The organism is Azospirillum sp. B2RO_4 (assembly GCF_051124815.1).
Taxonomy (GTDB): Bacteria; Pseudomonadota; Alphaproteobacteria; order Azospirillales; family Azospirillaceae; genus Azospirillum.
Genome location: NZ_CP118490.1, coordinates 57672 through 115154 on the forward strand (window position 1 = coordinate 57672; position 57483 = coordinate 115154).

Annotated in this window: 47 protein-coding genes and 5 tRNA genes (2 of these 52 running past the window's edge); 22 read left to right on the plus strand and 30 right to left on the minus strand. The window is 68.0% G+C overall.

Going from position 1 to position 57483, the window contains the following annotated elements:
* A protein-coding gene (locus PWS46_RS26430; RefSeq protein ID WP_434624925.1) for an FAD-dependent oxidoreductase crosses the window boundary here: on the plus strand, positions 1 to 1346 show its 3' portion. It extends 355 nt beyond the left edge of the window; 1346 of the gene's 1701 nt are visible here — the last part of the coding sequence; its start codon lies off the left edge, out of view; it ends in the stop codon at positions 1344 to 1346.
* A 50-nt stretch (positions 1347 to 1396) separates the two neighbouring features.
* Positions 1397 to 2029 carry a mismatch-specific DNA-glycosylase gene (locus PWS46_RS26435; RefSeq protein ID WP_434624927.1) on the plus strand — a complete coding sequence of 211 codons (633 nt, stop codon included), beginning with the start codon at positions 1397 to 1399 and terminating at the stop codon, positions 2027 to 2029.
* Here the strand turns inward: PWS46_RS26435 and PWS46_RS26440 are convergent.
* Positions 1992 to 2495, minus strand: a complete 504-nt coding sequence (locus PWS46_RS26440) for a hypothetical protein (protein WP_434624929.1) — start codon at positions 2493 to 2495, stop codon at positions 1992 to 1994. The genes PWS46_RS26435 and PWS46_RS26440 overlap by 38 nt on opposite strands.
* Before the next feature lie 280 nt (positions 2496 to 2775).
* On the opposite strand from PWS46_RS26440, the gene PWS46_RS26445 reads away from it, so the two are divergent.
* Positions 2776 to 3315 carry a hypothetical protein gene (locus PWS46_RS26445; RefSeq protein WP_434624930.1) on the plus strand — a complete coding sequence of 180 codons (540 nt, stop codon included), beginning with the start codon at positions 2776 to 2778 and terminating at the stop codon, positions 3313 to 3315.
* Between the two features lie 10 nt (positions 3316 to 3325).
* Here PWS46_RS26445 and PWS46_RS26450 read toward each other — a convergent pair whose 3' ends face one another.
* Together PWS46_RS26450 and PWS46_RS26455 are read right to left on the minus strand one after the other, a co-directional pair.
* The gene (locus PWS46_RS26450) at positions 3326 to 5581 is read right to left on the minus strand and encodes a molybdopterin cofactor-binding domain-containing protein (protein ID WP_434624931.1); all 2256 of its coding nucleotides are present in this window, start codon (positions 5579 to 5581) and stop codon (positions 3326 to 3328) included.
* A 3-nt stretch (positions 5582 to 5584) separates the two neighbouring features.
* On the minus strand, positions 5585 to 6046 hold the full coding sequence (locus tag PWS46_RS26455) for a (2Fe-2S)-binding protein (protein ID WP_434624933.1): 462 nt from the start codon (positions 6044 to 6046) through the stop codon (positions 5585 to 5587).
* A gap of 186 nt (positions 6047 to 6232) precedes the next feature.
* Here PWS46_RS26455 and PWS46_RS26460 point away from each other — a divergent pair, with 186 nt between their 5' ends.
* From PWS46_RS26460 to PWS46_RS26470, 3 genes are all read left to right on the plus strand, one after another.
* Positions 6233 to 7147, plus strand: a complete 915-nt coding sequence (locus tag PWS46_RS26460) for a LysR family transcriptional regulator (RefSeq protein ID WP_434624935.1) — start codon at positions 6233 to 6235, stop codon at positions 7145 to 7147.
* A 229-nt stretch (positions 7148 to 7376) separates the two neighbouring features.
* Positions 7377 to 9389, plus strand: coding sequence for a hypothetical protein (locus PWS46_RS26465; protein ID WP_434624937.1), 2013 nt, complete (start codon positions 7377 to 7379; stop codon positions 9387 to 9389).
* 29 nt (positions 9390 to 9418) lie between these two features.
* The gene (locus PWS46_RS26470; protein WP_434624939.1) at positions 9419 to 10489 is read left to right on the plus strand and encodes a ferritin-like domain-containing protein; all 1071 of its coding nucleotides are present in this window, start codon (positions 9419 to 9421) and stop codon (positions 10487 to 10489) included.
* A 223-nt stretch (positions 10490 to 10712) separates the two neighbouring features.
* On the opposite strand, the gene PWS46_RS26475 is transcribed toward PWS46_RS26470, so the two are convergent.
* From PWS46_RS26475 to PWS46_RS26485, 3 genes are read right to left on the minus strand one after another with little or no spacing between them, the layout of a single operon-like run.
* Positions 10713 to 11549 carry an ABC transporter ATP-binding protein gene (locus PWS46_RS26475; RefSeq protein ID WP_434624940.1) on the minus strand — a complete coding sequence of 279 codons (837 nt, stop codon included), beginning with the start codon at positions 11547 to 11549 and terminating at the stop codon, positions 10713 to 10715.
* Positions 11550 to 11574: 25 nt separating this feature from the next.
* Positions 11575 to 12408, minus strand: coding sequence for an ABC transporter permease (locus PWS46_RS26480; protein ID WP_434624941.1), 834 nt, complete (start codon positions 12406 to 12408; stop codon positions 11575 to 11577).
* A 28-nt stretch (positions 12409 to 12436) separates the two neighbouring features.
* Positions 12437 to 13444, minus strand: coding sequence for an ABC transporter substrate-binding protein (locus PWS46_RS26485; RefSeq protein ID WP_434624943.1), 1008 nt, complete (start codon positions 13442 to 13444; stop codon positions 12437 to 12439).
* 12 nt (positions 13445 to 13456) lie between these two features.
* On the opposite strand from PWS46_RS26485, the gene PWS46_RS26490 reads away from it, so the two are divergent.
* From PWS46_RS26490 to PWS46_RS26505, 4 genes are all read left to right on the plus strand, one after another.
* Positions 13457 to 13603: a hypothetical protein gene (locus tag PWS46_RS26490; RefSeq protein WP_434624944.1), complete on the plus strand. Its 147-nt coding sequence runs from the start codon at positions 13457 to 13459 to the stop codon at positions 13601 to 13603.
* 184 nt (positions 13604 to 13787) lie between these two features.
* Positions 13788 to 14654: a 3-hydroxybutyryl-CoA dehydrogenase gene (locus PWS46_RS26495; RefSeq protein ID WP_188052024.1), complete on the plus strand. Its 867-nt coding sequence runs from the start codon at positions 13788 to 13790 to the stop codon at positions 14652 to 14654.
* 173 nt (positions 14655 to 14827) lie between these two features.
* The gene (locus PWS46_RS26500; protein ID WP_434624946.1) at positions 14828 to 16234 is read left to right on the plus strand and encodes an alginate export family protein; all 1407 of its coding nucleotides are present in this window, start codon (positions 14828 to 14830) and stop codon (positions 16232 to 16234) included.
* Between the two features lie 133 nt (positions 16235 to 16367).
* The gene (locus PWS46_RS26505; protein WP_434624948.1) at positions 16368 to 17429 is read left to right on the plus strand and encodes a potassium channel family protein; all 1062 of its coding nucleotides are present in this window, start codon (positions 16368 to 16370) and stop codon (positions 17427 to 17429) included.
* On the opposite strand, the gene PWS46_RS26510 is transcribed toward PWS46_RS26505, so the two are convergent.
* Complete coding sequence (locus tag PWS46_RS26510) at positions 17417 to 18496, minus strand: saccharopine dehydrogenase family protein (protein ID WP_434624950.1); 1080 nt, start codon at positions 18494 to 18496, stop codon at positions 17417 to 17419. The genes PWS46_RS26505 and PWS46_RS26510 overlap by 13 nt on opposite strands.
* 226 nt (positions 18497 to 18722) lie before the next feature.
* Between PWS46_RS26510 and PWS46_RS26515 the strand changes: the two genes are divergently transcribed.
* Positions 18723 to 19505, plus strand: coding sequence for a C40 family peptidase (locus PWS46_RS26515; RefSeq protein ID WP_434624952.1), 783 nt, complete (start codon positions 18723 to 18725; stop codon positions 19503 to 19505).
* Here PWS46_RS26515 and cobA read toward each other — a convergent pair.
* The 4 genes from cobA to nirB all read right to left on the minus strand — a co-directional run bounded on the left by cobA (position 19407) and on the right by nirB (position 25963).
* Positions 19407 to 20159, minus strand: a complete 753-nt coding sequence (cobA, locus tag PWS46_RS26520; protein WP_434625212.1) for a uroporphyrinogen-III C-methyltransferase — start codon at positions 20157 to 20159, stop codon at positions 19407 to 19409. The two genes, PWS46_RS26515 and cobA, sit on opposite strands and share 99 nt — an antisense overlap.
* Before the next feature lie 214 nt (positions 20160 to 20373).
* Entirely contained in the window at positions 20374 to 23079 is a 2706-nt protein-coding gene (locus PWS46_RS26525; protein ID WP_434624954.1) for a molybdopterin-dependent oxidoreductase, read from the minus strand.
* Positions 23072 to 23449, minus strand: a complete 378-nt coding sequence (gene nirD / locus PWS46_RS26530; RefSeq protein WP_434624955.1) for a nitrite reductase small subunit NirD — start codon at positions 23447 to 23449, stop codon at positions 23072 to 23074. The genes PWS46_RS26525 and nirD overlap by 8 nt, the downstream gene beginning before the upstream one ends.
* A 6-nt stretch (positions 23450 to 23455) precedes the next feature.
* Positions 23456 to 25963: a nitrite reductase large subunit NirB gene (nirB, locus tag PWS46_RS26535; protein WP_434625214.1), complete on the minus strand. Its 2508-nt coding sequence runs from the start codon at positions 25961 to 25963 to the stop codon at positions 23456 to 23458.
* An 809-nt stretch (positions 25964 to 26772) separates the two neighbouring features.
* On the opposite strand from nirB, the gene PWS46_RS26540 reads away from it, so the two are divergent.
* The 5 genes from PWS46_RS26540 (at position 26773) to PWS46_RS26560 (ending at position 32394) form a co-directional block, all read left to right on the plus strand.
* Positions 26773 to 28164, plus strand: a complete 1392-nt coding sequence (locus PWS46_RS26540; RefSeq protein WP_434624957.1) for a CmpA/NrtA family ABC transporter substrate-binding protein — start codon at positions 26773 to 26775, stop codon at positions 28162 to 28164.
* Between the two features lie 46 nt (positions 28165 to 28210).
* The gene (locus tag PWS46_RS26545; protein WP_434624959.1) at positions 28211 to 29290 is read left to right on the plus strand and encodes an ABC transporter permease; all 1080 of its coding nucleotides are present in this window, start codon (positions 28211 to 28213) and stop codon (positions 29288 to 29290) included.
* Positions 29291 to 29309: 19 nt separating this feature from the next.
* Positions 29310 to 30974 (plus strand): ABC transporter ATP-binding protein, encoded by a 1665-nt coding sequence (locus PWS46_RS26550; protein WP_434624961.1) that lies wholly within the window; start codon positions 29310 to 29312, stop codon positions 30972 to 30974.
* Positions 30975 to 31076: 102 nt separating this feature from the next.
* On the plus strand, positions 31077 to 31913 hold the full coding sequence (locus tag PWS46_RS26555; protein ID WP_295837934.1) for an aldo/keto reductase: 837 nt from the start codon (positions 31077 to 31079) through the stop codon (positions 31911 to 31913).
* 175 nt (positions 31914 to 32088) lie between these two features.
* The gene (locus PWS46_RS26560; protein ID WP_434624963.1) at positions 32089 to 32394 is read left to right on the plus strand and encodes a PsiF family protein; all 306 of its coding nucleotides are present in this window, start codon (positions 32089 to 32091) and stop codon (positions 32392 to 32394) included.
* 176 nt (positions 32395 to 32570) lie between these two features.
* On the opposite strand, the gene PWS46_RS26565 is transcribed toward PWS46_RS26560, so the two are convergent.
* The 15 genes from PWS46_RS26565 to PWS46_RS26635 form a co-directional block, all read right to left on the minus strand.
* Positions 32571 to 32645, minus strand: a tRNA-Val gene (locus PWS46_RS26565).
* A gap of 29 nt (positions 32646 to 32674) precedes the next feature.
* Positions 32675 to 32749: transfer RNA gene (locus tag PWS46_RS26570), tRNA-Gly, on the minus strand.
* Positions 32750 to 32753: 4 nt separating this feature from the next.
* Positions 32754 to 32830 (minus strand) — tRNA-Asp (locus PWS46_RS26575).
* Between the two features lie 73 nt (positions 32831 to 32903).
* A tRNA-Ala gene (locus PWS46_RS26580) sits at positions 32904 to 32979 on the minus strand.
* A gap of 38 nt (positions 32980 to 33017) precedes the next feature.
* A tRNA-Leu gene (locus PWS46_RS26585) sits at positions 33018 to 33104 on the minus strand.
* Between the two features lie 74 nt (positions 33105 to 33178).
* Positions 33179 to 34795 carry a phospholipase D-like domain-containing protein gene (locus PWS46_RS26590; protein ID WP_434624965.1) on the minus strand — a complete coding sequence of 539 codons (1617 nt, stop codon included), beginning with the start codon at positions 34793 to 34795 and terminating at the stop codon, positions 33179 to 33181.
* A gap of 110 nt (positions 34796 to 34905) precedes the next feature.
* The gene (locus PWS46_RS26595; protein WP_434624967.1) at positions 34906 to 35937 is read right to left on the minus strand and encodes an aldose epimerase family protein; all 1032 of its coding nucleotides are present in this window, start codon (positions 35935 to 35937) and stop codon (positions 34906 to 34908) included.
* Complete coding sequence (gene yjfF, locus PWS46_RS26600) at positions 35937 to 36923, minus strand: galactofuranose ABC transporter, permease protein YjfF (protein WP_434624969.1); 987 nt, start codon at positions 36921 to 36923, stop codon at positions 35937 to 35939. Before yjfF ends, PWS46_RS26595 begins: the two co-directional genes overlap by 1 nt.
* Positions 36920 to 37963: an ABC transporter permease gene (locus PWS46_RS26605; RefSeq protein ID WP_434624971.1), complete on the minus strand. Its 1044-nt coding sequence runs from the start codon at positions 37961 to 37963 to the stop codon at positions 36920 to 36922. The genes yjfF and PWS46_RS26605 overlap by 4 nt, the downstream gene beginning before the upstream one ends.
* Positions 37960 to 39531, minus strand: a complete 1572-nt coding sequence (gene ytfR / locus PWS46_RS26610; protein ID WP_434624973.1) for a galactofuranose ABC transporter, ATP-binding protein YtfR — start codon at positions 39529 to 39531, stop codon at positions 37960 to 37962. Before ytfR ends, PWS46_RS26605 begins: the two co-directional genes overlap by 4 nt.
* A gap of 222 nt (positions 39532 to 39753) precedes the next feature.
* Positions 39754 to 40725, minus strand: coding sequence for a galactofuranose ABC transporter, galactofuranose-binding protein YtfQ (ytfQ, locus tag PWS46_RS26615; protein ID WP_434624974.1), 972 nt, complete (start codon positions 40723 to 40725; stop codon positions 39754 to 39756).
* 403 nt (positions 40726 to 41128) lie between these two features.
* On the minus strand, positions 41129 to 42283 hold the full coding sequence (locus PWS46_RS26620) for a porin (RefSeq protein ID WP_434624976.1): 1155 nt from the start codon (positions 42281 to 42283) through the stop codon (positions 41129 to 41131).
* 196 nt (positions 42284 to 42479) lie between these two features.
* Positions 42480 to 44060 (minus strand): aldehyde dehydrogenase (NADP(+)), encoded by a 1581-nt coding sequence (locus PWS46_RS26625; protein ID WP_434624978.1) that lies wholly within the window; start codon positions 44058 to 44060, stop codon positions 42480 to 42482.
* Positions 44061 to 44219: 159 nt separating this feature from the next.
* Positions 44220 to 45146, minus strand: a complete 927-nt coding sequence (locus tag PWS46_RS26630; RefSeq protein WP_434624980.1) for a dihydrodipicolinate synthase family protein — start codon at positions 45144 to 45146, stop codon at positions 44220 to 44222.
* A gap of 35 nt (positions 45147 to 45181) precedes the next feature.
* Positions 45182 to 46063, minus strand: coding sequence for an SMP-30/gluconolactonase/LRE family protein (locus PWS46_RS26635; protein ID WP_434624982.1), 882 nt, complete (start codon positions 46061 to 46063; stop codon positions 45182 to 45184).
* Between the two features lie 190 nt (positions 46064 to 46253).
* Between PWS46_RS26635 and PWS46_RS26640 the strand changes: the two genes are divergently transcribed.
* The 6 genes from PWS46_RS26640 to PWS46_RS26665 all read left to right on the plus strand — a co-directional run bounded on the left by PWS46_RS26640 (position 46254) and on the right by PWS46_RS26665 (position 54227).
* Positions 46254 to 47234: a LysR family transcriptional regulator gene (locus PWS46_RS26640; RefSeq protein ID WP_434624984.1), complete on the plus strand. Its 981-nt coding sequence runs from the start codon at positions 46254 to 46256 to the stop codon at positions 47232 to 47234.
* Positions 47235 to 47399: 165 nt separating this feature from the next.
* Entirely contained in the window at positions 47400 to 48488 is a 1089-nt protein-coding gene (chvE, locus tag PWS46_RS26645) for a multiple monosaccharide ABC transporter substrate-binding protein (RefSeq protein WP_434624986.1), read from the plus strand.
* Positions 48489 to 48572: 84 nt separating this feature from the next.
* Positions 48573 to 50159, plus strand: a complete 1587-nt coding sequence (mmsA, locus tag PWS46_RS26650; RefSeq protein ID WP_434624988.1) for a multiple monosaccharide ABC transporter ATP-binding protein — start codon at positions 48573 to 48575, stop codon at positions 50157 to 50159.
* Positions 50156 to 51355 (plus strand): multiple monosaccharide ABC transporter permease, encoded by a 1200-nt coding sequence (mmsB, locus tag PWS46_RS26655; protein WP_434624990.1) that lies wholly within the window; start codon positions 50156 to 50158, stop codon positions 51353 to 51355. The genes mmsA and mmsB overlap by 4 nt, the downstream gene beginning before the upstream one ends.
* Before the next feature lie 29 nt (positions 51356 to 51384).
* Complete coding sequence (locus tag PWS46_RS26660; RefSeq protein WP_434624992.1) at positions 51385 to 52323, plus strand: Gfo/Idh/MocA family protein; 939 nt, start codon at positions 51385 to 51387, stop codon at positions 52321 to 52323.
* A 77-nt stretch (positions 52324 to 52400) separates the two neighbouring features.
* Complete coding sequence (locus PWS46_RS26665) at positions 52401 to 54227, plus strand: IlvD/Edd family dehydratase (protein ID WP_434624994.1); 1827 nt, start codon at positions 52401 to 52403, stop codon at positions 54225 to 54227.
* A 55-nt stretch (positions 54228 to 54282) separates the two neighbouring features.
* On the opposite strand, the gene PWS46_RS26670 is transcribed toward PWS46_RS26665, so the two are convergent.
* The 4 genes in view from PWS46_RS26670 to PWS46_RS26685 are tightly spaced (at most 13 nt apart) and all read right to left on the minus strand, a layout consistent with a single transcriptional unit that may run on beyond the window.
* Positions 54283 to 54840, minus strand: a complete 558-nt coding sequence (locus tag PWS46_RS26670; RefSeq protein WP_434624996.1) for a histidine phosphatase family protein — start codon at positions 54838 to 54840, stop codon at positions 54283 to 54285.
* Positions 54834 to 55529, minus strand: a complete 696-nt coding sequence (gene gph, locus PWS46_RS26675) for a phosphoglycolate phosphatase (RefSeq protein ID WP_434624998.1) — start codon at positions 55527 to 55529, stop codon at positions 54834 to 54836. The genes PWS46_RS26670 and gph overlap by 7 nt, the downstream gene beginning before the upstream one ends.
* Before the next feature lie 12 nt (positions 55530 to 55541).
* On the minus strand, positions 55542 to 56657 hold the full coding sequence (locus PWS46_RS26680; RefSeq protein WP_434625001.1) for an ABC transporter ATP-binding protein: 1116 nt from the start codon (positions 56655 to 56657) through the stop codon (positions 55542 to 55544).
* Between the two features lie 13 nt (positions 56658 to 56670).
* Positions 56671 to 57483: the end of an ABC transporter permease gene (locus PWS46_RS26685; protein WP_434625003.1), read on the minus strand. It continues 900 nt past the right edge of the window; 813 of the gene's 1713 nt are visible here — the last part of the coding sequence; the start codon falls outside the window, past its right edge; it ends in the stop codon at positions 56671 to 56673.

Here is a 57483-nt window from a genome sequence, read left to right on the forward strand (position 1 = left end):
ATTACGAGCGCTCCCACGACGTGCTCGGCCTAGGTCCCTTCCAGTACGACAATGATTTCTGGATGGAGCGGGTCGGCGGGCCGAAGACGGCGCTGATCCCGCTGGATAACGACGGCAATGGCGGCGGCGATTTCGAGAACCGCGTCGCCCAGCTCAGCCCGCCGATCCGCATGGGCGAGGCCTATCGCGCAGAGATCGGGCGGGCGGCCAACATCACCGCCTTCCTCAACGCCAACGTCACCGGGCTGGACACCAACCCGACCGCCACCGCGGTGGAACGGGTGCAGGTCCGCACGCTGGCCGGCCCCAGCTTCACCGTCGGCGCCCGGCTGTTCGTGCTGGGCTGCGGCGGGATCGAGAATGCGCGCATCCTGCTGCTGTCCAACAAGGTGCAGGCGGCGGGGCTGGGCAACGGCAACGATCTGGTCGGCCGCTATTTCGCCGACCATCCGCGTTTCAAGACCGCGCCGATCCGTCTGACCCGGCAGGGGCAGCACCGCACGCTCTACGACGTCAGCCTGTGCCTCGCCCGGCGGCGGCTGCGCCGGCCGCATCCGTCGATCGCGCTGGCGCTGTCGCCGACGGCGGAGCTTCAGGAACGGCACGGGCTGCCCAACTCGCGCACTTATCTGGTCGCCTCCTACCATTCCGGGGCGCTGGACGCTTTCAAGGCGATGCGCGACCTGCGGCTCCTGCCGTCGCGCCACAGCTGCCGCCGCTTCGGCGTGTCGGAGGACGAGGCGGCGAGCCTGCTGCGCAATGCCGGCCCGCGCATCCTGCGCAGCCTGCCGCAGCTGGCCCACGCGCTGTTCGACAGCACCATCGACCCCGGATGGCTTCCCCGCCGCTTCACCCTGGAAACCGTGCTGGAGCCGGTGCCCAACCCCGACAGCCGGGTGACGCTGGACCACGCCACCGACCCGTTCGGCTGCAACCTGCCGAAGGTGGACTGGCGTCTGACCGATCAGGACCGCCGGGGCGCGACCGAGACCCAGCGCCTGCTGCGCGAGGACCTGCTGCGGCGCGGCCTGATCGCCGTCGATACGGATGCGGAGCATGAGGCGACCCATGAGGCGACGATGGCCGATGTCGGCTGGTGCTGGCACCATATGGGCACCACCCGCATGCATGAGTCGCCGCGTCACGGCGTGGTCGATCCCGATGGCCGCGTCCATGGGGTGGGCAACCTCTATGTCGCCGGCAGCTCCGTCTTCCCGACCATGGGGGCGGACCACCCGACCATGACCATCGTGGCGCTCGCCCTCAGGATGACCGACCGCGTCCTCGCCCTGCTGCAGGACGAACGGAACAGTCCGCCCGCCCCCGCGGTCGCCGCCTCGCTTTGAGCGGGGCGGCGGCGTCCTATATTCCTCTCCTTCGCGGAGAGGATTTCACCATGGACCTGTTCGACGATGTCCCGGCCCCACCGCCGGCCCCACTTGCTGAAGGCTTGCCGCCTGCCGCCGGGCCGTTGCCGGACATCGTGGCGCCGGGGCTGGACTGCCTGTTCGTCGGCTTCAATCCGGGGCTGCGGTCGGGGGCGCTCGGCCACCATTATGCCGGGCGCGGCAACCAGTTCTGGCGCCTGCTGCATGAGGCCGGCCTGACCCCGCGCCTCTACCGGCCGGAAGAGGACGTGACCCTGCCGGCCATCGGGCTCGGCTCCACCAACCTCGTCGCCCGCGCCACCGCCGGCGCCGCCGAACTGTCGCGGGCGGAGTTGCGCGGCGGGGTGCCGAGGCTGGCGCGGATCGTCGCCTTCGTCCGCCCCCGCGTGCTGGCCTATACAGGCAAGGGCGTCTATCTGGCAGCGTCCGGCCTGCCCGACGCCCCCTGGGGCGTGCAGGAGCGCGGCCTGTTCGACGGCGTCGCCGACGTGGTGGTGCCCTCGCCGAGCGGCCTCGCCCGCCTGCCCTTCGAGGAAAAGCTGCGCTGGTTCCGCGAGGTCCGGGCCGAGATGGCGCGGCGGCGGTCCGACGACCCCGCCCCCGTCACTCCAAATGCGGCTGGCGGGTCACCGCGAAGCTGACCGATCCGTCGGCTTGATGGCGCAGGATCCAGACGGTGTGGAAATCGTCCCCCTCCCATTTCTTCGGCACCTGATCGGCCGGAGCGCCGAGCGCCAGCGCCAGCTCCGGCAGCTTGCCGTGATGCCAGCAGATCAGCACGGTGGCGCCGGTGTAGGGCGCATGGCTCAGCAGCGCCGGCACCTGGGCGACATCGTCGTCGGCAATCGTGTGGCTCAGCGGCAGGGCGCGGATCAGGCTGATCGGCGTCACCGTTTCGATCGGCCGGACGCTGTGCGGCGAGGGTGCCGTCGCGACCACCGCCGAAATGGCAGGCGCCCCCGCCGGTACCAGGGCGGGCAGCGTGCCGGTGATGGCGCAGGCGCGCTGCCATCCCTTTCCAGACAGGTTGGGATCGGAATCGTCATTCGGCTTTTCACCATGACGGATCATCAGAATGGTATTCGGCGCATGCTTGGAATCTATCATTTCAAAACACTCCCTCACGAGGGCAATAATTCGGAGATTAGATTACCATAAGGAGAACTTTATAACGATGTTCTCTCGTGGAGAGCAAGGCATGCCAGCCGTTGGCGGCGGCGGCAAGGCACAAGTGCGGCGGAACGCCGAGCCCGCCGTCACCGCAATTCCTGGCTAGTCGGTAGAGATAACTGTCCGGACGGAGAGTATCGGCCGGAATGCGGAGCCGCGGGGGGCAATCCCCCTGCCCCGGCGAATCTCCGGGAAAGGCGAGGATGCGGAATCGGCCTTGAGCCATGCTGTGCGCCGCATGACCACCATCGACCGCCACAGCATCCCTCACGACCCATTGCCCGCTCCGGAGACCGATATGGTCGCCCGGCGGCTGCGGCGGCGCCATTGGACGGTGCTGGCGCTGGCCGTCCTGCTGCTGGCCGGGGTGCTGGGGGCCGCCTGCCATCTCACGGCGCTGGCGCCCACCATAACGGCGACCGACACGGCAACCGAGGCAGTCGACCCCTGGGGACCGCAACTGCCCCGCCCGACCCTTCCGGTCGTCCAGTCCCAGCGGCTCGCCCGGCTGCTGCGCCTCGAACCGCCGCACAAAAAGGAACCGGCGGAGACTTCCGTCGCCGCCGGTCCAACGCGGGTCGATCCCGCGGTGAGGCTGCTGGTCGACCAGGGCTGGCCCGGCCGCCGGCCGGCGGCGATTCCCGCCACCAACCGAACAGCCAGCATCGCCCCGTCCCCGCAGCTGACCCCGCAATTGACGGCGGCCCAACCGGTCCCCACCCAACTGACGGCGGGAAACCAGTCGGCCTCGCCGTAACTCCCCCGTCTCAGCTGACGATGCCGCCCCGGCTGAAGGGCAGCGTCTGCAGCGGCTGGCCGGTCACCGAGAAGACGGCGTTCGCCACCGCCGGCGCCACGGTCGGGACACCGGGTTCGCCGGCGCCGGTCGGCCGTTCGTGCGAGGGCACGATGTGGACCTCCACCGCCGGCATGTCGGACATCCGCATCGGCAGATAGCCGTCGAAGTTGGACTGGTCCACCTTGCCGTCGGTCATGGTGATCTCGTCGCGCAGCGCATGGCCGATGCCCCAGCCGGCGCCGCCCTCCATCTGCGCCTTGACGATGTCGGGGTTGACGACCTCGCCGCAATCGACGGCGACGACGACGCGATCCACCTTGATCTGCCCCTTGGCGTCGACCGACACGTCGGCGACATGGGCGACATAGGTGTTGAAGCTCTCATGCACGGCGACGCCGCGGCCCTTGCCCTGCGGCAGCGGCTGGCCCCAGCCGGCCTTCTCCGCCGCCAGCTTCAGCACACCGGCCAGACGCGGATGGTCCTTCAGCATCTCCATGCGGAAAGCCACCGGGTCCTTGCCGGCCGCCTTGGCGAGGCGGTCGATCATCACCTCCTTGGCATAAGCCGTGTGGGTGTGCCCGACAGAGCGCCACCACAGCGTCGTCACCGGCGAGGCGACGGTGTGCGCATCGACTGCGAGGTTCGCCACCGGATAGGCCATGTCCGAGGCACCCTCGACCATCGTCGCGTCGACGCCGTTCTTGACCATCACCGCTTCGAACGGCGTGCCGGTCATGAAGCTCTGGCCGACGATGCGCTGCTTCCAGCCCACCAGATCGCCCTTGGCATCGACCGCCGCCGTGACCCTGTGCAGGACCAGCGGGCGGTAACGGCCGCCCTTGATGTCGTCCTCGCGCGTCCAGACCAGATGCACCGGGGCCTTGGGATAGGCCTTGGCGATGGTCACCGCCTCGGCGATGTAGTCGGCGCTGGGGGTGGCGCGCCGGCCGAAGCTGCCGCCGGCCCATTGGGTCTCGATCTTCACCTGCTCCGGCTTGCAGCCCAGGATGTGGGCGGCGACCATCTGCTCGACCGTCTGGAACTGCGACCCGGCCCAGATGGTGCAGCCACCCTCCGGGTTCAGCGCCACCACGGCGTTCAGCGGCTCCATCGGCGCATGGGCAAGGTAGGGGAAGACGAACTCGCCCTCCACCACATGGCCACCCTTGGCCTTGGCGTCGGCGATGGCCTTCTCGGCATCGCCCTTGTTCGCCGCGACCGCACCGGGCTTCTCGGCCGCCTTGCGGTAGTCGGCCAGCATGGCGTCGGTGCCGCGGGTCTCGGCCTTGGCGTCGTCCCAGGTCACCGTCAGCGCCTCGCGGCCCTTGATGGCGGCCCAGGTGTTCCTGGCGATCACCGCGACGCCGACCGGCAGGGTCAGCACCTCGATGACGCCCGGCACCTTGCGGGCGGCGGCATCGTCGACGCTCTTCACCGTGCCGCCGAAGCGCGGGCTGCGGGCCAGCACCGCCGTCACCTGACCGGGGCGGCGGATGTCCATGGCGAAGATGGCGGTGCCGTTGGTCTTGCTGATGTGGTCCAAACGGTGCAGATCCGGATTGCCGATCAGCACATAGTCCTTCGGGTCCTTCAGCTTGACCGTCTGCGGCACCGGCAGCTTCGCCGCCTCCTCCGCCAGCTCGCCGAAGGTGGCGCTGCGGTTGCTCGCGGCATGGCGGACCACGCCCTTCGACACCGTCATCTCGCCTGCCGGTACCTTCCAGCGAGCGGCGGCTGCGGCGACCAGCATGGCGCGGGCGGCGGCGCCGGCCATGCGCAGCTCGTCCCAGCTGTTGGCGACGGCAGTGGAGCCGCCGGTGCCCTGGACGCCGAAGAAGTGGTTGGCGTACAGCTTCTGGTTGGCCGGGGCGAAGGCGCCGCGCACCTGGGACCAGTCGGCGTCAAGCTCCTCCGCCGCGATGGTGGCGAGGCCGGTGACGATGCCCTGGCCCTTGTCCAGATGCTTGGCCAGCACGGTGACCGTGTTGTCGGGCGCCACGATGATGAAGGCATGCGGACGCGGGTCGGCCGGCCCGACGATCTTCGGCGCCGCTTCGGCGGCCAGCGCCGGCATCGGCAGATGCGCGCCGATCACCAGCGCGCCGGCCCCGGCGCCGATCGCCTTCAGGAAGCCGCGGCGCGACGGCGCCGGCAACGGACCGGGAGCGAAACCGGTCTCGGGGAACCCATGTTCAGCCGCGTGACGGATCAGGTGATGCAGCATGGATCAGGCCCTCATCGTCTGGGCGGCATCCTTGATCGCCGCGCGGATGCGGACATAGGTGGCGCAACGGCAGACATTGCCGTCCATCGCCGCGTCGATGTCCTGGTCGGTCGGGTTCTGGTTGTCGGTCAGCAGCGCGATGGCGCTCATGATCTGTCCCGACTGGCAATAGCCGCACTGGACGACGTCCAGCTTCTGCCAGGCCGCCTGGACGGCCTGGGCGGCCTTGCCCTTCACGCCCTCGATGGTGGTGATCCTGCTGTCCGGCGTCAGCATGCTGACAGGGGTCTGGCAGGCACGGGTCGGCGTGCCGTCGACATGGACGGTGCAGGCGCCGCACTGGGCGATGCCGCAGCCGAACTTGGTGCCGGTCATGTTCAGCTCGTCCCGCAGAACCCACAGGAGCGGCATGTCCTCGGGAACGTCGACCTGACGCTCCTCGCCGTTGACGTTGATGCGAACCATGGCTCTTGCCTCTTTCTCCCTGAACGGAACCGCCGGCTTCCGATGGCGACGACAGGTCCGCTGCCCGGCTGTGGGCGATGGCTAGGAATTGACTGTTTTTTGATTGTCGGCTGCTGGGTCAGCTCTGCCTCGACAGAATACACCGTCTAGTGCACAATGAAGTAGATGGCTTTGGTTCATATCGTCATGAAGGCAATTCATAACCCCGCGCTCGATCTCAATCTCATCAAGGTGTTCGACGCGCTGCTGGAGACCCGCAACGTCTCGCGCGCCGCCGACGCGCTGGGCGTCAGCCAGTCGGCGGTCAGCCACGCGCTGGCCCGGCTGCGCACGCTGGTCGGCGACCCGCTGTTCGTGCGCACCGGCAACCGGATGGAGCCGACGCCGCGCGCCCAGCGTCTGGCCGAACCGCTGCGCGACCTGCTGGTCGGCGCCGCCCGCGCCCTGTCGGCGGAGGAGGATTTCGATCCCCAGCGGGAGGAGCGGAACTTCACCATCTCCACCCCCGATTCGATGCAGGCGGTGCTGCTGACCGGCATCCTGCGCGACGCGATCGAAGGAGACCTGCGGGTGTCGGTCTCGCTGCTCAACCTCGATCCCGACGCCATGCTGAACGCGCTGGACGACGGCACGCTGGACCTCGCCATCGGCTATCTGCCGGAGGTGCGGCGCTGGCATGACCGGCAGGTTCTGTACCGGGAAACCCATGTCTGCCTGTTCAACCCAGCCCTGGTCCCGGTCACCCCGCCGATCGGGCTGGAGGATTACACCCGCTATCCGCACCTGATGCCGTCGCTGCGCGGCGGGCTGACCAGCTTCATCGACGACGAACTCGCGGCACTCGGCACGAGCCGGCGCGTCGCCGCCTCCACCACCCAGTTCCTGGCGATCCCGATGATCCTGACCCAGGCGCCGATGCTGACCTCGCTGCCCGCGCGCCTCGCCCGGCTGTGCGCCGACGCGCTGGGGCTCGCCACCAGCCCGCTTCCCTTCGACATCGGCGATTACGAGGTGTCGATGATCTGGCACCGCCGCAACAGCGGCTCCCCATCCCATGGCTGGCTGCGGCAACGGATGGCCGAGGAAGCGGCCAAACTGTAGGGCAAAGGCCCCCCGAACTGGCCCGGCATACACGGAAATGCACGCAAAAAAAGAATTTCTTTTGTGAATTTCCATTGAACGCACAAGGTTATCAACGCTAGATCATCACCCATACAAAAAATTTCTTGCCGCGCGGGTGGCGCCGCCATCCGCGGACGCCTCTTTATACGCCCGATCCGGCGCGGCCGGTCCGCCACGGCTTCGTGCGCCCTCACGGAAAGGAATCGACATGAGTTTCCTGAACCCGGTGCGCCTCGTTTTTTCAGGGACTTTCCAGGCCGACGTCTCGACGGTGAACAACGACGTCCGCCATTACGACAGTGAAAGCTTTGAGTCCTCCTATCAGGAATTCCAGCAGAAGCTGCCGAGCGGCGCCACCGTCGCCAACGGCTGGTGGAACCCGACCGGGTCCGGGGCCTTTCGCCTGATCGACTGCAAGGTGGTGGGTCTGGGCTTCGCCGACGGCAGCTTCGTCAATACGCCGGGTGCCGACGCCGCGCTTGGCATGCTGATCGGCGGTTCGACCGACCGCACCAGCGGCAAGCTGGTCGACCTCGACCCGCAATGGCAGATGGCATCCGCCCCCTGGGGCCTGGACGTGCGGCTGACCGACGGCAAGACGCCCTCCTTCTTCGGCGGCCGATACCAGCCGAACCCCTTCCGCGACCTGTGGTTCAACCGCAACCTCAACGCCCAGTCCGACAGCGCCGCCTCATCGACCTTCCAGTCGGTGCTGGAGAATGTGGAATGGGCCGACGAGGCGATGCTCAGCCCCTTCCTGCGGCAGCTGCGCGACGCCACCACCGGCGACATGCTGTCGATCCGGCTGGCGACCTTCGGCTACAACGGCAACGTCAAGGACCCGCGCTTCACGCTGGGCACCGTGGTCGGCACCATCGGCCCGCAACTGGCGGGCGAGCCGGTTTCCTTCATCCGGGGCCGCCGCTTCATCCCGGCCAACAACATCCCCAACAGCTGGGCCGGCATCACCTACTTCTCCGGCCAGATCGACGAGCCGTCGCAGACCGCCTTCCTCGACCTGTCGAACGCCCTGCAGACCGTCGATTCCAAAGGAACGCAGAATCCCATCGGGGTCCTGACGCTTGGCATCCTGCGCGATGCCTCGATGGCGGAGAACACGCCGGTCACTCCCGACAGCTTCCTGCCCATCGCCCGCATCCCCTATGACGATCCCGACTGGCTGGCCAAGACCGCCGGCGTCTTCGCGGCCAAGCTGACCGACGAGCAGTTCGCCCTGTCGAAGACCAACCCGCTGGCCCTGGTGACGGTGTCGGAGACCAATCCGGGCAGCACCGACCTCGACCTCGGCTATGGCATCGTCGCCATCCGCGAGGCGCAGGACGGTCTCTATGTCTGCGCCGAGCCGGGGGTCCACCGCATCGACGGCGCCGGCCGGGCGGAATCGCTGGTCTATGCCACCCGCTACGGCCAGCCGGTGCCCGGTGCCTCCATCGCCATCACCCAGATGGGCCGCATCCCCGGCCAGGGCGGTGGTTTCGGCGTCGACCAGCCGAGCGCACCGATCCCCGACATGGGGGTTCCCGAGGCGGCGGTCACCTTCACGACGGACAGCGGCCCGGCCACCGGCGGCACCATCACCGCGAACGAGAATGGCGTCGCCCGGATGGAAATCGCCACCCAGTCGCCGGGCAATCCGCGCGGCTACATCGACGGGCAGGTCTATCTGATTGACTACCGCATTCCGGGCCAGAGCAACACGGCGCGCTCGACCTTCGATTACGTCGTTCTGCATGTTCGCGACGATTTCGACGTGCCGGCCGACCCGACCTGGGACGACATCGCGCCGATCATGACCCAGTACGGCAACCTGTACCCGATCATGAGCAAGCATCTGGTCGATCTCAGCAGCGAAGCGTCCTGCATCCGCTACGCCGACATCCTGCAGTTGGCCTTCTCCCTGCCGGAGACCGATCCGAACTACATGCCGGTCACCCGCGACCTGTCGGTCTACAAGCGCGACACCATCCTCGCCTGGCTGGACAAGGTTCTGCGCGGCGAGACGGCGGTGAAGGCCAAGGCGCATCAGGCATTCGCGGCGGCCTCCACCGGCGGCGCTCCCGCCCCCGGCCTGCGCACCGGCCCGTCGGGTGCCGCACCGGCCAAGGCGGCCACCGCGACGCCGGACCAGCCGACGGCGGCGGACGGCAAGACCCGCTTCGCCCAGAACTTCGCCCGCGCCGCCACGCGCCCGCGCTCCTGACGCCCGATTCTCAAGGGAAGGAATCAGCCATGCTGAAGCTTCAGCCGCACTTCGCCCAGGGCATCGACACCGTCCAGGTCCTGCGCAACGCCCTGCAATCCGCGGTGGAGTTCGAGCACGCCACGCTCCCCGCCTATCTGACCGCCCTCTATTCGATCAAGCCCGGCACCAACCGGGAGGCGGCGGCCATCATCGGCTCGGTCTCGGTGCAGGAAATGCTGCACATGACCATCGCCGCCAACATCCTGAACGCGGTCGGCGGCCATCCGGTGATCGACAAGCCGGGCTTCATCCCGGTCTATCCCGGCCCGCTGCCGATGGGCATCCATGAAGGGCTGACCGTCTCGCTGGGCAAGCTGACCCGCGGCCTCGTCTACGACGTCTTCATGACCATCGAGGAGCCGGAGGTGCCGCAGGCCTTTCCGGTGAAACAGCCGGCGCTCGCCATGGTCCAGATGAAGGCGGCGGCGGCGCAGGAGCCGGGCTTCGCCACCATCGGCGAATTCTACGCGGCGATTTCCAAGGCCATCGGCGAGATGGGGGAGGAGATCTTCACCGGCGACCCGTCCTATCAGGTGGTGGACAACACCTGGTTCCCGCCCGACCAGCTGTTCCCGGTCACCGACGTGGCGAGCGCCCAGCGCGCCATCCAGGTGATCGTCGAACAGGGCGAGGGCACGCCCCAATCCCCGCGCGAGGCGGACAACGAGGCGGCGCTGGCCCATTACTACCGTCTGGCGCAGATCGTCTACGCCCGCCGGCTGGTGAAGGATCGCGACGAGCCGCTGGGCTGGTCCTATTCCGGCGCCCCCGTCGGCCTCGACCCGGCCGGGATCTGGAACATCCTCCCCAACGCCAAGACGGTGGATTATCCGGAGGGCAGCCGCGCCCGCACGGTGTCGCAGCAGTTCAACACCACCTACACGGCGCTGCTGACGGCTCTGCACATCACCTTCAACGGCGAGCCGGAACGGCTGCGGTCCTCCATCGGCCTGATGTACGAGCTGAAGCTGACCGCCGACCAGCTGGTGGCGATCCCGCTTCCCGGCACCGACTACACGGCGGCGCCGACCTTCGAGTATTCGCCGGTGAACGTGTGATCTGACGCTGTGAGCGACCTCACACCCCACGGAAAATCCCCTCTCCCCCCCGGGGAGAGGGTTAGGGTGAGGGGGTCGCACCGCGTGGATCTCTTCGGCTTCGCCGAACCCCCTCATCCCGACCTTCTCCCCGCTTTCGGCGGACCTGAGGTCCGCCTGTCGCGTCAGCGCAAACTTCGTTTGCGCGAGAGCAGGGGGGAGAAGGAGTTGGGTCGCTACCCCCTCAATCCGCAGTCACCGAGCGGATTTCGTCCTGGCTGAAGCGCTGCTGTTCCTCCATCACCATCTGGGACAGCTCGCGCTTCAACCGGTTGAATTCCGGGGCGGAGCCGTCGCGCGGGCGGGGCATGTCGACGACGACGTCGCGCTTGATGGTGCCCGGCCGGTAGGTCATCACGATGATACGGTCGGCCAGATAGATGCTCTCCTCGATGGAGTGGGTGACGAACAGGATGGTCTTGCCGACCTCCTCCCAGATGCGCAGCAGTTCGTCCTGAAGCGTCCGGCGGGTCAGGGCGTCGAGCGCGCCGAACGGCTCGTCCATCAGCAGGATCGGGCTGTCGAGCGCCAGCACGCGGGCAATGGCGACGCGCTGGCGCATGCCGCCCGACAGATCCTTCGGGAAACGATTGCGGAAGTCCTGCAGATGCAGCTTCTGCAGCAGCCACTCCACCTTCTCCGCGATCTCCGCCTTGGACATCCCCTTGATCTCCAGGCCGAAGGCGACGTTCTGCGCCACCGTCATCCAGGGGAACAGGGCGTATTCCTGGAACACCATGCCGCGGTCGGGACCGGGTTCGGTGATGGTGCGGCCATCGACGGTGACGGTGCCCTTCGTCGGCGGCTGGAACCCCGCCACCGCGTTCAGCAGCGTGGACTTGCCGCAGCCCGACGGACCCAGCAGGCAGATGAACTCGCCCTTGCGGATGTCGAGGTCGATGTTCTGCAGGGCGACGATCTTCTGCGCACCCACGGCGAAGGTCTTCTCCACCCCGCGCACCTGTATTTGGACGGGGGCCGCGTCGGGAACGGGCGTGGTGTCGGCAACGGTCTTCAGCATGGGCTTCATCTCCATCCCCTCCGCATCAATTCTCGAGCCCGCGGTGCCAGCGCAGCAGGTGGTTGTTCAGGCGGTTCATGCCGATGTCGATGGCAAGGCCGAGCAGGCCGATGGTGAACATCCCGGCGATGATCTTGTCGGACCACATGAACTCGCGCGCCTCCAGGATGCGGAAGCCGAGGCCGGAGTTGACGGCGATCATCTCCGACACGATCACGACGATGAAGGCGGTGCCGATGCCGATCCGGGCGCCGGCCAGGATATAGGGGGTGGCGGCCGGCAGGATGACGCGGACGAACATGGTCAGCCGGCCGGCGCCCAGGTTGCGGGCGGCGCGCAGATAGATGCCGTCGACATGGCGCACCCCGGCGATGGTGTTCATCAGCACCGGGAAGAAGGCGCCGATGGCGATCAGGAACACGGCCGGCGGGTTGCCCAGCCCGAACCACAGGATCGCCAGCGGGATGTAGGCGATGGGCGGGATCGGCCGCAGCACCTGCATCAGCGGATCGAACAGGGCGTAGATGCGCGGGTTGCCGCCCATGGCGAGACCCAGCGGAAGGGCCAGCCCGGCGCCGACGGCGAAGCCCAGAACCACGCGGTACAGGCTGGACCAGGCGTCGAACAGCATCTCGCCCGACAGAGCCCACAGGATCCAGCTGGATTGCGCCGGATCATAGGGCTCGGTCGGCAGCAGATAGGCCCACCAGCGTTCCACCACCGCGACGGGCGACGGCAGGACCACCTGGTTGATCAGGCCGGACGAGGACAGGGCCTGCCACAGCGCGATGGCCAGGACCGGAACCAGGGCGCCGCGCGCGACGGCGGCGGGCGAGAAACGGGGCTTGGCTTGGGACATCGGGCGTCCTCCTTCCGCTGGGTGTGGCTCAGTTGGCCTTCACGGTGCCGGTGCCGGCATCGGCCGCCTTGGCGCCGGCCTTCGCCTTCTCCAGCAGGTCGAGCTTCACCCAGTCGGCCGCCTTCGGCGGGCTGTCCATGCGGCCGACGCCGAACTTCTGCATCATGTCGGTCGTGACCTGCACGTGATGGACCGAGATGTCGTAGCTGTAGGGCGAGTTGCCGATGGCGTCCTTGAAGTCCTGGCTGCTCAGCTGGCCCTTGAACATCTTCTCGCGGACATAGGACTCGGCCAGATCGGGGTTGGCGATGAAGGTCGCCGTCGCCTCGACGAAGCAGTTGACCAGCCGCTGGGCGACGTCCGGCTTCTTCTTGTAGAAGTCCTCGGTGACGACCAGCGAGCGCACCGGCTCGCCCAGTTCGGTGTCGTAGGGCTTGATCACCTCGACGCCGAAGCCCTTGTTGATGGCCTGGCTCGACTGCGGTTCGGACTGCGACATGGCGTCGATGCTGCCGGCGAGCAGGGCCTGATTCATGTCGGCATAGGCCATGTAGACGATCTGCACGTCCTTGCCCGGACGGTCGGACCAGCTCAGCCCATGCTTCGACAGTTCGGCCAGAAGGATCAGCTCCTGCGCGCCGCCGCGCGGGGTGGCGACCTTCTTACCCTTCAGGTCGGCGATGCTCTTGATGCCGGCGTCCGGCTTGGCGACGATGCGCGCCCCGCCCTTGGCGAAGCCGGCCACCGCGTAGATCGGCACGCCCGAGGCCCGGCCGGCGATGGCGGCGTCGACGGCGCTGGCGGCGACGTCTATCTCACCCGCCACGATGGCCGGCAGGATGTCGATGCCCTTGGGGAAGACCCGCTCTTCGATCTTCAGGTCATACTTGCCGGCGATCTCCTTCATGTAGGAAACCGCGCCGTAATGGGCGAATTTCAGGTTGCCGAGTCGGACCAGATCGGCGGCCGAGGCGGCCTGGGTGACGAGCGCGGCGGCGGCGAAGGCGGTGGCGGCAAGCAGGGTCTTCCTGAGCATCTGGTTTCTCCCATGGGGCTTGATCCGCGACCCGTCGCCGCGGTTGCCTTAGAGAAGAGCAAGCGCCATGCCATTGTCAGTTTGCCGCGCAAACAGTTGAAAAGCCTGGATCCGGCCTTTCGATTGATGCTTGGCATCGGCGAAAATCCGCTTGTCTGAGCATTGGCGTCGGCGGATTTCCGCCGATGCCGGGGCTGCGGCAGGTCGCCGCGCCGGCCAAAAGCCGCCCATGCCGCATACGACAAGTCATCGCAGCGCAACGAAAATGCGTGTAGAACATGCTGCATCTGCGAACCAACGCACCGATCAACAGCAACCAGCCAACCAATAGGGACGAAGAACAATGGCCGAGAGCATGGGAATCGAGACCATCGGCGTCATCGGCGCCGGACAGATGGGTAACGGCATCGCCCAGGTCTGCGCCGTCGCCGGCCTGACGGTGGTGATGACCGACATCTCCGAGGAAGCGGTGCAGCGCGGCCTGTCGACCGTCGCCGGCAGCCTCGACCGTCTGGTCAAGAAGGAGAAGATGACCGCCGCCGACCGCGAAGCGGCCCTGGCGCGCATCACCGCCACCACCGACAAGTCGAAGCTGGCTGCCTGCGATCTGGTGATCGAGGCCGCGACCGAGAACGAGGATCTGAAGGTCAAGATCCTGAAGGATCTCTGCGCAACCCTGAAGCCGGAGGCGCTGGTCGCCACCAACACCTCGTCGATCTCCATCACCAAGCTGGCGACGGCCACCGACCGTCCGGACCGCTTCATCGGCTTGCACTTCTTCAACCCGGTGCCGCTGATGGCGCTGCTGGAGATCATCCGCGGCATCCAGACCAGCGACGACACCCACGCCAAGGCGATGGCGTTTGCCAAGCGCGTCGGCAAGTCGCCGATCACCGCGAAGAACAGCCCCGGCTTCGCCGTCAACCGCATCCTCTGCCCGATGATCAACGAGGCGATCTTCGCGCTGCAGGAAGGCATCGCCACCGCCGAGGACATCGACGCCGGCATGAAGGCTGGCTGCAACCACCCGATCGGCCCGTTGGCGCTCGCCGACCTGATCGGTCTGGACACCATGCTGTCGGTTATGGAGGTCTTCTATGAAGGCTTCAACGATCCGAAGTACCGCCCGGCCCCGCTGCTGAAGGAGATGGTCGATGCCGGCTTCCTCGGCCGCAAGACCGGCCGCGGCTTCTACGACTACAGCAAGTGAGTAAAGGCGGGGAGGAGGGTCGAACCGCCTTCCTTCCCGACTCCGCCCAAGGCCGGAACGAGCGGCGGCGGCGCGGATGCGCAGAACCGGCAAAAGCGGTTCGTAAGGAGCAATCACGCCGCCGGGCATCTCCCTAGGATCGGTGCAGTCCAGCGCCATCACGGAGATGCCCCATGCCGGCCCGCCTTCGCGCGGCGGCGGTCGCCCTGTTGCTGTGGATCGGTCCGGCCCATGCGGCCCAATCGCCGAATCCACCGCCGCCGCTGACCAACACCCGCTTCGACGAGGATTACCGCTACCTGCTCTCGCCCGAGGCCCGCTCCGGCGCCTTCTGGGAGCGGTTCAAGGCGATCCCGGTCACGCCGGACGGTTTCGCCTCGCTCTCCACCGGGCTGGAGCTTCGTCTGCGTGGCGAGGCGATCCGCAACAGCAGCTGGGGACAGGATGAGCCGCGCAACGACGCCTATGGGCTGTGGCGCGCCCTGCCCTATGCCGACCTGCGCGTCGGGCAGAGCCTCCGCCTGTTCGGCCAGCTCATCATGGCCGGCACGGCGGGCAAGCTGGACCCGCTCGCCCCACCCGACGCCGACCGCATCGACCTGATGCAGGGTTTTGCCGACCTGAATGCCCCGCTCGGCGATGCCAAGGGCACGCTGCGCGTCGGCCGCCAGATGCTGGCCTATGGTTCGGAACGGCTGATCTCGCTGCGCTACGGCGCCAACGTCCCGCGCGCCTTCGACGCGGTGAAGGGGATCGTCACCGCCGGCCCCTGGCGCATCGACGCCTTCCTCGGCCGCCCGGTCCAACCGACGCAGGACCTGTTCGACGACGGCCGCGATGCCAAACGCTCGGCATGGGCGTTCTACGCCACGCGGCCGCTCGACCTGGGATGGACCGACAGCGCCGGGCTGGATGCCTATTACATCGGCTATCGCAACCGCCGCGCCGGCTTCGACAGCGGAACCGGGCGCGAACTGCGCCACACCATCGGCCTGCGCAGCTTCGGCAAGGCCGCCGGCTGGGATTGGAACTGGGAGGCGATGGGCCAGTTCGGCCGCTTCGGCAGCGGATCCATTCGGGCCTGGTCGCTCGCCACCGACAGCGGCTACCGCTTCGCCGCGCTGCCGCTGCAGCCGCGGCTCAGCCTCAAGGCCAACATCGCCAGCGGCGACGGCAATCCCCGCGACGTCCGGCTGGAAACCTTCAACCCGCTGTTCCCGCGCGCGAAATATTTCGGCGAGCTGACACCCATCGGTCCCTACAACCTGATGAACCTGCACCCGACGCTGGACCTCGCCCTGTCCGACGCGTTCAGCCTGTCCGCTTCCGCCATCGCCTATTGGCGCGAAAGCCTGGACGACGGGGTCTACGACCTGACCGGCGGCCTGCTGCGCTCCGGCGCCGCGTCACGGGCGCGCTATGTCGGCACGCAGGGCGAACTGGTGCTGTCCTACAGTTCCGGCCGCTCCTTCGAGGGGCTGGTCTCCTATTCGCTGTTCCGCCCCGGTCCCTTCCTGAAGGACAGCGGCCCGGCCAAGACCATCCACTTCGCCGGGATGGAGGCGGTTTTCAAATTTTAAGGGCGGAAGCCCTGCGGCCGGATCGCGGTCTCGCGCGTTCAGACTATCGGGTGTGAAGCCCGAACGGACGAACAGCGGAAAACAGGGCGCGGTGGAGCGGCGAACAAAGGACAGAAGACGAGGCAAGCCGTCCTTGAAGAAGGGGCGGCTGTTGCATGTCCGCTCCGGCCTGTCGGCGGAAAAGACGCTGCTGGTGCGCATCGGCATCGTCGCCGTGCTGATCGCGCTGGTCATCGCGGTGTTCTGGTTCGACCGCGACGGGCTGAAGGACAATCTGGACGACCACATCAGCTTTCCCGACATCCTCTATTTCGCCATGATCACGGTGACCACCGTCGGCTATGGCGACATCGTGCCGGTCAGCCACACCGCCCGCCTGATCGACGCCTTCGCGGTCACGCCGATCCGCATCTTCATCTGGTTCATCTTTCTCGGCACCGCGTACGAACTGGTGGTGCAGAGGATCGTGGAGGAATTCCGATTGAGCCGCATTCAGAAGCAGCTGCAGGGGCACATCGTGCTGTGCGGCTTCGGGCACAGCGGGTTCATCGCCGCGCAGGAGACCGCCTCGAAGGGCCACCCAGCCGACCGCATCGTCGTCATCGACGAGTCGGAGGACCGCATCCAGCTGGCGGCCGATGCCGGATTCGTCGGCCTGCTCGGCGACGCCACCAGCGAGGAAACGCTGACCAACGCCTGCGTCGCCAATGCCAAGGCGGTGATCGTCAGCGCCGGGCGCGACGACACCACCATCCTGGTCATCCTGACCGTGCGCCACCTGTCCGCCGACACCAAGATCGTGGCGAACATCAAGCAGGAGGAGAACATCAAGCTCGCCAACCTCAGCGGCGCCGATCTGGTGGTGTCGCCGCCGAAGATCGGCGGCTACCTGATGGCCGACGCGGTGGAGACGCGCCACGCCACCCCCTTCCTGTGCGACCTGATGTCGACCGGCGGGCAGATGGTGCTCCGCGAGCGCCGCGCGGAACCGGACGAGGTCGGCCTGACGATGGCGGAGGTCAGCGGCGGCATGGTCGTGCAGATCCACAGCCACGGCCGCAACATCCCCTTCACCGAACGCAACCGCTACATCATCCAGCCCCAGGACACGCTGCTGATCATCAGCCCGCCGGACGACGGAAAAGTCCCCTCTCCCCCCTGGGGAGAGGGAGAGAGGTCCACTCAGCTCCGGTAGTGCCGCCCGAAGCGGTTGTTGAGGAAGGCGTCCAGCGGCACCTGTTCCTGCCGGATGAAGCCGGCCTGCGGGATTGACCCCTCGCGCAGCAGGTCCAGCACGGCGCAGATGCCGGCGGCGGTGGTGACCTGGATGGCGCTCCAGGTGCGGCCGGCGATCTGCTTGCTGTAGATCTTGGTGGCGAAGGTCTCCTGCCGCAGTTCGCCCTCCTGCATGCCGGTGGCGGTCGCCAGCACCAGAACCACGTCCTGCAGCGTCAGCGGCACGGCGGTTTCCAGCACGTCCTTCAGCAGGTGGCGCCGCTCGCCCAGCCGCAGGTCGCGGATCAGCAGGCGGACGATGTCGCGGTGGCCGGGATAGCGCACCGTCTTGTAATCGAGGTTCCGCACCTTGCCGGCCAGCGTCTCGCACAGCGAACCCAGCCCGCCCGAGGTGTTGAATGCCTCGTAATCGACGCCGTCCAGCGCGAAGCGCTCGTCGCCCTCCAGCGGCATCACCTCGTGCGGGCGGCCGTCGATGATGGCCTCGCACGGGTTGCAGTATTCGTTGATGAGCCCGTCGGTGCTCCAGGTCAGATTGTACTTCAGGGCGTTGGTCGGATATTGCGGCAGGGCGCCGACGCGGAGATGCAGGTTGTGCAGCTCGTCGAAACGGCGGGCGAGGTCATGGCCGACGATGGAGATGAAGCCCGGCGCCAGACCGCATTGCGGGATCAGCGCGCTGTTGGCGGTCTCGGCCAGCGACTTCACCTTGCGGGTGGCGGCGACATCCTCGGTCAGGTCGAGGTAATGGGCGCCGGCCGCGACGGCGGCGGTGGCGATGGCGGGGGTCAGGGTGAAGGGGCAGGCGCTCAGCACCGCATGCTGGCCAGCCATGGCGGCGCGCAGAGACGCCGGATCCTCGACATCGACGCGCGTCACCCGTAGCCCGGCCTGTTCGGCGCGGTGAAGCAGCGCGTCGTCCCGGTCGCCGATGGTGACGGCGAAATCGTTGGTCTCGGACAGCAGCGTGCCGATCATCGACCCGATCTTGCCGGCACCCAGAACCAGAACCTTCATCGTTGCCATCTCTCCCGCTCCTCTGTTTCAGCCGTCTGTGTTGGCGATTTGGCTCGCACACAAAAGGTGTCGGCGGATGAGGCCGGGTTGAACCGGGCAATGCGCCGGTGACGCCGGAGATTTCCGTCGGAATGACGGAAACACCGTTGAAACGACGGACGCGCTTTATCCCTCGCACGGCATCGGCAGCGGCGCTAAGGTCGCAGCCGGTTTTCACGAAGTCCGGCCCGCACCCATGACCATGCGCCAACTGACCGCCCCGCACGCCGTCCTGCTGGAGGAGCCGCAACAGGGCGTTCCACAGACCAGCGAGATGATCCGCGGCGAGCGTTTCCGCATTCTTGAGGAGCGCGACGGCTGGCTGCGGGCGGAGAACGCCTTCGACGGTCATGTCGGCTGGCTGCCACCCGCCACCGCGCATCGGGAGCCGGTTGCCCCCACCCACCGCGTGCGGGCCCTGCGCGCCGACCTGCACCCGGCGGCGACCCACCGGGCACCGCCGGTGGCGACGCTCAGCTTCGGGTCGCTGGTGACGCTGGACGGCCGGGCGGAGAATGGCTGGCTCGGCACCGACGATGGGTCATGGCTGTTCGCGGGATGGCTGGAGCCGGTGGACGCCGCGCCCGCCACCGACCACATCGCCACCGCCCTGCGCTTTCTGGAGACGCCCTATGTCTGGGGCGGGCGCAGCAGCTTCGGCATCGACTGTTCCGGGCTGGTGCTGACCGCCATGGCGGCGGCGGGCGTCGTCTCCCACCACAGCAGCGGCATGCAGCGCAAGGATGAGCGGCTGGGGCAATGGCTCTCCGACGATGGCCGCGACCTGGAGTATCGGCGCGGCGACATCGTCTTCTTCCCAGGCCATGTCGGGCTGATGGTGGACGGGACGAACCTGCTGCACGCCACCGTCTTCACCATGTCAGTCGTGATCGAACCGCTCACCGAGGTCGCCAAACGCGCGGAGATCAATGGAGTCCGCCGTCCCCACTATTTCATTGACGCCTTGGCGCGGGCGTAGCGCTTCCCCGATCAGCAGCAGGGTCGGCCCCTTGCCGGCGGCCACCCCCTGCTCCGCCATCTCGCCGAGCGTCGTCCAGTAACGCCGCTCGTCGGGCCGGCAGCCATTTTCCACCGCCAGCACCGGTGTTTCGTTCGGCAGCCCGGCCCCGGTCAGCCCCTGGCCGACCGCGCGCGCCTGTTCACGCCCCATATAGATCGCCAGCGTGCCTTGCGGATCGGCCAGCCGCGCCCAGTCGGGCTCGAACCGCTCGCCGTCCCGGCCATGGGCGGTGACGAAGGTGACGGCGCGCGACACCCCGCGCCTGGTCAGCGACAGCCCGGTCGAGGCGGCGCAGCCGAGCGCCGCGGTGATGCCGGGGATGACGCGCACCGGAATGCCGAGGCTGTCGAGATGCTCGATCTCCTCGCCCGCCCGGCCGAACACCATCGGGTCGCCGCCCTTCAGCCGCACCACCCGCTTGCCGCGCTGCGCATGGAACGCGATCAGCGCGTTGATCTCCCCCTGCGGCAGCGAATGCCGGCCGGAGCGCTTGCCGACGCAGATGCGCTCCGCCCCAGGATGGGCGAGGTCGAGGATGCCGTCGCCCACCAGCGCGTCGTAGAGCACGACCTCGGCGGCGGCGAGCGCCTTGACCGCAGCGACGGTGAGCAGGTCGGGGTCGCCGGGGCCGGCACCGACGAGGGTTACTTGCCCGCACTTTTCTTGCCGAGCGGAACGAGATCCCCTCTCCCCCCCGGGGAGAGGGTTAGGGTGAGGGGGACGCGCGGCGACCTTTTCCCAAAAATCCAGTATGTGCATCCCCCTCACCCCGACCCTCTCCCCGGGGGGGAGAGGGAGAAGGAGGCGCGACAACGCCACGAGACTCTCACGCCACTTCGCGCTGATGAGCATGACGAAGCACCTCCTTGAGTTCAGGCACGCAGGAACCACAATTCGTGCCTGCCTTCAACGCCGCACCAATCTCCGCCACGCTGGTCAGCCGCCGGTCGCGGATGGCGCCGGCCAGCCGGTTGATCCCGACGCTGAAACAGGCGCAGACGATCCGCCCCTCATCGGCCTGCACACCCGGCGCCCGCCCGGCGAGCAGCCCGGCCCGCGTGCCGTCGTCCAGCCCGTCCGCTTCCAGCAGCCCGGCGAGCCAGCCGCGCGGCGGCAAACGCTCGTCGGCGGCGACGAACAGGCAGGCCTCCAGCCGGTCGCCATCCATCCAGGCCATGCGCAAGCCGCCGCGCGCGTGGTCGTGGAACTCCACCGCCGCCTCCGACGGGTCGAGTGCGGGCAGCCAATCAGCCACCGCCGGGATGGCTCCGATCCCCGCCATCTCCACCAGATGCCCGCCGGCCACCGCGCGCCGGGCCCAATAGCCGCCATGCCCAGGCTCCACCGGCCGCCGGGTCAGCAGGAAGGCGGTCCAATGCGCCCGCCAGGGCTCCACCGTCGCCGGCATCCGCTTCAGGTCCGGCTGGCCGGAGACCGGGTCCACCGCCTCATCGTCGATCAGCCGGCCGATGACGCAGGCGCCGGTGAAGCGGTCGGTCCAGTGCATCGGCAGGAAGACGGTGCCCGCGCTTTGGGCATCGGTGACGCGCACCCGCGCCAAAGCCTCCCCCGCTGCCGTGGCGATGCGGGCAAAGCCGCCATCGACCAGCCCCCGCGCCGCCGCATCCGTCGGGTGAATGTCCAGCCGAGGCTCCGGCGCATGGGCGGACAGCCGCGCCGACAATCCGGTGCGGGTCATCGTGTGCCACTGGTCGCGCAGCCGACCGGTGTTCAGCAGCAATGCCCCATCCGGCACCGCGCGCGGCAGCGGCTTCGCCGTGACCGCCAGCATCCGGGCGCGCCCGTCCGCGGTGAAGAAATGGCCATCGCCGAACAGCCGCGTCTGCGGCTCGCCGCCTGCGCGCCAGGGCCAGGGGAAGGGCGCCAGCGCGTCGTAACCGGCATCGCCCAGCCCGCTCAGCGCGCCGATGTCGAAAGCGCGCGTCCCGCCATTCTCGAAATCCGACAGCGCGGCATGCTCGCGGAACACCGCGGCGGCGCTCTCATAGGGAAAGCCCTCGGCGAAACCCATCCGCCGCGCGACCTGCGTCATGATCCACCAGTCGGCCCGCGCCTCCCCGGCCTCCGCCTTGAAGGCGCGCTGGCGCGAGATCGTGCGGTCGGAGTTGGTGACGGTGCCGTCCTTCTCGCTCCAGCCCTTGGCCGGCAGGCGGATATGGGCGAAGCGGCCGGTGTCGGTGTCGCGGATGCAGTCGGAAACCACCACCGTCTCGCAGCGCTCCAGCGCCCGGCGCACCCGGCCGGCGTCGGGCATGCTGACGGCCGGGTTGGTCGCCATGATCCACACCGCCTTGACCGTGCCGGCCTCGATGGCGCGGAACAGGTCGACCGCCTTCAGCCCCGGCTTGTCCGCCATGTGCGGCGCGCTCCAGAAGCGGCCGACCCGGTCCACCTCCTCCGCCGTGAAGCCCATATGCGCGGCAAGCTGGTTCGCCAGCCCGCCGACCTCGCGCCCGCCCATGGCGTTCGGCTGCCCGGTGACGGAGAAGGGACCGCAGCCCGGCCGGCCGATGCGCCCGGTCAGGAAATGGGCGTTCAGGATGGTGTTGACGGTGTCGCTGCCCTGGGACGACTGATTGACGCCTTGCGAATAGACCGTCACCACCCGGTCCGTCGCCGCGAACTCCCCATAGAAGGCGGCGACCTCCGCCGCGTCCAGCCCGCAGCGGTGGGCGACGGTCGCGATGTCCGGCGCATCGGCACGGGCGGCGGCCAGCGCCTCCTCCACCCCCTCGGCATGAGCGGCGGTGAAACCGGCATCGCGATGCCCACGGCTGTCGAGATAGGCCAGCAGCCCGTTGAACAGGACCGCGTCGGTGCCGGCCTTCAGCGCCAGATGGCGGTCGGCGGCATCGACGCAATCCGTCCGCCGCGGATCGACCACGACGATGCGCGTGCCCCGTTCCGCCCGCGCCGCCAGCAGCCGCTGGTTCAGCACCGGATGGCACCAGGCGAGGTTCGACCCCACCAGCACCACCAGATCGGCGCACTCGAAATCCTCGTAGCTCCCCGGCACCGCGTCGGCGCCCAAGCCACGTTTGTGCCCGACCACCGACGACGCCATGCACAGGCGCGAGTTGGTGTCGATGTTCGCCGAGCCGATGAAGCCTTTCATCAGCTTGTTGGCGACGTAATAATCCTCGGTCAGCAGCTGGCCGGAGACATAGAAGGCCACCGAATCCGGCCCATGCGTCGCGATGGTGTCGGAAAAGCGCCGGGCCACCGCGTCCAGCGCCTCGTCCCACGACACCCGCCGGTCCGCGATCTCGGGATGGAGCAGCCGCCCCTCCGGCACCAGCGTATCGGCCAGCGCCGATCCCTTGGAGCAGAGCCGCCCCCGGTTGGCCGGGTGATCGGCATCGCCGCGCACGGTCACGGCGCCGCCATCCACTCCGTCCGCCGCCACCCGCGCGATCACCCCGCACCCGACCCCGCAATAGGGACAGGTGGTCTTCACCTCCCGTTCACCGCCCTTGCCCGGCCCGGAAGATGGCTCCGCCCCGTCAAACATGGCCGCAGGCCTTGCGGCAGCCGCCGCGCGACAGCTTGGCCTCGCCGAGCGCGAGGGAGACGCTGCGCCCCTCGACCCGCACCGGGACATGGCCGGTGCGGCCCTCGTCGGGGGCGACCGCCTCGCCGGTCGCCAGTTCGATCACCCAATTGTGCAGCGGGCAGGTGACGCGCCGGCCATGGACGATGCCCTGCGACAGCGGCCCCTGCTTGTGCGGGCAGGCGTCCTCCAGCGCAAAGACCTCATCCTGCGCCGTGCGGAACAGCGCGATGTCGCCATCGGGGGTGCGGACGACGCGCGAGCCCAGCACCGGGATGTCGTCGATGCTGCCGACCTGGGTCCAGACCGTTTCCATGATGATGCTGTCCATGATCCCTTACCCCACTTCGGCGAGCAGATTGAATTCGTGACGGTCGACGCCCTTGGCGGCGCGCTCCGCCCACGGATCGTCCTGCGAGAAGGTCTGCGAGAACAGGAAGCGCGCGTTCAACGCCCGCCGCCGCTCCGGATCATCGACCAGCGCCGCCTTGATGTGGTCGAGGCCGACCCGCTCCACCCACGGCGCGGTGCGCTCCAGATAGCGGGCCTCCTCGCGGTACAGCTGCATGAAGGCGCCGGTGTATTCCAGCACCTCCTCCTCCGTCGCGACGCGGACCAGCAGGTCGCAGGCCCGGACATGCAGGCCGCCGTTGCCGCCGACATGCAGCTCGTATCCGCTGTCGATGCAGACGACGCCCAGATCCTTGATGGTCGCCTCGGCGCAGTTGCGCGGGCAGCCGGACACCGCCAGCTTGACCTTGTGCGGGGTCCAGGTGCCCCAGGTCATCCGCTCCAGCTTCACGCCCAGTCCGGTCGAATCCTGCGTACCGAAGCGGCACCACTCCGACCCGACGCAGGTCTTCACCGTGCGCAGTCCCTTGGCATAGGCATGGCCCGAGACCATCCCGGCGGCGTTCAGGTCGGCCCAGACCGCCGGCAGATCCTCCTTCTTCACCCCGAACAGGTCGATGCGCTGGCCGCCGGTGACCTTCACGGTGGGGATGGCGAATTTGTCCACCACATCCGCGATGGCGCGCAGTTCCGCAGCACTGGTCAGCCCGCCCCACATGCGCGGCACGACCGAATAGGTGCCGTCCTTCTGGATGTTGGCGTGGGCGCGCTCGTTGATGTAGCGCGACTGGTAATCGTCCTTGTACTCGCCCGGCCACGCGCACAGCAGGTAGTAGTTCAGCGCCGGGCGGCAGGAGGCGCAGCCGTCGGGAGTCGTCCATTCCATCGCCTGGAAAACGTCGGCCATGGTCTTCAGCCCATGCTCGACAATAGCGGCACGCACCGCGTCATGGCCATGGTGGGTGCATTTGCACATCGCCTTGACCTTGGGAGCGGCCTTGAAGCCGTCGCCCAGCGTCGCCGCCAGCAGCGCCTCGACCTGACCGGAGCAGCCGCCGCAGGAGGCCGATGCCTTGGTGTGGGACTTCACCTCGTCCAGGCTGGTCAGGCCCTTCTCGGTGATCGCCTTGACGATGGTGCCCTTGCACACGCCGTTGCAGCCGCAGATCTCCGCACTGTCGGGGAGCGCCGCAACGGCGGCATTAGGGTTTCCGGAATTGGCGCTCCCGAACCCCTGGCCGAAGATCATGGTGTCGCGCTCGGCCGAGACGTCTGCGCCATCCTTCAGCAGCGAGAAGTACCAGGCGCCGTCCTTGGTGTCGCCATACATCACCGCGCCCAGCAGCCGGTTGTCCTTCAGCACAAGCCGCTTGTAGACGCCGCGCGCCGCATCGCGGAACACGATGTCCTCCGTCCCCTCGCCGCCCGAGAAATCGCCGGCCGAGAACACGTCTACGCCCGTGACCTTCAGCTTGGTCGAGGTGACGGAGCCGGTGTAGGCCGCACCCTCCCCGCCGGCGAGGTCGTGGGCCAGCACCTTTGCCATCTCGAACAGCGGGGCGACGAGGCCCCAGGTGACGCCGCGATGCTCGACGCATTCGCCGACCGCGTAGATCGACGGGTCGCTGGTGCGCATCTGGTCATCCACCCGGATGCCGCGCCCACAGTCCAGCCCGGCCGCCTTGCCCAGCGCCATGTTGGGGCGGATGCCGACCGCCATGACGACGATGTCGGCCGGCAGCTCGCGCCCATCCTTCAACCGCACCGCGCTGACCCACCCGTCCCCGACGATTTCCGCCGTATCGGCGCCGGTCAGCACCTCGATGCCGCGGCGCTCCAGCTCGCGCTGCAGCAGCATGCCGGCCGACGGGTCGAGCTGGCGTTCCATCAGCGTCGGCATCAGGTGGATGACGGTGACCTCCATCCCCTTCACCCGCAGCCCGTTGGCGGCTTCCAGCCCCAAGAGCCCGCCGCCGATCACCACGGCGCGGCCGCCCTTGGCCGCCGCCGCCAGCATCGCGTCCACATCGGCCAGATCGCGGAAGCCGATGACGCCCGGCAGGGTCGATCCCGGCACCGGGATGATGAAGGGCATCGAGCCGGTGGCGATCAACAGCTTGTCATAGGGAACGACCCGGCCGGACTGCGAAACCACCGTCTTGGCCTCGCGGTCGATGCCCTCCACCGGCTCGCCGGTCAGGAGCGTGATGCCGTTGGCGTCGTACCACTCGCGGCTGTTCAGCACGATCTGGTCGAAGGTCTTCTCCCCCGCCAGCACCGGCGACAGCATGATGCGGTTGTAGTTCGGATGCGGCTCGGCCCCGAAGACGGTGACATCAAAGCGGCCCGGCGCCTTGGCCAGCAGCTCTTCCACCGTCTTCATGCCGGCCATGCCGTTGCCGACAACCACCAGCCGCTCCTTGGCCGGGCCGGCACCGGGCAGTTCAGCCTCGTTCAGTTCAACGACGGGCCCGTTGTTCGATGAGAGATGCATGTCCATGGCGCGTCTGCCTCGTCAATCGTGTCCGGCCTGCCGCAAAGTCAGGCACGGGGCCAAAAAGAAAGGCGTCCGAACGGGTCGTCTCCCGGTCCCGCGAGTGGCTCGCGAAGGCGGGTGCAGACCTGTTCGGACGCCGTTGTCCGGGCGGTTCGTCGTCGAACCAGAGCCAAATCCGCGCGTCGTCGCGTGGGATTCGGCGGTGTCGCGGGCACTGGCGACGTTGCCGGCGCCCGCTGTTGTCTCGCCAATCCCTTCGCAATCCGCGTGCCAATCGCCGCGCCGGCAGCTCCGCACGGGAAAACTCCAGGGAATCCGTGGGGTCCCGTCCGGATCCGCACCCAAGACCTAGGTGCCTGTTTTTGGATCATCCCTAAGTATTGCACAAAGGATGACCACACCGGCTTGTGTGCGCCGCAAAAACCGGCAGGCGGAGTGTGGCCCGGGTTGGGTGCCTCATACCTTCCGCTGGGTCATAGCCAGCAAAATCAACCTCTGTGGCCCGATTTCCGGCAAAACCCATCCTTTGGCATGAGGATTGCGAAGAGGGAGGCCAGAGACGCGCCAACGACGGTGCGTGCATCCCAAGCGTCCAATGATGGGCCAGCCCCCGGCAGTGTTGCCGACCCCGGTATCGACAGGCTTTTCCGCTCGATCCCGCTGGACGCTTTCGACGGCCAAGGTGCGCACAAGCGATCTGCCCGAAAAACAGCCAGTCCGGGACCTGCCCAGAAAATCGCCAAAGCTCGAAACCGGTGTCGCCCCACCCGGCCGCTGGCCCGGATTTCAGAGATGGAGCAACCGACGTGGCCCAAACCTCCCGCACCTTCCGCCAGCTTCTCGCATCCGCCGCTGCGGTCGTCGCCCTGACCGCAGGCGTCTCTGCCCATGCCGCTCCGCTCGACGTGGAGAAGGACCAGCTGAAGCTCGGCTTCATCAAGCTGACCGACATGGCGCCGCTCGCCGTCGCCGTGGAAAAGGGCTTCTTCGAGGATGAAGGGCTGTCCGTCACGCTGGAGCCGCAGGCGAATTGGAAGGTCCTGCTCGACCGCGTGATCTCCGGCGAGCTGGACGGCGCCCATATGCTGGCCGGCCAGCCGCTGGGCGCGACCATCGGCTTCGGCACCAAGGCGCACATCGTCACCGCCTTCTCGATGGACCTGAACGGCAACGGCATCACGCTGTCGAACGAGGTCTGGCAGAAGATGAAGGCCAATGTGCCCAACGGCGCCGACGGCAAGCCGGTCCACCCGATCAAGGCCGACGCGCTGAAACCGGTGATCGCCCAGTACAAGGCGGAGGGCAAGCCCTTCAACATGGGCATGGTCTTCCCGGTCTCGACCCACAATTACGAACTGCGCTACTGGTTGGCGTCGGGCGGGATCAACCCCGGCTATTACAGCCCGACCGACGTGTCGGGCCAGATCGGCGCCGACGCGCTGCTCTCCGTCACCCCGCCGCCGCAGATGCCGGCGACGCTGGAGGCCGGCACCATCTACGGCTACAGCGTCGGCGAGCCGTGGAACCAGCAGGCGGTGGTCAAGGGCATCGGCGTGCCGGTCATCACCGACACCGAAATCTGGAAGAACAACCCCGAGAAGGTCTTCGGCATCACCGACGACTGGGCCAAGAAGAACCCCAAGACCCATCTGGCCGTCGTCAAGGCGCTGATCCGCGCCGCCCAGTGGCTGGACGAGAACAACAACGCCAACCGCGCCGAAGCGGTGAAGATCCTGGCCAAGTCCGAATATGTCGGCGCCGACGCCAAGGTGATCGCCAACTCGATGACCGGCACCTTCGAGTATGAGAAGGGCGACAAGCGCGACGTTCCCGACTTCAACGTCTTCTTCCGCTACAACGCGACCTACCCCTTCTATTCCGACGCCGTCTGGTACCTGACCCAGATGCGCCGCTGGGGCCAGATCGCCGAGGCCAAGCCCGACAGCTGGTACGACCAGACCGCGCGCAGCGTCTACAAGCCGGACATCTACCTGCAGGCCGCCAAGCTGCTGGTCGAGGAAGGCAAGGCGAAAGAGGCCGATTTCCCGTGGAAGAGCGACGGCTACAAGCCGGTCGACACCGGCTTCATCGACGGCATCCCGTATGACGGCCACAAGCCGAACGACTACCTCGCCAAGCAGCCCATCGGCCTGAAGGGCGACCAGAAGGTCGAAGGCGGTCAGGTTGTGGGGGGCTGAGCGCCCTCACGTCGCCCCCACCACCGACAGCCAGGAGTCCCCCGCCATGACCAGCCTGACCGACACCTCCGCCGACCTCGCCCGCGCCCAGCGCAAGGCGCGCCGCGCCCACACCCTCAACCGCGTCGCCTCCGTCCTGACCACCGTCGGGCTGGGCTGGCTGGCGCCGCTGCTGCGGCTCGCCGCCGGCGAGAATCCGCGTCAGCAGGGCATCGAGCTGTGGCGCCAGATGGGCGTGCCGCTGACCGCCATCCTGCTGTTCCTCGCCGCCTGGGGCTGGGCCGCCCCGCAGGTCCACACCAGCCTCGGCGCCATCCCCGGCCCGGCCCAGGTGTGGGAGCAGGCAACCAACCTCTACGCCGACCACAAGGCCGAGCGCGCCAAGGAAGCCGCCTTTTACGAACGCCAGGAAAAGCGCAATGCCGAAAAGCTGGCGAAGAACCCGGCGGCGGAGGTGAAGACCCTGCCCTATGCCGGCAAGCCGACCTACCTCGACCAGATCGTCACCAGCCTGAAGACGGTCTTCACCGGCTTCCTGCTCGGCGCCCTGATTGCGGTGCCGCTGGGCGTGGCGAGCGGCCTGTCGCCGACCGTCAACGCCGCGATCAACCCGCTGATCCAGATCTTCAAGCCGGTGTCGCCGCTGGCCTGGCTGCCGCTGGTCACCATGGTGGTCAGCGCCACCGTGGCGAGCGACAACCCGCTGTTCGAGAAGTCCTTCCTGACCTCCGCCATCACCGTCACGCTGTGCTCGCTGTGGCCGACCCTGATCAACACGGCGGTCGGCGTGTCTTCCATCGACCGCGACCTGATGAATGTCGGCAAGGTGCTTCAGCTCTCCGGCTTCACCATGGTGCGCCGCCTCGTGCTGCCGTCGGCCCTGCCCTTCATCTTCACCGGGCTGCGGCTGTCGCTGGGCGTGGGCTGGATGGTGCTGATCGCCGCGGAGATGCTGGCCCAGAACCCCGGCCTCGGCAAGTTCGTCTGGGACGAGTTCCAGAACGGTTCGTCCAGCTCGCTCGCCAAGATCATGGTCGCCGTCTTCACCATCGGCCTGATCGGCTTCCTGCTCGACCGCGTGATGCTGGCGCTGCAGTCCGCCGTCAGCCACAGCCCCGCCCGCTAAAGCGAAGGAGAAGACGGCCATGGCGATCCTGGACCTGAAGGGCGTGTCGAAGTCCTACGGCGGCAACACCGTGCTCCACAACATCGACCTGTCGATCGAAGAGGGCGAGTTCGTCGCCATCGTCGGTTTCTCCGGCTCCGGCAAGTCGACGCTGATCAACCTGATCGCCGGTCTGGCGATGCCGGACGCCGGCGAGGTGCTCTATCGCGGCAAGCCGGTGACCGGACCCGGCCCGGAGCGCGGTCTGGTCTTCCAGTCCTATTCGCTGATGCCCTGGCTCAGCGTGAAGGAGAATGTCGCGCTGGCGGTGGACGCCGTCCACAAGGCCAAGCCGTCGGCCGAGCGCGGCGTGCTGACCCGCCGGGCGGTGGAGACGGTCGGCCTCGGCCACGCCACCGACCGCCGGCCCAAGGAGCTGTCGGGCGGCATGCGCCAGCGCGTCGGCTTCGCCCGCGCGCTCGCCATGAGCCCGGAGATGCTGCTGCTGGACGAGCCGCTTTCCGCGCTCGACGCCCTGACCCGCGCCAAGCTGCAGGACGAGATCGAGGCGATCTGGCGCAAGGACCGCAAGACCGTCATCCTCATCACCAACGATGTGGACGAGGCGATCCTGCTGGCCGACCGCATTATCCCGCTTACGCCCGGCCCCAACGCCACGCTCGGCCCCGCCTTCACCGTCGATCTGCCGCGCCCGCGCGACCGCACCGCCGTCAACCATGACGAGGATTTCAAGCGGCTGCGCGCCGAGGTCACCGCCTACCTGATGGAGGTCGGCGTCGCCCGCGGCACCGGCGGGGATGACAGCCTGACCCTGCCCGACCTGAAGCCGATCACCGCCGCCCCGCCCCCCGCCGCCTATATCGAGGCGATGGGCGGGCGCGGGATGGAGGACCGCTATCTGGAATTCACCCGCCTGACCAAGACCTTCGCCACGCCCAAGGGTCCGCTGACCGTGGTGGACGGCTTCGACCTGAAGATGCGCAAGGGCGAGTTCGTCTCGCTGATCGGCCATTCCGGCTGCGGCAAGTCCACCGTGCTGTCGATGGTGGCGGGGCTGGCCGACGTGACCAGCGGCGGCATCGTGCTGGACGGCAAGGAGGTCGACGGCGCCGGCCCCGACCGCGCCGTGGTGTTCCAGGCCCCCAGCCTGTTCCCCTGGCTGACCGCCTACGAGAACGTCATGCTCGGCGTCGACCGCGTCTTCCCGCATGCCAACAAGGGCGAGCGCGCCGACATCGCCCGCTATTACCTCGCCCGCGTCGGGCTTGGCGACAGCATGGACCGCAAGGCGTCGGAGTTGTCCAACGGTATGAAGCAGCGCGTCGGCATCGCCCGCGCCTTCGCCCTGTCGCCCAAGCTGCTGCTGCTGGACGAGCCCTTCGGCATGCTCGACAGCCTGACCCGCTGGGAGTTGCAGGAGGTGCTGATGGAGGTTTGGGCGCGCACCAAGGTGACGGCGGTCTGCGTCACCCACGATGTCGACGAGGCACTGCTGCTGGCCGACCGGGTGGTGATGATGACCAATGGCCCCAACGCCAAGATCGGCCACATCCTGAACGTCGACATCCCCCACCCGCGCACCCGTCAGGCCCTGCTGGAGCACCCGCGCTATTACGACTACCGGGAAGAGCTGCTGAACTTCCTCGAAGGCGGCCATGCCGGGGCGCCGAAAAAGGCGGCGTGACCGGCGTCCCACTCCCCGAAAAGCCCACCGAAGACCCATCGACAAGCTGGCCCCGCGGGACCAGCTTGTTGTCTTTCGGCATGACGGACGAGGGAGATCAAGATGAAGCGCGTGACCCTGCCGGACGGCACCGAGGTCCCGGCTCTCGGCCAGGGCACCTGGATGATGGCGGAGGGGCGCGGCGACCGCGCCGCCGAGATCGCCGCGCTGCGGGCCGGCATCGACCGCGGCATGACCCTGATCGACACCGCCGAGATGTATGGCGACGGCGCCTCGGAGGAACTTGTCGGTGAGGCCATCGCCGGCCGCCGCGACGGCCTGTTCATCGTCACCAAGGTCCTGCCCAGCAACGCGTCGCGCATCGGCACGGTCAAGGCCTGCGAGCGCAGCCTGAAGCGGCTGGGGATCGACCGCATAGACCTCTACCTGCTGCACTGGCGCGGCGGCGTGCCGCTGGAGGAGACGGTCGAGGCGTTCCAATCGCTGATCCAGGCCGGCAAGATCGCCCGCTGGGGCGTGTCCAACTTCGACGTGGACGATCTGGAGGAACTGGCGGACATCACCGACCTGCACGGCTGCGCCGTCAATCAGGTGCTCTACAACCCCGAACATCGCGGCATCGAGTACGACCTTCTGCCCTTCCAGCACACCGCGCGCATGCCGGTGATGGCCTATTCCCCCATCGGCCAGGGCGGCCGCCTGCTGCGCTCCCCGGCATTGCTGTCGGTTGCCAAACGCCACGACGCCACCCCGGCGCAGGTGGCGATTGCCTGGGCGTTGCGGCAACAGGGCGTCATCGCGATTCCCAAGGCGGGAACCACCGCCCACGCGCTTCAGAACGCCGAGGCGGTGAAGCTGACCCTGACCGGCGAGGACATCGCGGAGATCGACCGGGCCTTCCCGCCGCCCAAGCGCAAGCAGCCGCTGGCGATGATTTGAGAATCTTAAGATCGAGGGGTTCCAAAATGGCGAAGGCCGCCAATGATCTTGCCCCACCAAACCGGAGCAAGATCATACCCCCGATGCGCCCGTTGGCGCTCTGATCCTCGCCGTGAAATCCTTCACCAGCCGCGACATGCTCCGTACGGGGCGGTGTTCCTGGGAGGATCTGAAGATGCTGAGGTCCGTGATTGCTGCTGCCACCATGGCTTTGGCGCTCGCTGCCAGTTTGGGAGCGGCGACCGCGGCGACCGCGCAGCAGGAGAGGATGAAGACCTGCAATGCCGATGCGGCGGCCAAGAGCCTGAAAGGTGACGAGCGCAAGGCGTTCATGAGCACCTGCCTCTCTGATAAGGCGGCCGCCCAACCCACCAAGCCGGTGACGGCTCAACAGGAAAAGATGAAGAAGTGCAATGCCGAAGCGGCCGGTAAAACCGGCGAGGACCGGAAGGCATTCATGAGCAGTTGCCTGAAGGGCTGACCGTCCAGGCAGGGACCGGCAGTTCGTGGCGATCCTCGCAGCCATTCCCAGCGACGGGCTCGAGGCGGTGGAAGCCGATTGACCGAAGCGGAGCAAGAATGCAGCGCGCCGGAACGAAGCCAAGCTGGACGTGAAAATGGTCAAGGCCCCAAGGGGTTACCTTGAGGCCTTGGAAATGGTGGTCCCGACTGGGATTGAACCAGTGACCCCTACGATGTCAACGTAGTGCTCTCCCGCTGAGCTACGAGACCACGGGAACCCAAAACTGTCGCTCCAGTAATGGAGCGGGCGAAGGGATTCGAACCCTCGACCCCAACCTTGGCAAGGTTGTGCTCTACCCCTGAGCTACGCCCGCAAAGTGGCGCGAGTGACGGGACTTGAACCCGCGGCCTCCGGCGTGACAGGCCGGCGCTCTAACCAACTGAGCTACACCCGCGCTGAGGAGCGGCGCCTTATACAAGGCATCACCCCGACAGACAAGACCTAAACTCTACCCAATCCTTCAGAAGTGGTGGAGCCAAGGAGGATCGAACTCCTGACCTCTACAATGCCATTGTAGCGCTCTCCCAGCTGAGCTATGGCCCCACTATACTTCTGCTACCCTACACCAACACTTTGGGTGTTGGTGCGCTTGGAGGGAGTCGAACCCCCACGGCCTTTCAGCCACTAGGACCTGAACCTAGCGCGTCTACCAGTTCCGCCACAAGCGCTTTCCCCGCACCGCGTTGGGCGCCGCGGGGAGCGCTTATGTAGCGGGATGGATCGCGGCCCGCAAGCGGAGAATTCACTCTCCGCGAAAATTTTTCCCGAGCCCGTTCCGGCGGGCCAGAAGGGCCAATCCGACCCCCACCGCCGCGCCCGCCGCGACCCCGGCGCCGATGCGCCACGCCGTCCGGTTCACGTCGCCGAACACCGTCGCGCCGCGCAGGATCGTCTCCGCCATCGGCTCCGGCCGGTCGGGATCGAGCAGGCGCTCGTCCACCAGCCGGCACTCGGTCTCGTTCAGCGGTTCCGGCTCCAGCGGGCGGAGCGAGCGGCCGGTGGGGCGCATCAGCCGGTCGGCCGTGGCGGTCAGCGATCCGGTCTCCTTCTCCGTCCGCTCCACCTCGGCCACGGTGACGCCCAGATGCTCGGCCATCAGGCGGGTGCGGACGGAACGGATGGCGCGGCAGATTTCCGGATGATCGCCAGGGGGACACTCGATGGCGAGGTCGCATTCGGTGTCCAGCCCCTGGGACCGGTTGTTGATGTTGGACGACCCCACCCGCAGCAACCGGTCGTCGACCACCAGCACCTTCGCATGGACATAGATGCCCTTCCCGCCCTCGGTCACCGGCGAGAGGATACGGAAACGCCCGTGCGGATCCTGCTCGCGCAGGCGCTGGACCAGCAACGAGCGGGCGCTGCCCATCGCCTCCTCCTCCACCCAGCCGGGGGTGCGTTCGGGGTTCACCACCACCACCTCCGGCCCGTCCGGTTCCGTCAGGCGGGCGGCGATGGCGGCGACGATCCGCTGCGAGGCGAAATACTGGCTTTCCAGATAGATGAAATCGCGCGCGGAAGCGACGGCGGCCAGATAGAGCGCCTCGATCTCGCGGGCGCCGCCCCGGGGCTGGTCCGTCATCGGGTCGGTGCGGGCGATGGCGACGGGGATGTCGCGGAAGTCGGGCGTCAGGTCCTCGGGCCAAAACGCCTCGGTCGGCGGCGGCGGGGCCAGTTCCTCGCCGGTCGCGCGGCGCCAGCGCTCCCGCGCCAGGTCGCCCAGCGCCCGCGCCGCCTGGCCGTCGACCGCCGTCGTCACGTCATGGAAGGGGCCGTATGGCTCGCCGCTCGGCCGCACCCGGCGGGGGTCGCCATCGCGATGGTCGGGCGTGTCCCAGCGGTCGGTGGTCATGTCGATGCCGCCGCAGAAGGCCAGGGCATCGTCGATGATGGCGATCTTCTGATGGTGGCAGGCGCCCGGCGGATGGGCGGAATCCAGGCGGAAGCGCAGGCGCCGGCTGCTCATCCAGTCCAGCAGGACCAGCGGCGTCCGGCCGCGGAACGGCATCTTCAGGACCGCCAGATCCCATTTCAGCACATTGATCGTCAGCTCCGGCCGCACCCGGACGATCCAGCTCAGGAAATCGCCCAGCTCGTTCGGCACGCCCGGCATCGGATCGTCGGGCTCCAGCTTGATCCGGGTGTCGAAGTCCCAGCCGATCAGCATCACCGTATGCTGGGCATGGAGGATGGCGGCCTTGATCCGGGCGAAATAGGCGGCGGCGTCGATGATGACGGCCACCCGATCCGCCTTCTCGATCCGCCAGCAGGTCCGGCCGGGCACCAGAACCGGGCCGGCCGGAGTCTGGCCAGCCTGATATGCGGGGTCTGGACGGGCGGCGTCCGGCATCGCAGCCATGTCGAGCTTTCCTTCCGGCGTTGTGGAGCGGCATCGCGGGACCGGCAGCGGAACCGCTGCCATGCCCTTCGATGAACCCCATAAGCCGCCGGACGGTTCCCCGGTTCGGTTCAGACCGTCCCGAATCGCAGCTGCATCCGATGCCCATAGGTTTCGCCGGGATCGAGCCGCGCCGACGGGAAATGGCCGATGTTCGGGCTGTCGGGAAAGCGCTGGCTCTCCAGCGCCAGCCCGGCGAAGCGGCAATAGCGTTGCCCGCCCTTGCCCACGATCTTCTCACTGAGATAGCCGCCGGTATAGACCTGCAACCCCGGCTGGTCGGTCGCCAGCTCCATCCGCCGTCCGCTGCCCGGATGCTCCAGCACCGCCACCGGCCGCAGTTCCCCCGCCGAACCGTCCAGGCACCAGTTATGGTCGAAGCCGAAGCCGCCGACAGCATCCAGCGCCTCGTCCAGTTCCACCCCGCCGCGCAGGTCGAAGGGTGTGCCGTCCACCGGCCGCACCTCTCCCGTCGGGATCAGGTCGGCGCCGACCGGCGTGGTGAAGCCGCCGCGCACCGTCAGCCGATGGTCGCGCAGGTCGCCGGAGGCGTGGCCCCCGAGGTTCCAGTAGCTGTGATGGACGATGTTGACGATGGTCGGCCGGTCGCAGACGGCAGTCATGCGGATGTCCAGCACCCCATCGTCCGTCAGTTGGTAACGGGTGCTCGCCGTCAGCGTCCCCGGATAGCCCTGGTCGCCATCCGGAGAGACCAGCGTGAAGGTGACGGCGTTACCGTCCTGGTCCACCGTCGCATCCCAGATCCGCCGGTCGAACCCCTCCGGACCTCCATGCAGCTGGTTCGGCGGCTCGTTGACGGCCAGCGCGTGGCTCACCCCGTCCAGCGTGAAGGCCGCCCCGCCGATGCGATTGCCGTAGCGACCACAGGTGGCGCCGAAATAGGCGTCGCTCGCCAGATAGTCGGCCAACCGGTCGAAGCCCAGAACCACGTCGGCACTGCTCCCGTCGCGGCCGGGCACCATCATCCGCACCAGCCGGGCGCCATGGGCGATCACCGTCGCCTCCAGCCCGCCGGCCGACAGGGTGAAGCCCTCCACCGGACGGCCCTCGACGGTATCGAACAGGAAATTCTCGATGGCCATCACGCCTCCGCCGGTTCGCCGCCGCGGCCGGCCCAGACCGTCAGCAGACCCTTCTGCAACAGGATGAAGACGAACAGCAGCACGCCGATGGCGATCTTGGTCCACCAGCTGCTGAGCGTGCCGTCGAAGGTGATGTAGGTCTGGATCAGCCCCTGGATCAGCACGCCGACGAAGGTGCCGACGACATAGCCATAGCCGCCGGTCAGCTGCGTGCCGCCGATCACCACCGCGGTGATGGTGTCCAGTTCCACACCCGTCGCCGCCAGCGAATAGCCGGCGCCGGTGTAGAGCGAGAAGACGATCCCCGCCAACCCGGCCAGCAGCCCCGACAGCGCATAGACCGCCACCGTGGTCCGCCCGACCGGCACGCCCATCAGCTCCGCCGACTGCCGGTTGCCGCCCAGCGCGTAGAGATTGGCGCCGAAGCGGGTCCAGTGCGCCAGCACCACCGCGCCGACCACCACCCCCAGCATCAGCATCGCCGGCAGGGTGAGCTTGCCCCCTGTCCCGAAGCGTAGCGCGATGTCGTTCAGCTCGCCATAGAGCGGATGGTTGATCGGCACCGAATCGGTGGTCAGGACGAAGCCCAAGCCACGGGCGATGAACATGCCGGCCAGCGTGACGATGAAGGGCGGCATCCGGAAGACATGGATCACCCCGCCCATCGCCGCACCAAAGCCGCCGGCGGCGATCAGCGCGACGGCAAAGGCGGCCAGCGGGTGCCAGCCGCCATGCTCGATCAGCACCGCCAGCAGCACGGTGGTGAAGCCGATCACCGCCCCCACCGACAGGTCGATCCCGCCGGACAGGATGACGAAGGTCATGCCGACCGCGGTGATCCCCAGAAAAGCGTTGTCGGTCAGAAGGTTGCCCACCACCCGCCAGGAGGCGAAGTTGGGGAACTGCGCCGCGCACAGCAGGAATCCGACCACCAGCACCGCGGTGGTGACGATCAGGGGAAGGAACCGCTGGAGTGCACTGGTCATGGCTTTGCCCCTCCGCTGGTCGGCGCCACCGGCGGCTTGACCGCGCCCATCGGCCGGGCGCCCTTGGGACGCGGCAGGAACAGGGTCAGCGTCGGCGATTGCAGCAGCAGAACGATCATCAGGACGCCCGCCTTGACGATCAGGTTGAATTCCGGCTTGAAGCCGCTCAGCAGGATGCCGGTGTTCATCGCCTGGATGATCAGCGCCCCCACCACCGACAGCACCAGCCCGAACCGCCCACCCAGCAGCGAGGTGCCGCCGACCACCACCGCCAGGATGGCGTCCAGCTCCAGCCACAGCCCGGCATTGTTGGCGTCGGCGCCGCGGATGTCGGCGGTGACGATCAGCCCGGCCACGGCGGCGCACAGCCCGCACCAGACATAGACGGCGACCAATATCACCGGCGTGTTGACGCCGGCCCCGGCGCTGGACAGCCGGTTGACGCCGACCGCCTCGATCATCAGCCCCAACGCGGTGGCCCGCACCAGCAGCGCCGTGACCGCCAGCAGCGCGATGGTGATGACCACCGGCATCGGCACGGTCAGGAAGGATCCGCTACCGATGAAGGCCAGCGCCGGGCTGGTGAAGGTGACGATCTGTCCCTCCGTCACCAGCTGGGCGATGCCGCGCCCGGCGACCATCAGGATCAGGGTGGCGATGATCGGCTGGATGCGCAGCACCGCCACCAGCAGCCCGTTCCACAGCCCACACAGCAGCCCGGCCGCCAGCGACGCCGCCAGCACCGCCGGCAGTCCCCATCCCGCATCGGTCATGGTGGCGGCGACTGCGCCGGAAATCGCCATGACGGCACCGACCGACAGGTCGACGCCACGGGTGGCGATGACCATGGTCATGCCGATGGCGAGCAGCGCGACCGGGGCGCCGCGGTTCAGCACGTCGATCAGGCTGCCGAACAGCCGGCCATCCTGCAGGCGGATTGCGAAGAAATCCGGGAACAACAGCCAGTTGGCCAGCAGAACGGCGATCAGCGCGCCATATTGCGGCAGGTTGCGCGACGGGCCGGGAGCGGACAGCGTCATTGCCGCACCTCTATACTCGGCGTCTCAGACGTGATGCCACTTGGCGTCTCCGACGCGATGGCGGCGACGATGCGCTCCACGCTGACCTCCCCTCCCCTCAGTTCCGCGACGTGGCGGCGGTCGCGCAGCACGACGACGCGGCGGCTGTAGGCGACGATCTCCTCAAGCTCCGACGAGACGACCAGCAGCGCCATCCCGTCGGCGCACAGCCGCTCGATCAGGCGGATGATCTCGGCATGCGCGCCGACATCGATGCCGCGCGTCGGCTCGTCGAGGATCAGCAGGCGCGGTTCGGTCGCCAGCCAGCGCGCCAGCAGCGCCTTCTGCTGGTTGCCGCCCGACAGCAGCTGGATCGGCCGTTCGGCGTCGGGCGTGCGGATGTCGAGCAGGCGGATGAAGCGGTCGGCGATCTCCTCCTGCCGGCGGCGCGGGATCGGCTTCAGCCAGCCCTGCCGCGCCTGGAGCGCCAGGATGATGTTCTCCCGCACCGACAACTCGCCGACGATGCCCTCCTTCTTGCGGTCCTCCGGACAGAAGCCGAAGCCGAGCCGCACGGCGTCGCGCGGCCCCCTCAGCCGGACCTTGCGGCCGTCCACCGTCGCCTCGCCCCGGTCGGCGCGGTCCATGCCGAAGACCAGCCGCACCGTTTCCGTCCGTCCCGATCCAAGCAGGCCCGCCAGCGCCACCACCTCGCCGGGGCGGATGTCGAGATCGAAGGGCTCGACGCTGCGCGCCTTGCCGAATCCCTTGAAACTCGCCAGCGGCGGACGGCTGTCCACCTCCTCCGGGCCGAGGTCGATGCGGTGGGCCGCCGCCTCCAGCTCCCGCCCCAGCATCATGGCGACCAGATCGAGGCGCGGCAGGTCCGCCGTCCGCCGCTCCCCCACCAGCCGGCCGTTGCGCAGCACGGTGATGCGGTCGCAGACCTCATAGACCTGGTCGAGGAAATGGGTGACGAAGACGATGCCGATCCCGCGCGACCGCAGGGTGCGCATCACCTTGAACAGCACCGCCACCTCCTGCGCGTCCAGGCTGGCGGTCGGCTCGTCGAGGATCAGCACCTTGGCCGACATGTCGACCGCGCGGGCGATGGCGATGATCTGCTGCGTCGCCACCGAAAACCGTCCGAGCGGCGCCGTCACGTCGATCGACAGGCCGTATGGCATCAGGATGGCGCGCGCCCGCCGCCGCATGGCGCCACGGTCGACCAGTCCCCAGCGCATCGGCTGGCGGCCCAGGAACAGGTTCTCCGCGACCGAGAGGTTGGGCAGCAGGTTCACCTCCTGATAGACGGTGCCGATATGCAGGCGCTGCGCCTCCTCCACCCCACGCGGCGCGATTTCCCGCCCCTCCAGCGCCACGCTGCCGCCGTCGCGCTGATAGACGCCGGTCAGCGTCTTGATGAGGGTCGATTTGCCGGCGCCGTTCTCACCCAGCAGGGCATGGATTTCGCCGTGGCGAAGCGTGAAGTCGACGCCGTCGAGCGCCTGGACGCCGAGGAAGGCCTTCGACAGCCCGCGGATCGCCAGCAGCGGCGCAGTAGGGGGAGGAGCGGTGGATGCCGTCATGGCGGACCTCGCCGGAAGCGCAATGAAATATGTGGGAAGACGCAGCCCTCTCCCGTCCCGGGAGAGGGAGGGGACCCACGAAGTGGGGAGGGTGAGGGGTGGCCCAAGAATTCTGAACCGCATGGTTCCTTGCGCACCCCTCACCCTTCCCACCGCTTCGCGGCGGGCCCCTTCCCTCTCCCGGGACGGGAGAGGGAGATCACACGCGCACATCAACCCCGATCAGTAGGCGTCCTTGCGGCGCTCATACTCTTCCTTGGCGGTGTCGGGCGTGAACAGCTTCGATTCCGTCTGGATCCACTTCGGCGGCATCTTGCCGTCCTTCTTGTAGGCGGTCAGCGCGTCGAAGGCCGGGCCGGCCATGTTCGGCGTCAGCTCCACCGTGGCGTTGGCCTCGCCTTCGGACATCGCCTTGAAGATGTCGGGAACGCCGTCGATCGACACGACCAGGATGTCCTTGCCCGGCTTCAGGCCGGCTTCCTTGATCGCCTGGATGGCGCCAACTGCCATGTCGTCGTTGTGGGCATAGACGGCGCAGATGTCCTTGCCGCCATTCTCGGCCTTGATGAAGCTTTCCATCACCTCCTTGCCCTTGGCGCGGGTGAAATCGCCGGACTGGGTGCGGATGATCTTCATCCCCGGATTCTTGGCGACGACCTCGTCGAAGCCCTTCTTGCGGTTGATGGCGGGCGAGGAGCCGACGGTGCCCTGCAACTCCACCACCGCGCATTTGCCCCCGGTCTTCTTGGCCAGCCATTCGCCGGCCACCCGGCCCTCATGCACGGTGTCGGAGGTGACGGCGGTCATGTAGAGGCTGGGGTCCTTGGTCTCGATCTGGCGGTCGAGCAGCATGACCGGGATCTTCGCCTCCTTGGCCTCCTTCAGCACCGAATCCCAGCCGGTCGCCACCACCGGCGCGATGAAGATCGCGTCCACCCCCTGGGCGACGAAGGAGCGCACGGCCTTGATCTGGTTCTCCTGCTTCTGCTGGGCGTCGGAGATCTTGAGGTCGATCCCGCGCTTCTCGGCTTCCGCCTTGGCGGTCTTCGTCTCGGCCGCGCGCCAGCCCGATTCCGAGCCGATCTGCGAGAAGCCGACGACCAGCTTCTTGGCATCGGCGGCCTGGACGGCGCCCAACCCGATGAACAGCGCCGCGGCGGCGGTGGCGGCGGAGATCACCCATTTCCTGGACATCCGTTTCACTCCCTGTGGTTTTATGGCGAGGTTTTATGGCGGTGCTGGATGGAGGCAGGCGACGGGACGGGGCGCGGAATTTCCTGATCGCGGTCCGGTCCGAAATTGTTCGTCATGCCTACTTTAAGTGCGCATAACCATAACTGTCCAATACGATTCCTGACCTGTACGATGCCGAAAAGGATATGGCTGGCGCAAACTCAGGCCGAAAAAACGGCCGGGCAGCGCGGGGCCGCCCGGCCGTGAGGTGACCCTGTTCCTGTCCGGATCAGGGCCGACGCACCCGAGGGAGAGCGCGCCGGGACGCAACCGCCGCGGCGGGATGGAGAGCAACACCGCGGGCGGCGCGAAGCCGAAATAACGGGCCAGGACGTCAACCGGCCGGTATCAGAGGACCAAGCCCTTAGAAAGCGAGATTCGCCTGGACCAGGAACATGTCGCCCTTGTCGCTGTTGGCGGCGACATCAGAGCTGAGCTTGAAGTGGTTGTATTCCGGCCCGATGGCGAAGCCGGGGGCGACGACATACTTGGCGCCGACGGTGATCAGCTCGAACTTGGAGCGGCCGCGCACGGTCAGGTCGCCGGCGTCCTTGGCGTTCAGGTAGCCGACGCCCAGCGTAGTGGGGCCGAAAGTGTACTGCGCGCCGACGGTCCAGACATCCTGCTTCTCGCGGCTGACGATGCCGGCGGTGCCGGACTTGGCATAGCCGCTGTCGCCCGACCAGGCATAGCTGCCGCCGACCTTCAGCCCGCCATAGGCCACCGTCAGGCCGGCATGGGTGGAGGACAGATCGTCGAAGGTCGCCGCCGTCGTGCTGGAATCCTTGGCCTTGCCGCCCAGGTAGAACAGGCTGGCATTGACCGCGACGCCGCCGAAGCTGTTGGTGTAGGTGCCGCCGACCTCGTAGACGTCGCGATAGGCGCCGGTGCGGTTGGCCGAGGCGAGCGCCACCTTGGAGCGGTTGACGTCGGTGCCGCTGCTGTCCGACGACGGCTGGTAGGAAGCGCCGAGCTTGAAGCCGGCGATCTCCGGCGTCCAGTAGGTGGCGCGGGTGGCGGGGTTGCCGGAGATCAGGGCGCGGATGTTGCCGATGGTGACGGGCGAATTGGCGGCGCTGTTGCCGAGCCAGGACGGGAAGGAGCCGTCGACGCCGCCGGTGCCCCAGTCGGACGGGGCGATGATGCCGCTGTCGTCGGACGGGCCGTTCTCCACGCCCATATGCACGGTGCCGAAGCCGCCCTGCACGAACAGGAAGGCGCGGTCGTAGGTGGCGGTGCGGGCGTTGCTGGTGCCATTCTCGGCCAGCAGGCGCAGGCGGGCGCCGTATTCCAAGCCATTGTCGGCCTTGGCCTTCGGCGTCACCAGCAGGCGCAGGCGGTTGCGGAACTCGGTGGAGCGCAGGCCGGCGTCGCGGTCCTGGTCGACATAGCCGGCTTCGAAATAGGCGTCGCCACCGATGACCACGTCGAACTTCGACTGGGCGAAGGCCGGAGCCGTCCCCACGACGGAGACGAGCGAAAGGGTGGCTGCGCCAAGCAGCAGAGCGGATCTCACCATCAGGGTTTCCTCTTAATGCGGTTTGTTCTTGCTTCGGTACTGTGTGCGGGAGCGTTGCTTCGGCGTTGCGCGGACGCACGCCGTCCCCGGCCGCCGCAGCCGGCACGCGGCCGGGAACGACGGTCTGCTCTGCGTCAGCGCTCCCTCTGACGCAGCCGTTGCGGGTTTCTGGAGTCTGTCAGTCCTAATCCGGCGGTCAGTCCCGCCCGAGCGTCCCGTCGATGCGCCGCCACAGCCCCAGCGGATTGCCGTCGCGCAAAGCGTCGGGCAGCAGGTCGGCCGGAATGTCCTGGTAGCAGACCGGGCGCAGGAAGCGGCGGATCGCCAGCGTGCCGACCGAGGTGCTGCGCGGGTCCGACGTCGCCGGGAACGGGCCGCCATGCACCATCGCGTGGCAGACCTCCACCCCCGTCGGCCAGCCGTTCGCCAGGATGCGGCCGGCCTTGCGCTCCAGCGTCGGGATCAGCCCGGCAACCGCAGCCTTGTCCTCCGCATCCATCTGCAAGGTGGCCGTCAGCTGCCCCTCCAGCCTTTCCGCCACCGCTTTCATCGCTGCCACATCCGGGCAGCGGATCAGCAGCGAGGCGGCGCCGAACACCTCCTCCTGCAGTTCGGTGTCAGCCAGAAAGGCGTCCGCCGTGGTGGTGAAGAAAGCCGCCTGCGCCTGGTTCGGGCCGCTGCAGGCCAGACCGCGCGCCAGCGTCCGCACCTCGCCGCTGCCGGCCAGCTTGGCGACGCCGGCGTCATAAGCGGCGTGGATGCCCGGCGTCAGCATGGTGGATGCCGCGCTGCCGCCGAGCGCCTCCACCGCAGCAGCGACGAAGCGGTCGAGGTCGGGGCCCTCCAGCCCCAGCAGGATGCCGGGATTGGTGCAGAACTGCCCGGCGCCCATTGTCAGCGAGGCGACGAACGCCTTGCCCAGCGCCTCGGCGCGGGACGCCAGCGCCGCCGGCATCAGGAAGACCGGGTTGATGCTGCTCATCTCGGCATAGACCGGGATCGGCTCCGCCCGCTTTGCCGCCACCTCCATCAGCGCCAGCCCGCCGCGGCGCGAGCCGGTGAAGCCCACCGCCTTGATGCGCGGATCGGCGACCAGTGCCGTGCCGATCTCGTTGCCGGTGCCGAACAGCAGGGAGAAGACGCCCTCATGCAGGCCGCAGGCGGCGACCGCCGCCTGGATGGCACGGCCGACCAGTTCCGACGTGCCGGGATGCGCCCCATGGCCCTTGACCACCACCGGGCAGCCGGCGGCGAAGGCGGACGCGGTGTCACCGCCGGCCACCGAGAAGGCGAGCGGGAAGTTCGACGCGCCGAACACCGCGACCGGCCCCAATGGGATGTGGCGCTGGCGGATGTCGGGGCGGGGCAGCGGCGTGCGCGCCGGCAGGGCCGGGTCGATGCGGGCCTCGATCCAGCTGCCCTCGCGCACCAGCTGGGCAAACAGGCGGAGCTGGCCGACGGTGCGTCCGCGCTCCCCCTCCAGCCGGGCGCGCGGCAGGCCACTCTCGGCCATGGCGCGGGCGATGAGGTCGTCGCCGATGTCGAGGATGTTTTGGGCGACGGCCTCCAGGAAGGTGGCGCGCTGCTCCAGGCCGGTTTCGCGGAAGCTGTCGAAGGCGGCCCAGGCCAGAGCGCAGGCGCGCTCGACCTCTGCCGCGCCGCCGCCGCCGAAGACGGGCTCCAGCGCCTCGCCGGTGGCGGGGTCGACGGCGCGGATCTCGCCCTGGCTGCCGTGGTGGGCGCTGGCGCCGATCAGCATCTCGCCGGTGATGGTCATGTGGGGTCTCCTTTGTGGGCAGGGGTCGGCTGGCGATTGCCCCCACCTAACCTCCCCCGCTGGGCGGGGGAGGGACTGCCGCTGCTATTCCGAACAGGCACTAATCCCCTCCCCCGCCCAGCGGGGGAGGGTTAGGGTGGGGGCACCCACTGCAACCACTTAACGCCCCCAGCGCAGCACCAGCGGATCGAGCCGCCGCGCCGCGTCCAGCAACCCCTCACGGCTCATCGGATGCGGATTGGCCGTCGGATGCCGCATCGCGTCGGACTTGATGACGCCACCCTCCTTCATCAGGATCTTCGCGGTGGCGATGCCGCACTGGCGGTTCTCGTGGTTGATCAGCGGCAGCCAGCGCCCATAGGCCGCCACCGCCGCCTCGCGGTCGCCCGCCAGATAGGGATCGACGATCTGGCGGATGCCGTCGGGATAGCCGCCGCCGGTCATCGCCCCCGTCGCCCCGGCGTCGAGGTCGGCCAGCAGCGTGATCGCTTCCTCGCCGTCCCAGGGGCCTTCGATGGCGTCGCCGCCCAACTCGATCAGCGTGCGCAGCTTGGCCGCCGCCTGCGGCACCTCGATCTTGAAGTAGGAAACCTGCGCGATCTCCCGCGCCATCCGCGCCAGCAGCGGGGCCGGCAGCGGGGTGCCGCTGACGGGGGCGTCCTGGATCATGATCGGGATGTCGATGGCGTCGGACACCCGCTGGAAGAACTCGACGATGCCGGCCTCCGGCACGCGGATGGTGGCGCCGTGATAGGGCGGCATCACCATCACCATGGCGGCCCCCAGATCCTGGGCGCGGCGGCTGCGCTCGGCGCAGGCGCGGGTGCTGAAATGGGTGGTGGTGACGATCACCGGCACCCGGCCGGCGACATGGGCCAGCATCGTCTCCATCAGCAGCGTGCGCTCGTCGTCGGTCAGCACGAACTGTTCGGAGAAGTTGGCGAGGATGCACAGGCCGGTCGAGCCGGCGTCGATCATGAAATCGACGCAGCGCTTCTGGCCGTCGAGGTCCAGCTCTCCCGTTTCGGTGAAGATGGTGGGGACGACCGGGAAGACGCCGCGATAGGGGCGTGCGCTGGGCGGCATGGCGATAAGGTCCTTCCTCGAAATCAGATCGGCAGTCAGCGCAAGGCGGGTCCGAACCCGCAGGGCGGCAGGCCGCGCACGCCCGGATCGCACTCGAACAGTGCGCCGGCCAGCGGTTCCTCGTCCCGGCCATGCGCCGCGGTGGTGATGAACAGCCGGTCCAGATCGGGACCGGCGAAGACGCAGGAGGTGACGCGGGACACCGGCAGCGCGATGGCGCGGTCCAGCGTCCCGTCGGGGCGGAAGCGGCTGACGCGCGCCCCGTCCCAATGGCAAATCCACAGCCCGCCCTCGGCATCGCAGGTCATGCCGTCGGGATAGCCGTCGGCCTCGGCGAAGCGGATGTGAACGCGCTTGCCCGACAGGCCGCCATCGGCGCCGATGTCGAAGGCGTAGACCGTCCGCGCCGCGCTGTCGGTGTGGTAGATCGTCCGGCCGTCCGGCGACAGCGCCGGCCCGTTGGCGACGGTGTAGCCCCGATCGATCGGCGTGACCGAACCATCGTGATCGATGCGGTAGAAGCTGCCGGCCGGCCCCTCCTCCGCATCGTCCATGCTGCCGACCCACAGCCGGCCGTCGCGGTCGGCCTTGCCGTCGTTCAGGCGGTTGCCCGGCATGTCCGGCTCGATCCGCGCGATCTCCTCGCCGACCACCACCTGCCCCGGCTCCAGCCGCAGCCGGACCACCCGGCGCGAGCGAAGCCCTGCGATGAAGCCGTCGCCATCGGCGCTCTCCACCAGCCAGCAGGCCGCGTCATCCAGATCCCACCCCGCCTGTGCGCCGTCGGCCAGGCCGTGGCGCAGGATACGGGAGCCGCGGATGTCGACGAAATAGACGGCATCCTGCCGCGGGGACCAGAGCGGCCCCTCCCCCAGCAGCGCCCGGGCCTGCCAGACGCAACGCGCTTCCTGCGCCATGCCGCTGTACTCCCCCTCACCCCGACGGATCGCCGTTTGCCGACGGCCATTTTTCAAAATTTGTTGACGGCCCAAACGATAAGGGGCCTCTTGATACCCGTCCAATATGAAGATCGGCGCTTGCGATATCAAATGTCGTATCCCGGCATCTCCTATCCCGGCGCCGCCGCCCGACCGGAGGCAATCTCCCGTGACCCCTCAACGCTTTTCGCCGAACTGGTTCCAAAAGGCGCGGCTGAAGCTGCGCCATCTCCAGCTGTTCGCGGCCCTCGACGAACACCGCAACCTGCACCGCGCCGCCGCCAGCCTGAACATGTCGCAGCCCGCCGCCTCCAAACTGCTGGGCGATCTGGAGGAAACGCTGGGGATCGAGCTGTTCGACCGTCATGGCCGCGGCATCGAGCCGAACTGGTACGGCAGCCTCATGATCCGCCACGCCCGGATGATCCTCAGCGAGTTGCAGGAGACGGGCGAGGAACTGAACGCCCTGCTCGCCGGCCACAGCGGCCGGGTCTCCATCGGCACGGTGATGGCCCCGGCGGTGGAGCTGGTGGTGCCGGTCATCAGCAGCCTGACCCGCGAGCACCCCAACCTGAAGATCGCGGTGGCGGTGGAGACCAGCGACGTCCTGGCCGAGCGCGTCCATCAGGGGGTGATGGATTTCGCCATCGGCCGCCTGCCCGGCCATTTCGACCCCACCGCCTTCGAATATCAGGAAATCAGCAGCGAGGAGCTGTGCTTCATCTGCCGCGAGGGCAATCCACTGCTGCAGCTTGGCCGCCCGCTGACCGCGGCGGATCTCTCCGACGCCACCTGGATCCTGCAGCCGGTCGGCACGCTGCTGCGCGACCGGGTGGAGGCATTGTTCCGCGCCGAGGGCGCCCGGCTGCCGCACCGGGTGATCGAAAGCGCTTCCCCCGTCATCTCGATGGCGATGGTGGCGGAAACCGAGTCGATCACCGTTTTCGCCCGCGCGCTGGCCCAGGTGTTCTCGCCCAGCGGCTGCTGCGAGATCATGCCCTTCCACAAGCGTTTCAGTGTCGAACCCTACGGCATCTTCTGGCTGAAGGACCGGCCGCTGTCGCCGGGCGCCCGCACCGTGCTGTCGGCGGTGCGCGCGGCGTCGGAACTCAAGATGCGTCTGGTGTCGGCCACCGCCGCTGCGCTGTGACGGCCGATACCCAAATGCATATCGATTTGCTGAATAATCATATTTGACAGTTATGGGAAAACGGAGGATTGCTAGGGACACAAACCATCGCGTCCGACGCCATCCGCGCCACAGAACGCGGGGGCGGCCTATCGCGTGCCGCAGTAACGGGGAGGATTCCGGTCCATGTCGTCTCCTAAAGGGTCTTCTTTCAGCTCCAAGTTCGCCGGCCTCGCCGTCGGCCTGCTCGTCGCCACCAGCGCTCTCGTCCCGGCCATCGCCCAGGACAAGCCGACCGTCGGCATCGCCATGCCGACCAAGTCGTCGGCGCGCTGGATCGACGACGGCAACAACATGGTCAAGTATTTCCAGGAAAAGGGATACAAGACCGACCTGCAATATGCAGAGGACGACATCCCCAACCAGCTCGCCCAGATCGAGAACATGGTCACCAAGAACGACAAGGTTCTGGTGATCGCCGCCATCGACGGGACGACGCTGACCGACGTGCTGCAGAAGGCGGCGGAACAGGGCGTCAAGGTCATCGCCTATGACCGGTTGATCCGCAATTCGCCCAATGTCGATTACTACGCCACCTTCGACAATTTCCAGGTCGGCGTCCTCCAGGCCTCCTACATCGAGAAGGCACTCGGCCTGAAGGACGGCAAGGGTCCGTTCAACATCGAGCTGTTCGGCGGCTCGCCCGACGACAACAACGCCTATTTCTTCTACAACGGCGCCATGTCGGTGCTTCAGCCCTACATCGACAGCGGCAAGCTGAAGGTGCAGAGCGGCCAGGTCGGCATGGACAAGGTGTCCACCCTGCGCTGGGACGGCGCCGTCGCCCAGGCCCGCATGGACAACCTGCTGAGCGCCTATTACGGCGACAAGAAGCTGGACGCCGTGCTGTCGCCCTATGACGGGCTCAGCATCGGCATCATCTCGTCGCTGAAGGGCGTCGGCTACGGCACCCCGCAGCAGCCGATGCCGGTCGTCACCGGCCAGGACGCCGAAGTGCCGTCGGTCAAGTCGATCCTGGCGGGCGAGCAGCGCTCCACCGTCTTCAAGGACACCCGCGAACTGGCGAAGGTCACGGTCGGCATGGTCGACGACCTGCTGGCCGGCCGCAAGCCGCAGGTCAACGACACCAAGACCTACGACAACGGCAAGAAGGTGGTTCCCTCCTATCTGCTGAAGCCGGTCAGCGTCGACGCCTCCAACTGGAAGCAGGTCCTTGTCGACAGCGGCTATTACAAGGAATCGCAGATCAAGTGAGTGAACGGCGCGGGAGCGGAGCGCCATCCGGCATCTCCTCCCGCGCCTCGCCTTGCGCAAGGTCGGGCGGTCAGAGGTTTATCCATGGACAGCATTCTTGAGATGCGCGGCATCACCAAGACGTTTCCGGGCGTCAAGGCGCTCGACAACGTCAACCTCTCGGTCCGCGAGGGGGAGATCCACGCGCTGATCGGCGAGAACGGCGCCGGCAAATCGACGCTGATGAAGGTGCTGAGCGGCGTCTATCCGCATGGCACCTACGAGGGCGAAATCCGCTTCCGCGGCCAGCCCGTCGCCTTTCGCGGCATCGCCGACAGCGAGAAGCTGGGCATCATCATCATCCATCAGGAACTGGCGCTGGTCCCGTTGCTGTCGATCACCGAGAATCTGTTTCTCGGCAACGAGCAGGCGAAACGGGGCCGGATCGACTGGATCGCCGCCACCGCCCGCGCGCGTGAACTTCTGCGCACGGTCGGCCTGACGGACTCGCCGGAAACCCTCGTCACCGACATCGGCGTCGGCAAGCAGCAGTTGGTGGAGATCGCCAAGGCCCTGTCCAAGGAGGTCAAGCTGCTGATCCTGGACGAGCCGACCGCCAGCTTGAACGAAAGCGACAGCGACGCCCTGCTGGCCCTGCTGCTGCGCTTCAAGGAACAGGGCATCTCGTCGATCCTGATCTCGCACAAGCTGAACGAGATCGCCAAGGTCGCCGACCGCGTCACCATCCTGCGCGACGGCACCACAGTGGAGACGCTGGACTGCCACCACGGACCGATCAGCCAGGACCGCATCATCAAGGGGATGGTCGGCCGCGACCTTGCCGACCGTTATCCGCGCCGCGCCAGCAATCCCGGCGAAATCCTGTTCGAGGTGAAGGGCTGGAGCGCCGACCACCCCATCCATCCCGGCCGCCGTGTCGTCCGCGACATCGACCTGCATGTCCGCCGGGGCGAGGTGGTGGGCATCGCCGGCCTGATGGGCGCCGGCCGCACCGAATTCGCCATGAGCCTGTTCGGCCGCAGCTACGGCCGCAACATCCGCGGCAAGGCCTTCCTCGCCGGACGCGAGATCGACGTGTCGACCATCCGCCGGGCGATGGACAGCGGGCTGGCCTACGCCACCGAGGACCGCAAGCATTACGGCCTCGTGCTCGACAACGACATCCGCCACAACGTGACGCTGGCCAAGCTGGACGGCGTCGCCAAGCGCGGCGTCATCCACCACGAGCGCGAGATCGAGGTCGCCAACGACTTCCGCCGCCGCCTGCGCATCCGCTGTCCGGACGTGTTCCAGCACACCGTCAACCTGTCCGGCGGCAACCAGCAGAAGGTCGTGCTCAGCAAATGGCTGTTCGCCGACCCGCAGGTTCTCATCCTGGACGAGCCGACCCGCGGCATCGACGTCGGCGCCAAGTATGAAATCTACACCATCGTCAACCAGCTGGTGGCCGAAGGCCGCGGCGTCATCCTGATCTCGTCGGAACTGCCGGAGCTGCTGGGTGTCGCCGACCGCATCTATGTGATGAACGAGGGCGCGCTGGTCGCCGAGATGCCGGCGGCGGAAGCCAGCCAGGAAAAGATCATGCACGCCATCATGTCCTCCGCCTCCAAATCGACAGTCAAGTCTCCGGCCAATTCTCCGGCAGCAGCCGTCCGGGAGTCCCTGCAATGAGCGCCGAACTGAATCTTCCGGCCCAGCAGCCGCGCCAGGCTTCGATGGCCAAGTTCCTGAAGAGCCACATGCGCGATTACGGCATGCTGATCTCGCTGCTGGCGATCGTGGCGTTCTTCCAATACATGACAAACGGCACGCTGCTGCAGCCGCTGAACCTGACCAACCTCGTGCTGCAGAACAGCTACATCGTCATCATGGCGCTGGGCATGCTGCTGGTGATCGTCGCCGGGCACATCGACCTGTCGGTCGGGTCCATCGTCGGTTTCATCGGCGCGCTGGCCGCCATCCTGATGGTCCAGTTCCACTGGCACTTCATCCCCACCGCCATCGTCAGCCTGATCGCTGGCGGCGCCATCGGCGCGGCGCAAGGTTACTGGGTCGCCTATTTCCGCATCCCGTCCTTCATCGTGACGCTGGCCGGCATGCTGGTCTTCCGCGGCCTCAGCCTCGCGCTGCTGGCCGGCCAGTCCGTCGGCCCCTTCCCGGTGGAGTTCCAGCGCCTCAGCTCCGGCTTCATCCCGGACGTCTTCGGCACCACCGGCTTCCACACCACGACCCTGCTGCTGAGCGTCGCGACGCCGGCCATCCTGATCGCCTTCAGCGTCGCCGCCCGCATCCGCCGCCACCGCTTCGCCATCGAGCAGGAGCCGCTTCTCCTGTTCGTGCTGAAGAGCGCCGGGCTGTTCGCGGTGGTCGCCTATGTCGGCTGGTTGCTGGCGACCTACAAAGGGCTGCCCAACGTCCTCATCATCATGGCGCTGCTGATCGGCCTCTACGCCTTCGTCACCCGCGACACCACCATCGGCCGGCGCATCTACGCGCTGGGCGGCAATGAGAAGGCGGCCAAGCTGTCGGGCATCGATACCCGCCGCCTGTCCTTCTACACCTTCGTCAACATGGGCGTGCTGGCGGCGCTGGCCGGCCTGATCTTCGCCGCCCGCCTGAACACCGCCACGCCGAAGGCCGGCGTCTCGTTCGAGCTGGACGTGATCGCCGCCTGCTTCATCGGCGGCGCCTCGGCCTCGGGCGGCGTCGGGCGGGTGACGGGTGCGGTGATCGGCGCCTTCATCATGGGCGTGATGAACAACGGCATGTCGATCGTCGGCATCGGCATCGACTGGCAGCAGGTCATCAAGGGCCTGGTCCTCCTCGCCGCCGTCTGCTTCGACGTCTACAACAAGGGCAAGGCCTGAGGCTTTCCGCCCCGACCGGACTTACCGCCATGACGCTCCCCACCCTCGGTCTCGTCGGCTTGGGCAAGATCGCCCGCGACCAGCACATCCCGGCGATATCCGCCACCGGCCTGTTCGACCTCGCCGCCGTGGTCAGCCCGGACGGTGCCACCGTCGAGGGCGTGCCGACCTTCCGCTCCCAGGCGGAAATGCTGGCGGCCCTGCCCGGCCTCGACGCCGTGGCGCTCTGCACCCCGCCCGCCGTCCGCCACGGCCTGACGGTGGAGGCTCTGCGCGCCGGTAAGCATGTACTGATCGAGAAGCCCCCCGCCGCCACTTTGTCGGAGCTTCACGATCTGGTGGCGGAGGCCGACGCTGCGCGCCGCACCCTGTTCACCGCCTGGCATTCGCAGTTCAACCCGGCGGTGGAGGAGACCCGCCGCCGGCTGGCGGATGCCACCATCCGCAGCGTCGCCATCACCTGGAAGGAGGATGTTCGGCGCTGGCATCCGGGGCAGGACTGGATCTTCGCGGCCGGCGGCTTCGGCGTCTTCGATCCCGGCATCAACGCCCTGTCGATCCTGACCGACATCCTGCCCGCCCCGGTCTTCGTCCGCGCCGCCGACCTGCATGTCCCGGCCAACCGCGACACGCCCATCGCGGCGACGCTGGAGATGAGCGCCGCCCCCGGATCCCGCATCGGCCGCGTCACCGCCGACTTCGACTTCCTCCAGCAGGGCGAGCAGACCTGGTCCATCGTGATCGAGACCGATGGCGGACGCCTCGACCTCACCCATGGCGGCACCCGCCTGATGGTGGACGGCAAGCCGGTGCTCGCCGAGCCCGACACCGAATACCAGCGCATCTACCGCCACTTCCACCGGTTGATCGGCGACGGGGCGAGCGACGTCGACGCCCGCCCGCTGTCACTGGTGGCCGATGCCTGCATGGTCGGGCGCTGGCACCGCACCGACTCCTTCGACTGGTAACGCCGCCGCAGCGACGCACCCCCCAAACTCCGGCGCCGCCGATCCGGCCCGCGCCCCAACCTGAAACCGGTGCCGATATGACCGATACGAAGCCCCCCTTCCCCCCCAACCCCTCCGATACAGGGCGTCGGCTGCGGTCGCGCGCGTGGTTCGACAACCCCGCCAACCCCGACATGACCGCGCTCTATCTGGAGCGTTACCTGAATTTCGGCCTGACGCGGGAGGAACTGCAGTCCGGCGCGCCGATCATCGGCATCGCCCAGACCGGGTCCGACCTCAGCCCCTGCAACCGTCACCATCTGGTTCTGGCCGAACGCCTGCGCGAGGGCATTCGCACCGCAGGCGGCATCGCCATCGAGTTCCCCGTCCACCCGATCCAGGAAACCGGCAAGCGGCCGACCGCCTCCATCGACCGCAACCTGGCATATCTCGGCCTCGTCGAGGTTCTGCACGGCTATCCGCTGGACGGCGTCGTGCTGACCATCGGCTGCGACAAGACCACGCCCGCCTGCCTGATGGCGGCGGCGACCGTCAACATCCCGGCCATCGCGCTCTCGGTCGGCCCGATGCTGAACGGCTGGTTCCGCGGCGAGCGCACCGGGTCGGGCACCATCGTGTGGAAGGCGCGCCAGATGATGGCGGCCGGCGAGATCGACTATCAGGGCTTCATCGAGCTGGTGGCGTCATCCGCCCCCTCGACCGGCTACTGCAACACCATGGGCACCGCCTCCACCATGAATTCGCTGGCGGAGGTGCTGGGCATGCAGCTGCCCGGTTCTGCCGCCATCCCCGCCCCCTACCGCGAGCGCCAGCAGGCCGCCTATGAGACCGGCAAGCGCATCGTCGAGATGGTGCGCCAGGACATCAAGCCGTCCGACATCCTGACCCGCGACGCCTTCCTCAACGCCATCGTCGTCAACTCGGCCATCGGCGGCTCGACCAACGCGCCGATCCATATCAACGCCATCGCCAAGCATATCGGCGTGCCGTTGACGGTCGACGACTGGCAGACCCACGGCCTGGACGTGCCGCTGCTGGTCAATCTCCAACCCGCCGGCGAGTATCTGGGCGAGGACTTCCACCGCGCCGGCGGCGTGCCGGCCGTGGTCGGCCAGCTGATGACCAAGGGCCTGATCCGCGAAGACGCCCCCAACGTCAACGGCCGCACCATCGGCGAGAACTGCCGCGACACCGAGATTCTCGACACCCGCGTCATTCACCCGATCGACGACCCGCTGAAGATCAACGCCGGCTTCGTCGTGCTGCGCGGCAACCTGTTCAATGCCGCCATCATGAAGACCAGCGTCATCTCCGACGAGTTCCGCGAGCGCTACCTGTCCAATCCGAAGGACCCGGAAGCCTTCGAGGCCAAGGTCGTCGTCTTCGACGGTCCGGAGGACTATCACCACCGCATCGACGATCCGTCGCTGGGCATCGACGCCTACACCATCCTGGTCATCCGCGGCGCCGGTCCCATCGGCTACCCCGGCGCGGCGGAGGTGGTGAACATGCGTCCGCCCGCCGACCTGATCAAACAGGGCATCCATTCCCTGCCCTGCATCGGCGACGGCCGGCAGTCGGGCACCTCGGGCTCGCCCTCGATCCTCAACGCCGCCCCGGAAGCTGCGGCCGGCGGCAACCTCGGCCTGCTGCGCAGCGGCGACCGCGTGCGGATCGACCTGCGCCGGGGCAGCGCCGACATCCTGATCTCCGAAGCGGAGCTGGCCGACCGCCGCGCCGCCCTGGAGGCCGCCGGCGGCTACCCCGCCCCGCCGTCGCAGACGCCGTGGCAGGAAATCCAGCGCGGCATCGTCGACCAGCTGGACGAGGGCATGGTCCTGAAGCCGGCGGTCAAGTACCAGCGCGTGGCGCAGACCATGGGGATCCCGCGCGACAATCATTGAGGCTGGGAATTACAGGCCGGTAGTCGCCCTCCTGCAATGCGGGAGGGCGACCCCTTCATGACCTGACCATGGATTGATGCACGTCCGCCGTCACCATTCCCGTCTGCCGCGTCAGATAAACAGGGGATGCATTCGGCGGCCACAGCATGTCGGATTGCAGGCCCATCCATCGGCAGAGCACCGGCCATGTGCCGGCATGCGCGACGATCAGCGGCGGACGGCCGTCCGCCGGCACCGCCAATCCGTCGAGTGCCGCGGTGACACGGGCGCGGAAGCCGGTCAGGCTCTCGCCGTTCGGCACCTCCTCCCGCAGCAGGTCGGCGGGAATGGCGCCACCCTCCAGATCGCCCCAGCGCCGTTCCTCCAGCCCGGCCACCGGCAGGACGGGAGCTTTCAGCGCTTCAGCCAGGATGGCCGCCGTCTCCATCGCCCGTCGTTGCGGACTGCTGTAGACGACCGGCACCGCACGGCCTTCGGCGAGCAGCGCCGCGGCGGCATCCCGCGCCTGCGCCCGGCCCCGTTCGGTCAGCGACACGTCCCGCGACCCGGCGAGCCAACCGCCGAGATTGCTCTCGGTCTCGCCATGGCGGCAGAAGATCACGGCGTTCAGCATGACAGCCGTCTCGGCAGATCGGCGAAGCCGTCGAGAATCCCGTCATGCGGCAGCCCGTCGAGCGGCACCCGGGCGTAGCCGTAGGGCACCACCAGCACCCGCGCCACCTTCGCCGCGCGGGCGGCAGCCACATCATGCTCGTTGTCGCCGACGAAGGCGGCCTCGCCCGGCCGGACCCCCAGCCGCTCCAGAAGGCCCAGCAGCGGCTCTGGCGAGGGTTTGCGGGTCGGGTAGCTGTCGCCGCCGACCACCGCCGCGAAAAATCCGGCGATGCCGAGATCGTCCAGCAGCCGCGCCGTCGCCGCCATCGGTTTGTTGGTGCAGACGCCGAGCCGCAGGCCAGCCGCCGACAGGGCCGCCAGCGTCTCGGCGACGCCGGGATAGAGCGCGCTGTGGGCGCTGGGGTCGGCCTCGTAGATCGACAGGAACCGCCGGAGGCAGCGGGCGGTCTCCTCCGGGTCCGGAACCCCGCCGGTGGCGGCCAGCACACGCTCCACCAGCTTGGGCGCTCCATCGCCGATGAAGGAACGCACCGCCGGCAGATCGACCGGCGGCCGTCCCAGCTCGGCGAGCAGGGCATTGGAGGCATGCATCAGGTCGGCCGCGCTGTCCACCAGCGTGCCGTCGAGATCGAAGGCGACGGCGCGGAAAGGGCGGCGATTGAGGCTGTCGGCGGTAGGATCGGTCACGGTGGCGGCACCTTATCGGCTGAGGAAGCGGGCCTTGTCGGCCGCAAGGTCGAGGATGATCGGGGCATCCGGGGCAAGCAGAGCATCGCCCGCCTGATGCGGCGCGTCCACCTGCACCAGCTGTCCACCGACGTCAACCGCATAGCGGATCGAAGCGCCCAGGAACTCCCGGTGCCGGATCCTGCCGGTCAGCCGGGCATGGCCGGGGGCCGGGGGGTTGCCGTCCTGGCGAATAATCAGGTTCTGCGGACGGAACATCAGCTTGCCCGCGGCCCCCGGCGCAACCGACGGCGGCAGTGCCACCGATGTGATGCCGGCGCCGACGAAGACGCTGCCGCCGTCACGGCCCTGCACCGTGCCGTCCAGCACGTTGGCGGTGCCGAGGAACCCGGCGACGAACAGGTTGGCCGGATGGTCGTAGAGGTCCTGCGGCGTGCCGACCTGCTGCACCCGGCCGTCGTCCATCACCGCGATGCGGTCGCAGATGGTGTTGGCCTCCTCCTGGTCGTGGGTGACGAAGATGGTGGTCAGGCCGAGCTTGCGCTGCAGGCTCAGCAACTCCTGGCGCATCTGCACGCGCAGCTTGGCATCGAGATTCGACAGCGGCTCGTCGAGCAGCAGGATTTTCGGCTCGATCACCACGGTGCGGGCCAGCGCCACGCGCTGCTGCTGGCCGCCCGACAGCTGCGACGGCCGACGGTCGGCCAGATGCTTCAGCCCGACCAGATCGAGGGCGGCATCCACCCGCCGTTCGATCTCGGCACGCGGCACGCGGCGCTCCTCCAGCCCGAAGGCGACGTTGCGGCGCACGGTCATGTGCGGCCACAGCGCATAGCTCTGGAACACCATGCCGACGTCGCGGCGATGCGGCGGCAATACGGAAATGTCGCGCCCGCCGATGCGGACCTCGCCCTGCTGGGCGGTGTTGAAGCCGGCGATCAGGCGCAGGAGCGTGGTCTTGCCGCAGCCCGACGGGCCGAGGAAGGCGAAGAACTCGCCCGGCCTGATGGCGAGATTCACGTCCTTCAGGACATGGTTGCTGCCATAGGAAAGATTGACGCCCTCGATATCGACGCCGACGCTCTCGATCCGGGGGGCAAGCGCGGCCGGTGAAAACTGGTGATTCATGATGGGGATCCCCTCAATGCTCTTGGCCGCGTTCCCGCCGGCCGCGCTCGATCACGACATGCGACAGGTAGGTGCCCAGACCGACGATGATCACGGCGAAGATGCCCAGCGCCGCACCCGGACCGCGCCCGGCGGCCGACTGCATGTAGACGTAGAGGCCGTAGGCCAGCGGCGCGTCGCTTTGCGAATGGACCAGCATGATGGTGGCCGACAGCTCGACCGCCGCCGTTGCGAAGCTGGTGACGAAGCCGGCGAGGATGCCGCCCGACATCAGCGGCACGACGATGCGCCCGACCGTGCGCAGCTTGGTGGCGCCGAGATTCTCCGCCGCCTCCTCCAGCGAGGAGCTGACCTGCTGCAGGGCCGCGGTGCAGGCGCGCAGCGCATAGGGCAGCCGGCGGATCGCCAGCGCGAAGACCAGGATCAGCCAGAAGTTCGACAGCGGCTGGCCGGAAAACGGCATCGGCACGCCGTAGAAGCTGCGCAGATAGCCGATGCCCAGCACCACGCCCGGCACCGCCAGCGCCGCCATCGCGATGTAGTCCAGCCATTGCCGGCCGGGCAGCTTGGTGCGCAGGACCAGATAGGCGATGGCGGTGCCGATGACCACGTCCAGCAGTGCCGCCAGCGAGGCGTAGAGCAGCGTGTTGGTGATGTACTGCCCGCTTTCGGTGAAGACGGTGTGATAGTGCTTCAGCGTGAAGGCGTCGGGCAGCGGGCTGAAGGACCAGATGGTGGCGAAGGACAGCAGCCCCAGCCCGATATGCGGCGCCAGCACCAGAACCAGGATCAGCAGCACGATGCCATAGGCCGCCACCAGTTCCAG

Bases quoted from the DNA above. Each gene is read 5' to 3' on its own strand.
- PWS46_RS26470 (WP_434624939.1), top strand. From the start codon at position 9,419: ATGCTGAAGCTTCAGCCGCACTTCGCCCAGGGCATCGACACCGTCCAG.
- PWS46_RS26630 (WP_434624980.1), bottom strand. From the start codon at position 45,146: ATGCCGCCCAGCGCACGCCCCTATCGCGGCGTCTTCCCGGTCGTCCCC.
- PWS46_RS26680 (WP_434625001.1), bottom strand. From the start codon at position 56,657: ATGAATCACCAGTTTTCACCGGCCGCGCTTGCCCCCCGGATCGAGAGC.
- PWS46_RS26560 (WP_434624963.1), top strand. From the start codon at position 32,089: ATGCTGAGGTCCGTGATTGCTGCTGCCACCATGGCTTTGGCGCTCGCT.
- PWS46_RS26475 (WP_434624940.1), bottom strand. From the start codon at position 11,549: ATGCTGAAGACCGTTGCCGACACCACGCCCGTTCCCGACGCGGCCCCC.
- PWS46_RS26625 (WP_434624978.1), bottom strand. From the start codon at position 44,060: ATGACCATCACCGGCGAGATGCTGATCGGCGCCAGCGCCCACCACGGC.
- PWS46_RS26590 (WP_434624965.1), bottom strand. From the start codon at position 34,795: ATGGCTGCGATGCCGGACGCCGCCCGTCCAGACCCCGCATATCAGGCT.
- nirD (WP_434624955.1), bottom strand. From the start codon at position 23,449: ATGGACAGCATCATCATGGAAACGGTCTGGACCCAGGTCGGCAGCATC.
- PWS46_RS26605 (WP_434624971.1), bottom strand. From the start codon at position 37,963: ATGACGCTGTCCGCTCCCGGCCCGTCGCGCAACCTGCCGCAATATGGC.
- mmsB (WP_434624990.1), top strand. From the start codon at position 50,156: ATGAGCGCCGAACTGAATCTTCCGGCCCAGCAGCCGCGCCAGGCTTCG.
- PWS46_RS26440 (WP_434624929.1), bottom strand. From the start codon at position 2,495: ATGATAGATTCCAAGCATGCGCCGAATACCATTCTGATGATCCGTCAT.
- ytfQ (WP_434624974.1), bottom strand. From the start codon at position 40,725: ATGTCCAGGAAATGGGTGATCTCCGCCGCCACCGCCGCCGCGGCGCTG.
- chvE (WP_434624986.1), top strand. From the start codon at position 47,400: ATGTCGTCTCCTAAAGGGTCTTCTTTCAGCTCCAAGTTCGCCGGCCTC.
- PWS46_RS26525 (WP_434624954.1), bottom strand. From the start codon at position 23,079: ATGTTTGACGGGGCGGAGCCATCTTCCGGGCCGGGCAAGGGCGGTGAA.
- PWS46_RS26665 (WP_434624994.1), top strand. From the start codon at position 52,401: ATGACCGATACGAAGCCCCCCTTCCCCCCCAACCCCTCCGATACAGGG.
- PWS46_RS26660 (WP_434624992.1), top strand. From the start codon at position 51,385: ATGACGCTCCCCACCCTCGGTCTCGTCGGCTTGGGCAAGATCGCCCGC.
- PWS46_RS26455 (WP_434624933.1), bottom strand. From the start codon at position 6,046: ATGGTTCGCATCAACGTCAACGGCGAGGAGCGTCAGGTCGACGTTCCC.
- PWS46_RS26550 (WP_434624961.1), top strand. From the start codon at position 29,310: ATGGCGATCCTGGACCTGAAGGGCGTGTCGAAGTCCTACGGCGGCAAC.
- PWS46_RS26620 (WP_434624976.1), bottom strand. From the start codon at position 42,283: ATGGTGAGATCCGCTCTGCTGCTTGGCGCAGCCACCCTTTCGCTCGTC.
- PWS46_RS26515 (WP_434624952.1), top strand. From the start codon at position 18,723: ATGACCATGCGCCAACTGACCGCCCCGCACGCCGTCCTGCTGGAGGAG.
- PWS46_RS26485 (WP_434624943.1), bottom strand. From the start codon at position 13,444: ATGCTCAGGAAGACCCTGCTTGCCGCCACCGCCTTCGCCGCCGCCGCG.
- PWS46_RS26480 (WP_434624941.1), bottom strand. From the start codon at position 12,408: ATGTCCCAAGCCAAGCCCCGTTTCTCGCCCGCCGCCGTCGCGCGCGGC.
- PWS46_RS26635 (WP_434624982.1), bottom strand. From the start codon at position 46,063: ATGGCGCAGGAAGCGCGTTGCGTCTGGCAGGCCCGGGCGCTGCTGGGG.
- PWS46_RS26460 (WP_434624935.1), top strand. From the start codon at position 6,233: ATGAAGGCAATTCATAACCCCGCGCTCGATCTCAATCTCATCAAGGTG.
- PWS46_RS26510 (WP_434624950.1), bottom strand. From the start codon at position 18,496: ATGGCAACGATGAAGGTTCTGGTTCTGGGTGCCGGCAAGATCGGGTCG.
- PWS46_RS26545 (WP_434624959.1), top strand. From the start codon at position 28,211: ATGACCAGCCTGACCGACACCTCCGCCGACCTCGCCCGCGCCCAGCGC.
- ytfR (WP_434624973.1), bottom strand. From the start codon at position 39,531: ATGACGGCATCCACCGCTCCTCCCCCTACTGCGCCGCTGCTGGCGATC.
- PWS46_RS26465 (WP_434624937.1), top strand. From the start codon at position 7,377: ATGAGTTTCCTGAACCCGGTGCGCCTCGTTTTTTCAGGGACTTTCCAG.
- PWS46_RS26495 (WP_188052024.1), top strand. From the start codon at position 13,788: ATGGCCGAGAGCATGGGAATCGAGACCATCGGCGTCATCGGCGCCGGA.
- PWS46_RS26555 (WP_295837934.1), top strand. From the start codon at position 31,077: ATGAAGCGCGTGACCCTGCCGGACGGCACCGAGGTCCCGGCTCTCGGC.
- PWS46_RS26670 (WP_434624996.1), bottom strand. From the start codon at position 54,840: ATGCTGAACGCCGTGATCTTCTGCCGCCATGGCGAGACCGAGAGCAAT.
- mmsA (WP_434624988.1), top strand. From the start codon at position 48,573: ATGGACAGCATTCTTGAGATGCGCGGCATCACCAAGACGTTTCCGGGC.
- yjfF (WP_434624969.1), bottom strand. From the start codon at position 36,923: ATGACCAGTGCACTCCAGCGGTTCCTTCCCCTGATCGTCACCACCGCG.
- PWS46_RS26500 (WP_434624946.1), top strand. From the start codon at position 14,828: ATGCCGGCCCGCCTTCGCGCGGCGGCGGTCGCCCTGTTGCTGTGGATC.
- PWS46_RS26450 (WP_434624931.1), bottom strand. From the start codon at position 5,581: ATGCTGCATCACCTGATCCGTCACGCGGCTGAACATGGGTTCCCCGAG.
- PWS46_RS26490 (WP_434624944.1), top strand. From the start codon at position 13,457: ATGGGGCTTGATCCGCGACCCGTCGCCGCGGTTGCCTTAGAGAAGAGC.
- PWS46_RS26435 (WP_434624927.1), top strand. From the start codon at position 1,397: ATGGACCTGTTCGACGATGTCCCGGCCCCACCGCCGGCCCCACTTGCT.
- nirB (WP_434625214.1), bottom strand. From the start codon at position 25,963: ATGCATCTCTCATCGAACAACGGGCCCGTCGTTGAACTGAACGAGGCT.
- PWS46_RS26595 (WP_434624967.1), bottom strand. From the start codon at position 35,937: ATGGCCATCGAGAATTTCCTGTTCGATACCGTCGAGGGCCGTCCGGTG.